General features: G+C 35.8%; 43 protein-coding genes and 1 pseudogene (2 of these 44 cut by a window edge). 28 read left to right on the plus strand and 16 right to left on the minus strand.

Features of this window, described 5'->3' with window-relative positions:
- Positions 1 to 310: the 5' portion of a hypothetical protein gene (locus tag C245_RS0104795; protein WP_017495447.1), read on the minus strand. 92 nt of this gene lie to the left of the window's left edge; 310 of the gene's 402 nt are visible here — the first part of the coding sequence; the start codon lies at positions 308 to 310; its stop codon lies off the left edge, out of view.
- A 56-nt stretch (positions 311 to 366) separates the two neighbouring features.
- Here C245_RS0104795 and C245_RS0104800 point away from each other — a divergent pair, with 56 nt between their 5' ends.
- Genes C245_RS0104800 through C245_RS0104810 form a run of 3 tightly spaced genes read left to right on the plus strand, consistent with a single transcriptional unit; the run spans position 367 to position 3234 of the window.
- A complete protein-coding gene (locus C245_RS0104800; RefSeq protein WP_035746263.1) occupies positions 367 to 1170 on the plus strand; it encodes an alpha/beta hydrolase in 804 nt (267 codons plus the stop codon).
- 16 nt (positions 1171 to 1186) lie between these two features.
- Positions 1187 to 2197, plus strand: coding sequence for a dipeptide epimerase (locus tag C245_RS0104805; protein WP_017495449.1), 1011 nt, complete (start codon positions 1187 to 1189; stop codon positions 2195 to 2197).
- A 5-nt stretch (positions 2198 to 2202) separates the two neighbouring features.
- Positions 2203 to 3234: an aminotransferase class I/II-fold pyridoxal phosphate-dependent enzyme gene (locus C245_RS0104810; protein ID WP_017495450.1), complete on the plus strand. Its 1032-nt coding sequence runs from the start codon at positions 2203 to 2205 to the stop codon at positions 3232 to 3234.
- Between the two features lie 40 nt (positions 3235 to 3274).
- Here C245_RS0104810 and C245_RS0104815 read toward each other — a convergent pair whose 3' ends face one another.
- On the minus strand, positions 3275 to 4807 hold the full coding sequence (locus tag C245_RS0104815; protein ID WP_017495451.1) for a SusD/RagB family nutrient-binding outer membrane lipoprotein: 1533 nt from the start codon (positions 4805 to 4807) through the stop codon (positions 3275 to 3277).
- Positions 4808 to 4817: 10 nt separating this feature from the next.
- Complete coding sequence (locus tag C245_RS0104820; protein ID WP_017495452.1) at positions 4818 to 7949, minus strand: SusC/RagA family TonB-linked outer membrane protein; 3132 nt, start codon at positions 7947 to 7949, stop codon at positions 4818 to 4820.
- A gap of 513 nt (positions 7950 to 8462) precedes the next feature.
- On the opposite strand from C245_RS0104820, the gene C245_RS0104825 reads away from it, so the two are divergent.
- Positions 8463 to 8927, plus strand: coding sequence for a DUF1456 family protein (locus C245_RS0104825; RefSeq protein ID WP_017495453.1), 465 nt, complete (start codon positions 8463 to 8465; stop codon positions 8925 to 8927).
- 291 nt (positions 8928 to 9218) lie between these two features.
- Here C245_RS0104825 and C245_RS0104830 read toward each other — a convergent pair whose 3' ends face one another.
- Positions 9219 to 9926, minus strand: a complete 708-nt coding sequence (locus tag C245_RS0104830) for a LytTR family DNA-binding domain-containing protein (RefSeq protein WP_017495454.1) — start codon at positions 9924 to 9926, stop codon at positions 9219 to 9221.
- A gap of 1 nt (position 9927) precedes the next feature.
- Positions 9928 to 10968 carry a sensor histidine kinase gene (locus C245_RS0104835; RefSeq protein ID WP_017495455.1) on the minus strand — a complete coding sequence of 347 codons (1041 nt, stop codon included), beginning with the start codon at positions 10966 to 10968 and terminating at the stop codon, positions 9928 to 9930.
- Positions 10969 to 11189: 221 nt separating this feature from the next.
- On the opposite strand from C245_RS0104835, the gene C245_RS0104840 reads away from it, so the two are divergent.
- Positions 11190 to 11993, plus strand: a complete 804-nt coding sequence (locus C245_RS0104840) for a DUF5694 domain-containing protein (protein WP_017495456.1) — start codon at positions 11190 to 11192, stop codon at positions 11991 to 11993.
- 554 nt (positions 11994 to 12547) lie between these two features.
- On the opposite strand, the gene sucC is transcribed toward C245_RS0104840, so the two are convergent.
- A complete protein-coding gene (gene sucC, locus C245_RS0104845; RefSeq protein ID WP_017495457.1) occupies positions 12548 to 13741 on the minus strand; it encodes an ADP-forming succinate--CoA ligase subunit beta in 1194 nt (397 codons plus the stop codon).
- Positions 13742 to 14156: 415 nt separating this feature from the next.
- On the opposite strand from sucC, the gene gltB reads away from it, so the two are divergent.
- Together gltB and C245_RS0104855 are read left to right on the plus strand one after the other, a co-directional pair.
- Positions 14157 to 18674 (plus strand): glutamate synthase large subunit, encoded by a 4518-nt coding sequence (gene gltB, locus C245_RS0104850; protein WP_026109875.1) that lies wholly within the window; start codon positions 14157 to 14159, stop codon positions 18672 to 18674.
- 122 nt (positions 18675 to 18796) lie between these two features.
- Entirely contained in the window at positions 18797 to 20251 is a 1455-nt protein-coding gene (locus tag C245_RS0104855; RefSeq protein WP_017495459.1) for a glutamate synthase subunit beta, read from the plus strand.
- 100 nt (positions 20252 to 20351) lie between these two features.
- Here C245_RS0104855 and C245_RS0104860 read toward each other — a convergent pair whose 3' ends face one another.
- Positions 20352 to 22484 (minus strand): TonB-dependent receptor, encoded by a 2133-nt coding sequence (locus tag C245_RS0104860; RefSeq protein ID WP_017495460.1) that lies wholly within the window; start codon positions 22482 to 22484, stop codon positions 20352 to 20354.
- 122 nt (positions 22485 to 22606) lie between these two features.
- Between C245_RS0104860 and lysA the strand changes: the two genes are divergently transcribed.
- Positions 22607 to 23899 carry a diaminopimelate decarboxylase gene (gene lysA, locus C245_RS0104865; protein WP_255348295.1) on the plus strand — a complete coding sequence of 431 codons (1293 nt, stop codon included), beginning with the start codon at positions 22607 to 22609 and terminating at the stop codon, positions 23897 to 23899.
- A 383-nt stretch (positions 23900 to 24282) separates the two neighbouring features.
- Here lysA and aac(6') read toward each other — a convergent pair whose 3' ends face one another.
- Positions 24283 to 24720 (minus strand): aminoglycoside 6'-N-acetyltransferase, encoded by a 438-nt coding sequence (gene aac(6') / locus C245_RS0104870; protein WP_017495462.1) that lies wholly within the window; start codon positions 24718 to 24720, stop codon positions 24283 to 24285.
- Positions 24721 to 24957: 237 nt separating this feature from the next.
- Between aac(6') and C245_RS0104875 the strand changes: the two genes are divergently transcribed.
- From C245_RS0104875 to C245_RS0104925, 11 genes are all read left to right on the plus strand, one after another.
- Entirely contained in the window at positions 24958 to 25407 is a 450-nt protein-coding gene (locus C245_RS0104875; RefSeq protein WP_017495463.1) for a hypothetical protein, read from the plus strand.
- A gap of 22 nt (positions 25408 to 25429) precedes the next feature.
- Complete coding sequence (locus C245_RS0104880) at positions 25430 to 25918, plus strand: hypothetical protein (protein WP_017495464.1); 489 nt, start codon at positions 25430 to 25432, stop codon at positions 25916 to 25918.
- Positions 25919 to 25951: 33 nt separating this feature from the next.
- Positions 25952 to 26335 carry a VOC family protein gene (locus C245_RS0104885; protein WP_017495465.1) on the plus strand — a complete coding sequence of 128 codons (384 nt, stop codon included), beginning with the start codon at positions 25952 to 25954 and terminating at the stop codon, positions 26333 to 26335.
- 65 nt (positions 26336 to 26400) lie between these two features.
- Positions 26401 to 26760 carry a hypothetical protein gene (locus C245_RS0104890; RefSeq protein WP_017495466.1) on the plus strand — a complete coding sequence of 120 codons (360 nt, stop codon included), beginning with the start codon at positions 26401 to 26403 and terminating at the stop codon, positions 26758 to 26760.
- A gap of 93 nt (positions 26761 to 26853) precedes the next feature.
- Entirely contained in the window at positions 26854 to 27408 is a 555-nt protein-coding gene (locus tag C245_RS0104895; protein ID WP_026109876.1) for a hypothetical protein, read from the plus strand.
- Positions 27409 to 27519: 111 nt separating this feature from the next.
- Positions 27520 to 28707: a hypothetical protein gene (locus tag C245_RS0104900; RefSeq protein ID WP_017495468.1), complete on the plus strand. Its 1188-nt coding sequence runs from the start codon at positions 27520 to 27522 to the stop codon at positions 28705 to 28707.
- A 68-nt stretch (positions 28708 to 28775) separates the two neighbouring features.
- A complete protein-coding gene (locus C245_RS0104905; protein ID WP_017495469.1) occupies positions 28776 to 29372 on the plus strand; it encodes a rhodanese-like domain-containing protein in 597 nt (198 codons plus the stop codon).
- 134 nt (positions 29373 to 29506) lie between these two features.
- Positions 29507 to 30379, plus strand: a complete 873-nt coding sequence (locus C245_RS0104910) for an alpha/beta hydrolase (RefSeq protein ID WP_017495470.1) — start codon at positions 29507 to 29509, stop codon at positions 30377 to 30379.
- Between the two features lie 42 nt (positions 30380 to 30421).
- Positions 30422 to 31108, plus strand: a complete 687-nt coding sequence (locus C245_RS0104915) for a GNAT family N-acetyltransferase (RefSeq protein ID WP_017495471.1) — start codon at positions 30422 to 30424, stop codon at positions 31106 to 31108.
- Positions 31109 to 31169: 61 nt separating this feature from the next.
- Positions 31170 to 31538, plus strand: a complete 369-nt coding sequence (locus C245_RS0104920; RefSeq protein WP_017495472.1) for a nuclear transport factor 2 family protein — start codon at positions 31170 to 31172, stop codon at positions 31536 to 31538.
- Between the two features lie 153 nt (positions 31539 to 31691).
- The gene (locus C245_RS0104925; RefSeq protein WP_017495473.1) at positions 31692 to 33281 is read left to right on the plus strand and encodes an ABC-F family ATP-binding cassette domain-containing protein; all 1590 of its coding nucleotides are present in this window, start codon (positions 31692 to 31694) and stop codon (positions 33279 to 33281) included.
- A gap of 33 nt (positions 33282 to 33314) precedes the next feature.
- On the opposite strand, the gene C245_RS0104930 is transcribed toward C245_RS0104925, so the two are convergent.
- Positions 33315 to 34850, minus strand: coding sequence for a YifB family Mg chelatase-like AAA ATPase (locus C245_RS0104930; RefSeq protein WP_017495474.1), 1536 nt, complete (start codon positions 34848 to 34850; stop codon positions 33315 to 33317).
- A 714-nt stretch (positions 34851 to 35564) separates the two neighbouring features.
- Between C245_RS0104930 and C245_RS23595 the strand changes: the two genes are divergently transcribed.
- The 4 genes from C245_RS23595 (at position 35565) to C245_RS0104955 (ending at position 42690) form a co-directional block, all read left to right on the plus strand.
- On the plus strand, positions 35565 to 36530 hold the full coding sequence (locus tag C245_RS23595) for a S41 family peptidase (protein ID WP_255348296.1): 966 nt from the start codon (positions 35565 to 35567) through the stop codon (positions 36528 to 36530).
- Positions 36531 to 36698: 168 nt separating this feature from the next.
- Positions 36699 to 39695, plus strand: a complete 2997-nt coding sequence (locus C245_RS0104945; protein WP_017495477.1) for an amidohydrolase family protein — start codon at positions 36699 to 36701, stop codon at positions 39693 to 39695.
- Positions 39696 to 39735: 40 nt separating this feature from the next.
- Positions 39736 to 41043: an amidohydrolase family protein gene (locus C245_RS0104950; protein WP_017495478.1), complete on the plus strand. Its 1308-nt coding sequence runs from the start codon at positions 39736 to 39738 to the stop codon at positions 41041 to 41043.
- Positions 41044 to 41373: 330 nt separating this feature from the next.
- Positions 41374 to 42690 (plus strand): ammonium transporter, encoded by a 1317-nt coding sequence (locus C245_RS0104955; protein WP_017495479.1) that lies wholly within the window; start codon positions 41374 to 41376, stop codon positions 42688 to 42690.
- A gap of 199 nt (positions 42691 to 42889) precedes the next feature.
- On the opposite strand, the gene C245_RS0104960 is transcribed toward C245_RS0104955, so the two are convergent.
- The 3 genes from C245_RS0104960 to C245_RS0104970 all read right to left on the minus strand — a co-directional run bounded on the left by C245_RS0104960 (position 42890) and on the right by C245_RS0104970 (position 47746).
- On the minus strand, positions 42890 to 44788 hold the full coding sequence (locus C245_RS0104960; RefSeq protein WP_369770009.1) for a protein-disulfide reductase DsbD family protein: 1899 nt from the start codon (positions 44786 to 44788) through the stop codon (positions 42890 to 42892).
- Between the two features lie 202 nt (positions 44789 to 44990).
- Positions 44991 to 46301 (minus strand): tRNA lysidine(34) synthetase TilS, encoded by a 1311-nt coding sequence (tilS, locus tag C245_RS0104965; RefSeq protein ID WP_017495481.1) that lies wholly within the window; start codon positions 46299 to 46301, stop codon positions 44991 to 44993.
- 158 nt (positions 46302 to 46459) lie between these two features.
- Positions 46460 to 47746 (minus strand): anthranilate synthase component I family protein, encoded by a 1287-nt coding sequence (locus C245_RS0104970; RefSeq protein ID WP_017495482.1) that lies wholly within the window; start codon positions 47744 to 47746, stop codon positions 46460 to 46462.
- A 277-nt stretch (positions 47747 to 48023) separates the two neighbouring features.
- Here C245_RS0104970 and C245_RS0104975 point away from each other — a divergent pair, with 277 nt between their 5' ends.
- The 3 genes from C245_RS0104975 to C245_RS0104990 all read left to right on the plus strand — a co-directional run bounded on the left by C245_RS0104975 (position 48024) and on the right by C245_RS0104990 (position 50740).
- On the plus strand, positions 48024 to 48920 hold the full coding sequence (locus tag C245_RS0104975; protein ID WP_017495483.1) for a DUF4349 domain-containing protein: 897 nt from the start codon (positions 48024 to 48026) through the stop codon (positions 48918 to 48920).
- Between the two features lie 207 nt (positions 48921 to 49127).
- Complete coding sequence (locus tag C245_RS0104980) at positions 49128 to 49502, plus strand: DoxX family membrane protein (protein WP_017495484.1); 375 nt, start codon at positions 49128 to 49130, stop codon at positions 49500 to 49502.
- Between the two features lie 584 nt (positions 49503 to 50086).
- The gene (locus tag C245_RS0104990) at positions 50087 to 50740 is read left to right on the plus strand and encodes a hypothetical protein (protein ID WP_017495486.1); all 654 of its coding nucleotides are present in this window, start codon (positions 50087 to 50089) and stop codon (positions 50738 to 50740) included.
- A gap of 52 nt (positions 50741 to 50792) precedes the next feature.
- On the opposite strand, the gene lpdA is transcribed toward C245_RS0104990, so the two are convergent.
- Positions 50793 to 52196 carry a dihydrolipoyl dehydrogenase gene (gene lpdA, locus C245_RS0104995; RefSeq protein WP_017495487.1) on the minus strand — a complete coding sequence of 468 codons (1404 nt, stop codon included), beginning with the start codon at positions 52194 to 52196 and terminating at the stop codon, positions 50793 to 50795.
- 231 nt (positions 52197 to 52427) lie between these two features.
- On the opposite strand from lpdA, the gene C245_RS0105000 reads away from it, so the two are divergent.
- Positions 52428 to 53450 (plus strand): SseB family protein, encoded by a 1023-nt coding sequence (locus C245_RS0105000; RefSeq protein ID WP_017495488.1) that lies wholly within the window; start codon positions 52428 to 52430, stop codon positions 53448 to 53450.
- Positions 53451 to 53525: 75 nt separating this feature from the next.
- Here the strand turns inward: C245_RS0105000 and C245_RS24490 are convergent.
- Positions 53526 to 53621: pseudogene (locus tag C245_RS24490) on the minus strand (AsnC family transcriptional regulator); the annotation flags it as partial.
- A 219-nt stretch (positions 53622 to 53840) separates the two neighbouring features.
- Complete coding sequence (locus tag C245_RS0105005) at positions 53841 to 54299, minus strand: Lrp/AsnC family transcriptional regulator (RefSeq protein WP_017495489.1); 459 nt, start codon at positions 54297 to 54299, stop codon at positions 53841 to 53843.
- Positions 54300 to 54622: 323 nt separating this feature from the next.
- Between C245_RS0105005 and C245_RS0105015 the strand changes: the two genes are divergently transcribed.
- Positions 54623 to 55849, plus strand: a complete 1227-nt coding sequence (locus C245_RS0105015; protein WP_017495491.1) for an aminotransferase class I/II-fold pyridoxal phosphate-dependent enzyme — start codon at positions 54623 to 54625, stop codon at positions 55847 to 55849.
- A 320-nt stretch (positions 55850 to 56169) separates the two neighbouring features.
- Here the strand turns inward: C245_RS0105015 and C245_RS0105030 are convergent, their stop codons facing one another.
- Positions 56170 to 57671, minus strand: the 3' portion of a protein-coding gene (locus C245_RS0105030) for an amino acid permease (RefSeq protein WP_017495494.1). It continues 439 nt past the right edge of the window; the window shows 1502 of its 1941 coding nt (coding positions 440–1941); its start codon lies beyond the right edge, outside the window — the gene reads right to left on this strand; it ends in the stop codon at positions 56170 to 56172.

Consider the following 57671-nt stretch of genomic DNA (forward strand, 5'->3'; position numbering starts at 1 on the left):
TTGCAATGGGATTCAAACCCATTTCGATCGCAATTTGCTGTATGGCTTTGGCTTCTTTTTCATGCAAGATACCATCACAATACATAATCAGCGCCAGTCGGTAAAATTGCTGAATGCGCTGAAACTCCGATTTTATAACTGAACCGGCACTTTCCTGATGAAATAAATCGCGGAAAACATCGGGACTAATATTTAATTCCTGCGCTACCAGCCACAAAAACTCATACTCTCTTTTATGCAACTGTCCGTCAACGGTAGAGAAAGCAATCATTTCTAAAAGTAAACTTATCTTTTCGGCTTCGGTATTCATCAATTTATTATTTTTAGCTAAAATATTGTTTTTAACTCTAAAACGCAACAGTACTCATGATTAGGAGGTTTTTCTTTTTTATTTTCTTGTGGGTAACCGCCGTCGCAAGCGCACAAGAGAGTACTGCTTCAAAAAACGTATCTACCTTTACCATCGAAGTTCCTCAGCTAAAAACAACTAAAAAAATATGGATTTATCTTCCTGACGGATATGCCGCCTCGGCCAAAAAGAGATACAGCGTGATTTACATGCACGATGCCCAAAATTTGTTTGATGGCAAAACTTCGTACGCAGGCGAATGGAATGTAGATGAAAAACTGGACAGTCTGAAAGCCCCTCTAATCGTAGTAGGCATTGAACATGGAAATGACAAACGTTTAAACGAATTAACTCCGTATAAAAATGAAAAATACGGCGGTGGTGATGCCGATAATTATCTTGATTTTATTGTAAAAACGCTAAAACCTTATATCGACCAAAATTACAGAACCAAAACTAAGGCCAAAAACACCCTGATTATGGGAAGTTCATTGGGCGGATTGGTTTCGTACTATGCCGTGTTAAAATATCCCGAAGTCTTCGGAAAAGCAGGTGTATTCTCGCCATCCTTTTGGTTTTCAAACAACATTTATACTTTGACGGAACAAACTCCTAAAATCAAAACTAAAATTTACTTTTTATGTGGAGACAAAGAAAGTGACGATATGGTAAGAGATATGGCAAAAATGGAACGTCTTCTGGACACTAAACGTTGCTATTGTCTTCATCTCACCAAATCTAAAATTGTAAAAGGCGGCGAACATAATGAAAAACTTTGGCGTGATGGTTTCGCAAAAGCAATAATCTGGCTGGGCTATTAAATAAAAAAACAGACTTATGGAATTAATCTTAAGAGAATACAATTTAAAACTCAAACATACTTTTACCATTTCCAGAGAATCAATTGATTTTCAGCCTTCACTGATTGTGGAGCTTAAAAGCGATGGCTTTTCAGGTTTTGGAGAAGCCACTTCAAATCCGTATTACAAAACAACTGTTCCGGTAATGATTCAGGATTTAGAAAAAATCCGAAGCATTATCGAAAGTACAACCACTGAAACTCCTGAAGTTTTCTGGTCTAAAATCTATCCGTATTTAAAAGACGATATGTTTGCTTTATGCGCTTTAGACATGGCTTATAATGACTTGTACGCACGCAAAAAAAGCAAGAAACTGTATGAATTATGGAATTACTCTACAGAAAAAAATCCGCTTACGGATTACACCATTGGTATTGCCTCGATCGAAAAAATGGTTTCAAAAATGCAGGAACTTCCCTGGCCTGTTTACAAAATTAAACTAGGGACCAAAGAAGACATTGCTATTGTAAAAGAGCTTCGAAAACATACCGATGCCATTTTCAGAATCGATGCCAATTGCGGCTGGGATGTTGAGGAAACCATAAACAACGCTATTGAGCTCAAAAAACTAGGGGTAGAATTCCTCGAACAGCCCATGAAAGCCGACGACTGGGAAGCCCATAAGGAAGTTTTTAAACATTCGGTCTTACCTGTAATAGCCGACGAAAGCTGCATTATTGAAGAAGATGTCGCTAAATGTTTCAATCACTTTCATGGGGTAAATGTAAAACTTGTAAAATGCGGAGGTCTGACTCCGGGGAAACGCATGATTGAAGAAGCCAAAAAATTAGGACTCAAAACGATGGTGGGCTGCATGACCGAATCGACTGTCGGAATCTCGGCTATTGCTCATTTGCTCCCTCAGCTGGACTATGTCGATATGGACGGAGCCTTACTTCTAGCCCAGGATATTGCCACCGGAGTAACCATAAAAAATGGTGTAATTCATTATTCTGATCTTAACGGCACCGGAGTAACCTTAATCTAATTTTTATGAACGTAGACCAATTTCCGGACAGAACTTTTGAAATCAATCAGGAACAATACTTGTATTTCGGTGGAACTGCTTATTTGGGATTGCCCACCAATAATCCTTTTCAGGAATTGGTCATTCAAAACATACGAAAATGGGGAACTACTTACGGTAGCTCCCGCAATGCCAATATAAAACTAACGGCTTATGAAAATGGTGAAGCTTTTCTCGCCCGTCACATACAGGCCGAAAGTGCTGTTACGGTATCATCGGGAATGCTGGCCGGAAAATTAGTTACGGAACAATTGACGAAAACCACTGATTGTTTCTTTCATTTTTCAGATCTGCATACCGCAATTAAAACCCCCAACAGTTTACCAATATTTTTGAACAATCAAATACATCCACGTCTGACAGATTCTAAAGCAGAGAAAATCACTATTCTTACTGACGGAGTTCCTTCCTATCAAACCAAAGCTGTTGATTTATCTGTTTTAAAAGAAATTCCAAGTCATAAAGAAGTCACTTTAATTATCGATGAATCGCATTCGTTTGGAATTTTAGGAAAAAATGGCTGTGGAATTTATTCACACATCAACCTTCCCATTAAACGCAAAATTATGGTTTCGTCTTTAGGAAAAGCGTACGGCTTAAATGGTGGTGTTATTGCCAGTGATACTTCTTTCATCGACGAGATAAAAAATACGGATACTTTTATATCGGCTGCAGGAATGAATCCCGCTTTTGTTCAGACGCTGGCCGATGCATCCGATATTTATCGTGTTCAGCATCAAAAATTAATGGAGAATCTACATTATCTGGATACAAAACTTATCAAAAGTGAGCATATAAAATTTGATAAAACCTATCCTTTGATTTACATTGAAATGGAACGCATAACGGATATTCTTAGAGAAAATAAAATTATTATCGCCAATTTCAGATATCAAAAAAACTCAAAAGATATTAATCGAATTGTAATTACAGCCCATCACACTAAAGATGATTTAGATCAGGTAATTGAAGTTTTGAATCAAAGCAAAAGTGTATAAAAAAACAGCTCTGATCAAAAAATCAGAGCCGCTTTAGTTTTTATTTATCCCACCAAACCGGTGTGACCATTGGTTTAAAGTTTAATTCATAATTTGCTTTATTCGCGTTTCTTTCGTTAGTTGAATAAATAAATCTTCTTATCCATTTTCCTCCATTAGCAGGATCAGCGGCTTTTGGCAGGGCTAATCCCGGAAAAACGTTTGTAGAAAAATCATACCTTCTGTAATCATTAAATGTTTCGCAGTTCAAATAGAGTACTATATTTTTTTGCCTCATAATATCTTTCAATTGCAAACTAGCGGCACCTTTATTAATAGAAGCATCTCCCAAATAAGCATTTTTATCCGGACCGGAAACTCCCAATTTATCCATATTTGCCCCAATCGCATCCATATAGGCGCTATACCCTGTTGCATTTGTTCCTGTACTTGTCGCATTACCTCCATTTAAAATAAATTGTGCTTCAGCCTGCATTAGTTTAACTTCAGAAAAGGACAAAATAACAACTGGCGAATCTACTTTTGAATAATAAGAATACAGCCCTATTTTAGCATTCGGTGCCGGTGTTCCTTTTGATCCCTGGCCAGGTTCTCCACCAATATAATTTCCCGGAACATTAGGATTTGGATCTTTAGGATTCACAACCCCATCTGTTACAGGATAACTCCTAAGATCAATCAGTAATGGCATTCTCGGATCCATTGTTACCGTTTTAAAAGCAAACGTGCTTCCGTTCATAAAACCAATAAATTGCTTCGTTACCAAATAAGATGCATTTCCGGTATTAAGTCCTAATTGATTATTATACCACGGATTGGTCTGTACTTTATTGTAAATCAATTGAAAATCATCTGCATTAGATGTTATTCCTTTTGCCAAATAAGAAACTACTGTACTGGCAGTAGTTGTTGCATTAATTTTTGATAAGTGCAGTGCATATCTCGCTTTAAAGCTATAGGCGGCTTTTATCCATTTTTCTACATTTCCACCATAAACAAGGTCTTCTTTCCCAGGAGTAAAAGAGGATGTGTTAGGAGCCGATAGATTAGCAATTCCCTGATCTAACAGGTTGTTTATACCTTTGTAAACCTCTTCCTGGCGGTCATATTCCGGCTTAAAATTCTGTGATTCCAACGACGCCTGCGAAAAAGGTATATCTCCGTACAGATCCGTCAGTAATCCAAAATTTACTGCTTGTAAAATTTGAACAATGCCCTTGTAATGTGATGATTTTGTTTCATCGGCTTTATCGGCTACTTCTTTCAGATTTCCTAAAGCTTTTACATACACCGAAGACCAATAACTATCTAAGGATTCTTCGTAATGATTGTCTACCCCTACTGACGAATTAAGTGCAGAGGAAGTATATTGCGTTAATAAAGAAACTCTGGTCGCGGCCGAGTACTGAGCATCAAATGTGTAATAAATTGCAGGCCCCAATAAATCTTTTAGATTCTTATTCGCATCAGGTATTACATTTCCTGGTGTATTTACATCAAAATAATCATCGCTACAGCTATAAGTCGTCAGGGCAATGATTATGATCAAGAATATTTTGAGTATATTTTTCATCTTTTCTAAATTAAAATCCTAGATTAATACTAAATGAGTATGATTGTGTAAGCGGAGTCGTCAAACCAGTAAATCCGTAAACATTGGTACCGGCACTGTAGCTGGAACCTTCCGGATCAAAACCATCAAATGGCGTCCAGATCAGGAAATTACTACCCGATACCGTAAAAGACAAATTAGAAACACCAATGGTTTTTAATGCTTCTTTGGTCATATTATAAGTAACCGACACATTTCTAAGCTTAAACCAGGAGGCATCCTGTATAAGAGCATCTGCGGCTGTATTGTAAATCGTATTGTTATAATAATTGTTACGTAACGATTTATTTATAGGGATGTCGTTAGGTACATATCCTCCCGCTCCATCCGATTTTACACCGTCTAAAACAGCCGTTTCGCTTCTGTCAGCAGTGACTCCCAAAACACCATTTCTAATTCCGTTTCTTCTGGCTGTATCATACGCATCTCCGCCTTTTTTATATTCCAGCAAAAAACCGATATCAAAATTTTTAATTTTAAAGGTATTGTTGAGAGTAGCTACCCAGTCCGGAAAAGCCTCACCAATCTTACCTATTGCTATGGCACCCGTACTTGTTTTATTAAAAACAGGCAATCCGTTTGCACCAATCACTACTTTACCGTCTACTCTTTGCCAGGACTGGCCATAAAGTGTTCCCGCTGCATCACCCAAACGTACTTGTGAAGTTATATTGGTAGCCTGAGAGTCATATCCGAAAATAATATTTTCAAAAGGCAATGCTGTAACTTTAGTTTTGTATTGTGTAAAATTTAGAGTAGATGTCCAGCTGAACTTTGGATTTTTAAACCAATCTGCACCTAAAGTCAATTCGTTTCCGGTTGTTTTTAAAGATCCCCCATTGTCCCAAAATGCCGTAATTGAAGAGGATTGCGGCACGATTCTTTGAATAATCTGATCCTCACTAACTCTGTTAAAATAAGTGTATTCCAATCGTATTCTATCTCTAAAAAAACGTAAATCTGTACCTATTTCCCAAGTAGATATAATTTCGGCTTTCAAATTTGGATTGGCATCAACAGATGTAGCAGATACTCCTCCAACTCCGTTGAATGGAAAGTTTACATCTTTTATATTTTTTCTAAAGATCGCAAACGGAGGCGTTTTTCCGCTTTGTGCCCAGGAGGTTCTTAATTTTCCATAAGACAAAACAGACTTGTTCTGGTCAATCAGGTCTCCAAAAAGAAAAGACAAATTCGCAGAGTAATAATCAAACTTATTATTCTTTACCGGCAAAGTAGATACCTGATCGTATCGCCCCGTAACCCCCAGATAAATAATTTCTTTATAATCGGCTTTTGCTTCAAAAAAATTACCCACGTTTCTTACACGCTCTTCACCCGAATTATACGCAAACAAATTGGTCGCATTAGAAATATTATTAAAATCGGTGATAAAAATTCCTTCTCCTCTTACATTAGAATAGGTGTTTTTGGTATCCAAAATTTGATTTCCTAAAGTAAGGGTGGTATTAAAATTTCCGAATTTTTTATTGGCCGTGATCACAAAACTGGAATTAAGTCCCGTAAAGCCAATATTTTCATCCAGAATAAAACCATTTACTGCTGTTCCCACATCAAGATTAGCAGGAACATATCGGTTTCTCGTTTCAGAATAATTATCTACACTAGCTCTATACACAAAGTTTAACCATGAAGTTGCCTGGTAATTAAAATCGGCCGAAGCAATAATACGATTTACATCATCTTTTAAATTACTTACAGAGGTAAAATATCTTGGCTGATCGATAATACCATTTGTATAATCTTTTTCTTTACCGGCAGCGGTAAGATAATCATTTACATCAATAGAGGGTGACCAATAGGCCAGAGAACTCATCACCGATTTGTCTCCATTATTAGATCTTATACCTCCGGATTTTGTATAAGCAAAAGAAGACCCTATTCTAAATTTTTCAGAAATCTGATACCCTCCATTTGCTTTGAAAGTTTTTCTTTGGTAAGAAGTATTCGGTACAATACCATCATCTTTACTGGTAGAAGCAGATACAAAATAATTGATTTTCTCTGTTCCTCCGCTCACACTCACGCCTAAGTTTTGAGTCACACCTGTTTTAAAGAAATCTTTATAAAAATTTCTGTATTTAATTCCTGCACCATCTGAACTGGAATATTCCGGTCCAAAACTCCAGAATCCTCCCGGACTTGCAGGATTTACCCATTCAAAACCACTAGCGCTATCCGACACTGTACTTTTTACATAAGAAGCTCCGTTTAAACCTTCTCTGTATTTGGATTGCAGTTCCGGATAATGATTTACCTCACTAAAAGAAATACTGGAATTGATATTAATTTTTGGTTTTCCTTCTTTCCCTCTTTTGGTAGTGATAATAATAACGCCATTACCGGCCAAAATACCGTACAATGCTGTTGCACCAGCACCTTTAAGAACGGTGTAGCTTTCGATATCCTCAGGATTGATATCTATTGCTCTGTTAGAAAATGAAAACTGTTCTCCGCTACTCACAGAATTAGAGCCTTTTGAGGGAGCTACATTTCCTATAGCCGTAGAATTGTTTACTGGGTTCCCATCAATAATAATCAAAGGCTGATTATTGTTAGACGGATCTAAAGAAGAAACACCACGAATAACAATATCTACACCTGCACCAACTCCTCCCGAAGTTTTACTAATGGTTACTCCCGCTACTCCTCCCTGTAAACTTTCAAGAGCATTTAATTGGCCCGGTCTTTCGATATCTGAGGCCTTCAAAGTCTGGCTGGCATAACCCAAAGATTTTGTTTTATTTTTTATACCAAAAGCAGTTACCGTCACTGCATCCAACTCTTTAGAATCCGGATTCATTTTTACATTCAAAATACTTCCCGTTACAGTAGCTTCATTCATTTTGTACCCAACGAACGAAAATAGTAAGACTGATCCTTTATTTACGCTAATGGCAAAATCCCCGTCTAAACCAGAAGTAGTAGTATTGGATGTTCCTTTTTCCAGGATATTTACACCTGGCATTGAAACTCCCCTCTCATCTGTTACGCTTCCTTTTACCGTTATTTTTTGTGCAAACAGAATACCAGAAGTAAGTAAGAACAAAACGAAGGAAAAGGTAAAATTCTTTTGTTTCATAAATTTTAGTTAAAAGTGGTTAATAATTTGGTTTGTTAAACCTGTAATTTACAGACTTTATTTTACTAAAATTCGTTTTCATCTTAAAATTCAAAGATATTTCTTATAAATATATTTTGCTTTGTTTAGAAGATGAGAGTCTAATCGAAATACCGGAAGCAAACAAAATTCTTATTGCCAATTTCAAATACAAAAAACAAAGCTCCTCTAATTCGAATTGTAATTACAACCCAACACTTAAAATTCGATTTAGATCAATTAATAGATCTCTTAAACGATTGTGATTTTAAATAAAAGCGAAAGAACCTGCCACGAATACACTAATTTTCACTAGTTATACTGCGCTCCAATTTTAATTATTACAGTTCGGTGTAAAAAAAATTAAAGCACCCTGTATCATAATAATTACTTTTAAAATGTACCTTTGTAAAAAATTAAGTGTATAGTTTGTGATTCCGACGAAGATTGTAGGAACTTGAAACTAAAAACAAACTTGAAACTAAAAAACAAAAAATGACAAACAACGATATCCTAAAAAAACTTCGCGTGGCTTTGATGCTCCGTGACGACCAAATAGTAGAAATTTTAGAATTAGTAGATTTTAGAATTTCAAAATCAGAATTGGGCGCTTTTTTTAGAGCTGAAGATCACCCAAATTTTATGGAATGTGGTGATCAGGTTTTACGTAATTTCTTAAACGGACTAGTAATTCATTTAAGAGGAACGAAAGAAAATCCTAAAAACCCAAATGATGTTTTAGCCAAACACAAAGCTCAGATTCCAAAGAAAGACAGCACAAAAGACAGACCTGAATTTAAAGCCGCTCCTAAAGATTCTGAAAGAGCAAGAGGCGATCAAAGTCCATCAAAATCAAGTTCAGCTGATAAAAGACCTAAGAAGAAAGAGTTCCCAAAAGGCAATGGAAAACCAGTAGTGGTAGAAAAAGTAGTTTACAAAAACGGTAAGAATAAAAAGTAGTTTTTTTTACCGCAAGGAGCGCTTTTTACCGCAAAGAGCGCAAGGATTTTTTAATTATAAGAATCTATACAACCGCAAAGTTCGCAAAGCTTTATCTATATATAGCTTTGCGAACTTTGCGTTTATTAAGCACAATCTAAGAAAAAAACTTTGCGAACTTAGCGGTTATTAAGCCCAATCTAAAAAAACTTTGCGCCCTTTGCGGTTACTAAGCACAATCTAAGAAAAAAACTTTGCGCTCCTTGCGGTTACTAAACGCAATCTAAGAAAAAAACTTTGCGCCCTTTGCGGTTAAATTTTATTCTCCTCTATTTTCTCAAAAAAAGCATCTTTAAAAGTTGCCCCAATCGGGAGTTCTTTCCCCTTCGTAAAAACAGAAAAATTATCTGTTGACTCAATATGTTTTAAAGCTACGACATACGATTTATGAATTTGAACAAACCCTTTTTCGGGCAGTGATTCAACAACATTCTTCAAGGACGAATGCGTAATAATTTGTTGGTTGCAAGTATGAATACAAACATAATTCTGAAGACTTTCTACATATAAAATATCCTCTAAAAACAACTTTACAAATTTATTTTTTCCATCAGTTTTAATAAAAATAAATTCAGCCGAATTGTTATTCGATACCACTTCTGTTTTTGAATCCCCATTTAGTTTGGAAACCGCCTGATAAAACCTTTCAAAAGCGATTGGTTTTAGTAAATAATCTACAGCATTCAATTCAAATCCTTCTAAAGCAAAATCGGGATAAGCCGTTGTAAAAATCACTTTTATCTCTTTCGAAATGATTCTGGAAAGCTGTAAACCTGTTAATTGCGGCATCTGAATATCCAGAAAAATAACATCAACACTATGTGTATTTAGAAATTCCAATGCTTTCAACGCATCATTGAAAACAGCTGTTTTTTCTAAAAAAGATACTTTCCCGATATAATTTTCCAGAATACGGGTTGCCGGCGGTTCATCATCAACAATGATACACTTCAATTTCATATTACTTTTTTAATGGTATTTTTAAATAGGTTTTAAAGGTATTCTTTTCTGCTATTTTCTCGAGTGTAAACTCACCTTTATAAGCATGCTCCAAGCGTTTGCTAAGATTATCAAAACCAATTCCGGTTGAAGAATAATTTTCGCCTGCACCATTATAGTTAAAGGTTGACAGCTCTAAAAAATTTTCTTTTATTACGATAGCAATAACCGCTTTCTCCTCTTCTTTATTCAATTTTCCATGTTTGAAAACGTTCTCAATAAAATGCACCAACACCGACGGAAGAATCTTTTCGGTTGTGTAACTCCCTTCGATTACAAAATCCAGGTAAAGCTGATCTTCAAATCTTTTTTTCTGCAAATGAATGTAGTTTTCTACAAACTGAATTTCTTTAGAAATCAATACCTCATCTTTCTCCGTTTCTGTAATGACATAACGCAGTAAATCCGAAAGCACCAAAATATCCGAAGCCATTTCATCCTCTTTCAAAACCAACTGACTGTAAAAGGAATTTAAGGTGTTAAACAAAAAATGCGGACTCACCTGCGATTTCAACATTTGGAGCTCTGCCTTTTTATTTTCTAATACTAATTCCTGATTTTGTTTTTGCGTTTCCTGAAAATGAAAGAACAAATACGCCAAACTGCTCAAAATAACGGCAGGCAGGCCAAAGAAAAAATTATCCTTAATATAATAGCTGATCTCTCTGGTTTCTTTGGCATAATTATGAATTCCGGTAAGCTCATATAATATCACTTCCTGAACAAAATAACGTATTGCTGAAAAAATCAACAAGGAGATAGGAATACTCATCACAAACAAAAGAATTTTCTTTTTGTTTAAAAACCATTTACAAAAAGTGTGAAAATTTAAAAAGTAGACGATGAAGATTACCACTATAAAACTAATGTTAAACATAAAGGAAATCCTGTTGAATACAAGATCCAGATCCCGATTGTTGATCCCAATTTCCCAAAGATTAAAGGTGATATACAATCCCAGAAAAAGAAAGATATGATAAGACAATGGTATTTTTAGCTTCATAATAATATTGTTGTCCTTTCAAAAATACAACTATGACTTCATATGGATGCTATATTTATACAAAACCTCTATTTTGGATGACGAACCATCAAAAACGATACACCAAATTTTTAAACCTAAAATTCCACGAGTTTACCAATTGAAATTTGACGTTTATCAAAAACTAAAATTTCACCTGAAAAGCTATGCTACATTTATCCTGAATTTAAAAACCAATCATCATGAAAAAAATCACCTTACTATTACTTGCTGTTATCGCATTTAATACCGTTTCCGGACAGTCAAAGAAAAAACAAATACTTTTACTTGGAACCTTCCATTTTGAAAACCCGGGGCTTGACATTGCTAAAGTAAATACCTTTAATGTAATGTCAGACAGAAGCCAAAAGGAACTGGAGAACATTGCCAATAAAATAAAAAAGTTTGGTCCTAATAAAATTTTTGTAGAATGGAATTATCAAAGACAAGACAAACTGGACAAATTCTACAATAGAAATACAGACAGTTTACTTCATAAACAATCAGATGAAATTGTACAAGTCGCATTAAGATCAGCTAAAAAACTAGGTCATAAAAAGTTATATGGCATTGATTACAACAACACCGACTTTCCATATGACAGTCTCGTAAAAGGAATGACAGCCGCCGGTCAATTTGATCTAATCAAAAAGAATGAAGAAACTATGAAATATTATAAGAAGAGTCAAAATGAAAAAATTGCCAAATATTCACTGACTGAACTGCTGTTAGACATCAATACCAAAAAATCGAATGAAGACAATATTGGCTGGTATGTTGAAACGGCTACTAAAGGAGGCAAAACGGACGATTTTGTGGGGGCTTACTTAGTTTCGGAATGGTACAGAAGAAACCTTTATATGTATGCTTTAATTCAAAAACTAACCGAAAGTAAAGACGACAAAATAATGGTTTTATTAGGCGCCGGACATACGGCTATGATCAGAGAATTTGTTGAACACAATCCTGATTTTGAAATTGTAGAACTGGCAACGGTTTTGAAATAGTCAGGAATCATTTAACCGCAAAGGGCGCTAAGAATTTAACTTAGGATTGTCAATAGAAACGCAAACTTCGCAAAGTTTTTTTAGCCACGAATTCACGAATTATTTTTATAATCTTTGAGAATAAAAATTCGTGAATTGGTGGCTATTTTGAACAAATAGCTTTGTGAACTTTGGGTATATAATACATTTTAGCCCAAAGAACACACTTTCGAAAACATTGCCAACGGTTTCAACCGTTGGTCCGCAAGATTAGGATCTTTGTGATTAAAACCACGGGGAATAATTAAACGGTTTCTAAAACTAAAATTTCTATTTTTTTACAATAAAAATAAACGAACTGATCTGATTTTTTTAGTCACAGATTATCATGGTTAAAAGAATTATTAAAAATAATTCGTGAATTCGTGGCTATTTTAAACCGGTAGCTTTGCGAACTTTGCGTTTCTATTGATCATTCTAAGTTAAATTCTTTGCGTGCTTTGCGGTTATAAAAAAACAAAAAAAATCCACTCCTTTCGGAATGGATTTTCTATATCAATTGATTTCTTATTTAATTAAGAAAGAGCAGCTTTAACTTGGTCAGCAGCTTCCTGAAATTGAACAGCTGATAAAATTGGCATACCTGAGTTGTCAATTAATTCTTTTGCAATTTCAGCATTTGTTCCTTGCAAACGAACGATAATTGGCACATTGATAGCGTCACCCATGTTTTTGTACGCATCAACAACACCTTGAGCAACACGGTCACAACGAACGATTCCTCCGAAGATATTGATCAAAATAGCTTTTACGTTTGGATCTTTTAAGATGATACGGAAAGCTGTTTCAACACGTTTAGCGTCAGCAGTTCCACCAACGTCTAAGAAGTTAGCAGGCTCAAAACCAGCATATTTAATTAAATCCATAGTTGCCATTGCAAGACCAGCTCCGTTTACCATACAACCTACAGTACCGTCAAGATCTACATAGTTCAAACCTACTTCTTTAGCTTCAACCTCGATTGGATTCTCCTCACGGATATCTCTCATCTCAGCATATTTTGGTTGTCTGTATAAAGCATTATCGTCGATATTTACTTTAGCGTCAACAGCAAGAATTTTGTTATCTGAAGTTTTCAAAACCGGGTTGATTTCGAACATAGATGCATCAGAACCAACGTAAGCGTTGTATAAAGCATCGATGAATTTCACCATTTCTTTAAAAGCATTTCCAGTAACACCTAAGTTAAAAGCAATTCTTCTTGCCTGAAAACCTTGTAATCCAACAGTTGGATCAATTTCTTCTGTAAAGATTAAGTGTGGTGTATGCTCAGCAACTTCTTCGATATCCATTCCACCTTCAGTAGAATACATAATCATGTTACGTCCTGTACCTCTATTCAATAAAACAGAAACATAAAACTCAGAAGTTTCGCTTTCACCAGGATAGTAAACATCTTCAGCAACTAAAACTTTGTTTACTTTTTTACCCTCAGCAGAAGTTTGAGGAGTAATCAATTGCATTCCGATGATTTGTTCAGCAATTTCTTCAACTTGTTGCAAGTTTTTAGCCAACTTCACTCCACCACCTTTTCCACGTCCACCTGCGTGAATTTGTGCTTTTATCACATGCCATCCTGTACCAGTTTCGGCAGTTAATTGTTTTGCAGCAGCCACAGCTTCAACCGCATTGTTAGCCACAATTCCGCGTTGAATGCGTACTCCGTAACTTGCTAAAATTTCTTTTCCTTGATATTCGTGTATGTTCATAATATAGAATTTGTCTGGTTCTGAATTTATTTCAGAATAAAAGTGCGACAAAAGTAGCAAAAATCAACTTAATAGTAAAATCTTTTTCAATTAAAAAACGAGAGTGATATGCACGAAACGTTTATTCTTTTTGAAAGCAAAGAAATGGTTAAATAAATAATTTGTTAATATTAACTAGAAACCACTAAAACGTTTGATATTTAACAAAAAGACCACCGTATTTGTTAGCCTTACAGCGATTTTTCATACTATTTTTTAGTCCGTATTGTCATTTTAATAATTCGCAATGGCTAAAAAAACATTATTATCAATTAAGAAGTCTTTTTCTAATATTACAACAAAAATAAAAGCAAAACAGCTATTTCAATACATTATATTTAACGAAATCTCTATTTTTGTAAAAAAAATATCAAGAATGAAAGTTAAAGAACAAGGGCTTTATTTGCCTGAATTTGAACACGACAATTGTGGTGCAGGATTTATTTGTAATTTGAATGGTATTAAATCAAATGATATTATTCACAAAGCATTGGATATCTTAATAAAATTGGAACATCGTGGTGCAGTTAGTTCTGATGGAAGAACTGGAGACGGAGCTGGAATTTTATTCGACATCCCACATGATTTTTTTAAAAAAGTATGTGATTTTGAAATCCCTGAAACACGTGAGTATGCAGTAGGAATGGTTTTTTTACCAAAAAGCAAAAACCAGGTTTCTTTTTGTATGAACGCTTTCGAATCGACTATTAAGGATCAAAATTTAAAGATTCTGGGTTGGAGAGATGTACCAGTTGAAGTAGAAAATTTAGGGCAAATCGCCGCAGAAAAAGAACCAACAGTTAAACAGGTTTTTGTTAGCAAAAACGGTCAGGATTTAACTGAAAATGAATTTAATGCAAAACTTTTTGCAGCTAGAAAAATTGCCGAACATGCCATTAGAGGATCTAAAACCTCCGAAAGCCACATGTTTTATTTCTCTAGTTTATCGACAACTACCATAATATATAAAGGTCTCTTGATGCCGGAAGACATCAGCCGTTATTATGTTGACTTAAAAGATCCCGATTTAGTGACTCGTTTGGCATTAGTGCACCAGCGTTTCTCTACCAATACATTCCCATCCTGGGACTTAGCACAACCGTTTAGATACATGTGTCACAACGGTGAAATCAACACGCTTCGCGGAAACGTTAGCCGTATGCGCGCTCGTGAAGAATTGATGCAAAGCAAAATTTTTGGCGATGATATCAAAAAACTATTTCCAATTATCTTAGAAGGAAAATCAGATTCTGCTTCTATGGATATGGTAGTAGAACTTCTATTAATGACGGGACGTTCCTTACCGGAAGCCATGATGATGGTGGTTCCGGAAGCCTGGGAAAAACACCAGACCATGTCTCCGGAGAAAAAAGCCTTTTACGAGTTTAACGCTTGTATTATGGAGCCTTGGGATGGCCCTGCCTCTATTCCGTTTACAGATGGTAACGTCATTGGTGCATTATTAGATCGTAACGGATTGCGTCCATCACGTTATACCTTAACCAAAAGCGGTTTTGTAATCATGTCATCAGAAATTGGTGTTTTGGATATCGATCCTGAAGATGTGATTCAGCACGGTCGTTTAGAGCCCGGGAAAATGTTCCTGGTAGACATGAACGAAGGCCGTATTATTGAAGACGACGAGGTAAAGAAATCCATCGTTACCAAACGTCCTTACAAAGAATGGATCGATGCTAACTTATTGCCTTTATCTAAAATACCGTATACCAATAACCCAACACCGGTTGAGAAACTGGATTTCTTAACCAGACAAAAATTATTTGGCTATACGATTGAAGATTTAAAAACCATCATTAACCCAATGGGAGGTCAGGGAGCTGAAGCCATCAGTTCTATGGGTAACGATACGCCTTTGGCTGTTTTATCAGACCAGCCGCAATTGTTGTACAACTACTTCAAGCAATTGTTTGCACAGGTGACTAACCCGCCTTTAGACGGTATTCGTGAGGAGATCATTACTGATATCAGTTTAGCCATTGGCGGTGATTTCAATATTTTTGAAATTGAATCTAAGCAGTGTAAAAAACTAAAAATCCAAAATCCGGTTATTTCCAATGAGGATTTGGATAAAATCAGAAACATTGACCACGTTGATTTCAAATCGGCTACTATTTCTACCTTATATAAAATAGAAAAAGGAGTTAACGGACTGGAGCGCGCACTTGAAAAATGTGTTGAGGCAACTTTTAAAGCCGTTTCTGAAGGATGCAATGTCATTATTTTATCAGACCGAGGAGTAAGTGAAGAACTGGCTCCAATACCAATGTTACTGGCTTGTTCGTACATTCATCACTCTTTAAACATTCTTCAGGTTCGTTCAAAATTCGGAATCATAATCGAATCTGCAGAGCCTCGTGAACCGCATCATTTTGCTTTATTGTTCGGATACGGAGCAAGTGCGATCAATCCTTACATGGTAAATGAAATTATTCATGATCAGGTGAATCAGGGCTTTATTAAAGGAGTAAAAGCAGATTATGCGATTGTAAATTACAACAAAGCCATTGCAAAAGGAATCGTTAAAATCATGAACAAAATTGGGATCTCTACTTTACATTCGTACAGAGCTGCTCAGATTTTCGAGATTTTAGGACTGAACAAAACTTTTACTTCAAAATACTTCCCTTACACCCCATCAAGAATTGAAGGAATTGGTTTAATGGAAGTCGAAAAAGAAGTCAAGAAACGTTTCCAAAAAGCATTTCCAAATTCAAAAATTGCCAACTTACTTTCTCTTGAAATTGGAGGTATTTACAGATGGAGACGCGGTGGAGAGAAACACATGTTCAACCCGACCACTATTTCTAAATTACAACAGGCCGTTCGTTTAAACAGTCCTGAAAGCTATAAAGAATACTCTAATATGGTCAACGAGCAAAGCTCAAACTTAATGACGATCAGAGGTTTATTTGAATTCAATAATTTAGATCCAATTTCTATTGATGAAGTAGAATCATGGACTGAAATTGTGAAGAAATTCAAAACCGGAGCCATGTCTTACGGATCCATCAGTAGAGAAGCGCACGAGAATTTAGCGATTGCTATGAACAGAATTGGCGGAAAAAGTAATTCTGGAGAAGGAGGAGAAGATCCAAAACGTTTCCAGAAAGAAATTAACGGAGATTCGAGAAACAGTGCGATCAAACAAGTAGCTTCGGGACGTTTTGGTGTTTCGATCAACTATTTGACCAACGCTAAAGAAATCCAGATTAAAATGGCTCAGGGGGCTAAACCGGGTGAAGGCGGACAGCTTCCGGGAGAAAAAGTAGTGCCCTGGATTGCCGAAACCAGAAACTCAACCCCTTATGTAGGTTTGATTTCACCACCGCCACACCACGACATCTACTCTATTGAAGATTTATCTCAGTTGATTTACGATTTGAAAAATGCCAATCGTGAAGCTCGTGTCAATGTAAAATTAGTTTCTGAAGTTGGCGTTGGAACCATCGCAGCCGGTGTCGCAAAAGCAAAAGCCGACGTGATCTTAATTTCAGGTTACGACGGAGGAACTGGTGCTGCCCCTTTAACGTCTTTACAACATACAGGTATTCCGTGGGAACTTGGATTAGCCGAAGCGCAACAAACTTTGATCTTGAACGATTTAAGAAGCCGTGTGGTTTTAGAATGTGACGGACAGCTAAAAACAGGTCGTGACGTAGCGATAGCCGCTTTATTAGGAGCAGAAGAATTTGGTTTTGCAACGGCTCCGCTGGTAGCCTCAGGATGCATCATGATGAGAGCTTGTCACTTAAATACCTGTCCGGTTGGTATTGCCACTCAGGATCCTGAATTGAGAAAAAATTTCAAAGGGACTCCGGAGCACGTCATCAACTTCATGTATTTTATTGCTGAAGAGCTAAGAGAAATCATGGCGCAATTAGGTTTCAGAACTTTAAAAGAAATGGTGGGTCAGTCGCAAAAATTAAATGTGAACAAAGCAATCCAACATTACAAAGCCAATGGCTTAGACTTATCATCGATTCTGTACAAACCGGAAAAAGCCAAAACGGTTCCAAATCACAACACAACACAACAAGATCACCAGCTTGAAAATGTATTGGATTTTGATATCATTAAAGAAGCAATTCCTTCTATTTACAGAAAAGAAAAAACCAGAGTTACCTTTAAAATTAAAAATACAGACCGCTCTGTAGGTGCTATTTTGAGTAATGAAATCTCAAAAATTTATGGCGCACAAGGATTACCTGATGATACTATTTTAGTTGATTTTGAAGGTTCTGCCGGACAAAGTTTTGGTGCTTTTGCAACAAATGGATTGTCGTTTAAAATTCACGGAAACTGTAATGATTACTTAGGAAAAGGTCTTTCGGGAGGAAAATTAATTGTAAAAGTACCTCCTACTGCCACTTTCAAACCTGAAGAAAATATCATTATCGGGAACGTTGCCCTTTACGGAGCTATTACCGGAGAGGCTTATATTAATGGAATTGCCGGAGAGCGTTTCTGTGTTAGAAATTCCGGAGCAACAGCAGTTGTGGAAGGAATTGGAGATCACGGATGCGAATACATGACGGGAGGTACAGTAGTTGTTTTAGGAAAAACAGGACGAAACTTCGCGGCAGGTATGAGCGGTGGTGTTGCTTATGTGTACGATCCGAATCAACAATTCGATGCAAGGGTATGCAACATGGAAATGGTTGCTTTTGATCCTATCGAAGACGAGGACGTGAGAAAACTAAGAAAACTGATCAAAAACCACTCTTTGTACACCAACAGTCCATTAGCCAAAAGAATTTTAGCAGACTGGGAAAATGAACAGCAAAATTTCGTAAAAGTGATGCCAACTGATTACAAAAAAGCATTACAACGAATTGCAGAAGAGAAAAAAATAGAAGAATTAATAGCGGGGTAAAATCAATTTCAAAAATCAAAAATCAATTTCAATGGCACTGTCTTCCTGAGCGAAGTCGAAGGAAGCGAAGTCAAAGGATTGGAATTTGGAATTTAAGAAATTGGAATTTAATTTAAAATGTCATGGGTAAAATAGGCGGATTTAAAGAATATAACAGAGCCGACGAAAGTAATATAGCAGTTGCAGAACGTGTTACGAACTACAACGAATTTACGATTCCGTTAGCAAAAGATAAAATAAAAGAACAAGGTTCGAGATGTATGGATTGTGGTATTCCTTTTTGCCACAGTTCCTGTCCGTTGGGGAATTTAATTCCTGATTTCAACGATATGGTACATCAGGAAGAATGGCAAAGTGCTTTAGAGATTTTACAGTCTACTAATAACTTTCCGGAATTCACAGGCCGCTTATGCCCTGCTCCATGTGAGAAATCATGCGTATTAGGGATCATCAAAGAACCTGTTGCCATCGAAAACATCGAAAAAAACATCATCGAAAGAGGGTTTGCCGAAGGCTGGATCAAACCACAGGCCCCAAAAACCAGAACCGGAAAAACAGTTGCGGTTATTGGTTCAGGTCCCGCAGGTTTAGCAGCAGCACAGCAATTAAACAGAGCTGGTCATACTGTTACCGTTTTTGAAAGAGACAACGCCATAGGAGGTTTATTACGTTACGGAATTCCAAATTTCAAATTAGAAAAAGGAATCATCGACAGACGTGTAGCAATCCTTGAAGCGGAAGGAATCACTTTTAAAACCAATGTAAATGTTGGCGTAAACTATAGCGTAGCCGAATTAAATTCTTTTGATTCTATCGTATTGTGCGGTGGTGCAACCGAAAGAAGAAGTTTACCAACTAAAGGAATCGAAAGCAAAGGCGTTGTTCAGGCAATGGATTTCTTAACTCAGCAGACCAAAGTTTTGTTTGGAGAATCAATTCAAGATCAGGTTATGGCTACCGGTAAAGATGTAATCGTAATTGGCGGTGGAGACACCGGTTCTGATTGTATTGGAACTTCTAACAGGCATGGTGCAAAATCGGTAACCAACTTTGAGATTTTACCTAAACCTCCGGTTGGAAGAAGCGAAACAACTCCTTGGCCTTTTTGGCCGCTACAGTTAAAAACCTCATCTTCTCACGAAGAAGGCTGCGACAGAAACTGGTTGATCAATACCAAAGAATTCTTATCGAACGACAAAGGAGAACTGGTAGGATTAAAAACCGTTGAAGTACAATGGAAAATGACTCCGGGTCAGCGTCCTGAATTAATCGAAAAAGAAGGTTCAGAGAGAATATGGCCATGCGATCTAGCTTTATTGGCTTTAGGATTTACAGGCCCTGAGAAAACTTTAAGCGAGCAATTAGGTCTGGAAATCGATATGAGAAACAACTATAAAGCCAAAAATTATCAGACGAATGTTCCGCACATTTTCACTGCCGGTGATATGCGAAGAGGACAGTCCTTAATTGTATGGGCTATTTCAGAAGGCCGTGAAGCGGCGAGAGAAGTCGATTTGTTCTTGATGGGTTCTACCAATTTGCCAACCAAAGGAAACGGAGATTTGCCTAGTTTATAAGTCACAGACTCCTTAACCTTTATAAAAATAAAAGCCCCTTTTTGAAATCAAAAAGGGGCTTTGTTATGAAATATTAAAATTACACTTCAAATTACTAAATTTAAAAATTATACTGAATTTGTAAAGTTGCACGTCTTCCGGGAGCATTCACAAAATCTTTATCTCTCGCTTGCCACCAGGCAATATTGGGAGCGTAATCTTTATTAAATAAATTCTCCACTCCCAGCGCCAATCGGAATGATTTATTGATGAGATAAGAACTGCTTAAATTAAAGACCGTATATTTTTTTACCGGACCTTCGTTAAAACTATACAAGTTTGTGGTTGGATTTGGATCAAATCGGTCTCTTTTGAAGTTATGTAAAGAACTTAATTCAATATCTAAATTTTTCAGCGGACGAATCTGAACATAAGTCGTAAGCTTTGGAGCCATTATTCGGGATCCGTTAATATATTTTTCGTACGATCCGTTATTGTCATTATCGACCTTCCCTTCTATCCAGGCAAAAGCACCTCCAAAACTTAGAAATTCTATTGGATTAAAACCTACAACGGCCTCATATCCCCAGATGTTTTCGGGAGCACGCTGCATCGCAAAAGAACCATCAGCTGACTGAATTGATGTAGCCCCTAATTGTGATGTGCTCCAGAAACTGGTTACCTCATAGTTGAACCATTTTTTAATCGTTCCGGCCACTCCCATTTCGTAATTGTTTACAATAATAGGATCAGTTGGTAATTTTGAGATCACACTTTCAGTAGACGTTCTTAAAATGCGCCCTACCTCATTGATCGAAAAAGATTGAGAATAACTCGTAAAAACATTTACTTCCGGCATAATATTATATCGCAATCCGATGTTTCCAACGAGAGCATTATAATCTAACTCGCCTCCCTGAACAAAAATACTTTTGGTGTACGTATTGTTTTTAGCATTCAATACCGGTAACGTGTTGAAATCATCTGCTTTCACCTTAATATTTTCATATCGAGCACCTGCTTTTAAGGTAAATTTACCCCAGGCATCAAATTTAATCAACGCAAAAGGTGCAGTATTCAGCATTTTCATTTGAGGAGTCCAAAAACGACCGTCTTCTAATTTTTGAACCGTTTTGTCTTGAAGTAAATCCAAACCATAAATTACCTCTGCTTTGTAGGTATCATTTGCAAAAAGACGGGAATCAAAATTAACGCGAAGCCCTTTCTTTTGCGAAGCCACATTCGATTGACCTCCGTTTAAAAACTGATCTCTGTCATACGAATAAACCGTTCTGAAATCCTGTGCATAAACATTAACATCCAAAGAAGTATTATTCCAAATCTCCGAATTCGAATACGCTACTCTAAAATTATGATTTCTCGGAGTTCCTTCAGGCGTTCCCAAACGTCCACCGGCGTCCACTCCAATCGTTGGGATTTCTCCCCATTTACCAATCTTAACATCCTGATCTAAAAATGACTTCGAAGCATAACCCATGTACGAGAACTCTAACCTTTGGGTATCAGTTAGTGCGTATCCTATTTTAAACAAGCCGTTGTACGTATTTAAATTCGACAAACTATAAAACGGCGAAAGGTTCACTCCGTTAGCATCTTTAGCAACACCTGATCTTTCCTGTGTAAATCCAACAACGTAATCGAGTTTTTTTAGTTTCCCTGCCAGTGAAAGTGAAGCTCTGTAACCAAATGATTCTGCAAAAGTTTTGGGTTGTGTGATCAAACCTAACTGTACCGAACCGCTAATTTTTTCTTCAGAATGGTTTTTCTTTGTAATATAATTGATGATCCCTCCATCGGCACCATTCCCATAAATTGAAGTTGCACCTTTGATAACTTCCACTCTTTCGATAGACGAAGGATCAATTACCTGAAGGTCTCTACCTCCATTTCGCAAAGGCGTAGATTGCGGTATTCCATCAATCATAACCAAAAACGGCCTTCCTCTTAAAGTCTGACCGAAATTTGAAGTTTGGTTACTCGCGGTCGCTAAGCCCGGAACTGTATATTGCAAAATATTACCGATATTCGAATTTACCAAGGTCTGACTTTGGATTTTTTTAGCTCCAACAATCGTAATAGAAGAAACAACCTCTTTTATACTCTCTTTTTTTCGGCTTGCAGTTACAATAATGTCATCTAAATTATTAGTCTGCAAACTGTCTTTTGATTTTTCCTGAGCAAATCCCACCGATGTTGTAAGGATAATCAAGCAAAATGTAATAATCTTTTTCATAAATAATCTCTAATAATGTAATTTTGGGGCAAATATAATTTTTATTCACTCTAAATAAGAATTAGAAACCATTAAAAGTTAAAAAAACTCTAAATGTTTATTTTATAACAATTTGTTACAATTTGTTATTTTTCAATTTAAAATTTGTCAATCGGCAAAAGAGTAATAAGTTTGCTGAAAATAGTTTACAGATGCAAGCAAAAGATTTACTGCAGTTAGCAGACCAATTTGGAAGTCCATTATATGTATATGATGCCGAAAAAATCCAATCTCAGTACAACAGGTTAACTAAAGCTTTCTCTAAGGTAGAAAACTTAAGAGTTAATTATGCCATGAAGGCATTGTCTAACGTTGCCATTCTTCAGCTATTAAAGAACATGGGATCTGGCTTAGATACTGTATCGATTCAGGAGGTTCAATTAGGACTTCATGCCGGCTATGATCCTGACAAAATTTTCTTTACACCAAACGGAGTTTCTTTAGAAGAAATCGAAGAAGTAGCCGCAATGGGTGTACAGATCAACATTGACAATTTATCTATTTTAGAGCAATTCGGAACCAAACATCCTAATATACCCGTATGTATTCGTATCAATCCACACGTAATGGCGGGTGGAAATGCTAATATTTCCGTTGGACATATCGATAGTAAATTCGGAATCTCTGTTCACCAGATACCACATATTTTACGAATTGTTGAAAACACAAAAATGCATATTGTGGGGATTCACATGCACACAGGATCGGATATTTTAGATATCGAAGTATTCTTGTATGCAGCTGAAATCTTATTTGATACGGCTAAACATTTCAAAGAATTACAATTCTTAGATTTCGGAAGCGGATTCAAAGTGCCTTACAAAAAAGACGATATCGAAACCGATATTGAAGAATTAGGTAAAAAATTATCTAAAAGATTCAATTCTTTCTGTACAGAATACGGTAGAGATTTAACTTTGATTTTCGAACCCGGAAAATTCCTCGTGAGCGAAGCTGGTTTCTTCTTAGCCAAAGTAAACGTAGTAAAACAAACCACTTCGACAGTTTTCGCAGGGGTTGACAGTGGTTTCAATCACTTAATCCGTCCGATGTTTTACGGTTCACAGCACCATATTGAAAACATCTCCAATCCAAAAGGAAAAGAGCGTTTTTACTCGGTAGTAGGTTACATCTGCGAAACGGATACTTTTGCCAACAACCGCAGAATTTCAGAAATTACAGAAGGCGATATCTTAGCGTTCAGAAATGCAGGAGCTTATTGTTTCTCTATGTCTTCGAACTACAATTCAAGATACAAACCAGCTGAAGTTTTATGGATGAACGGTCAAGGAATCCTGATTCGTGCTCACGAAACTTTCGAAGATTTACTAAAAAATCAAATTCCGTTGCCACAAGAAATTGCAGCAACAGTTTAAAATAAAAAAAAGAGAATATCACCGAAGTCCCGTTTCTTAATTGAGGCGGGATTTTTTTTTACAGTTTTTAGATTTATGCCCCGTCTGGCTGAGCAAAGTCGAAGCCTCAGCCCAATCGTGTCATTTCGACAGAGAAGACTCGAGCGATAGCAACTGACGAAGTAAATCATACTACTTGATCGACAAAAATAGTTGTCAATATAGCACACGGATGACGCGGATTCGCTTTGCGAAAACACGGATTATGACGGATTTTTTTTTCTTATAATCTTCTAAATTTAATCTTGCCTTTTCTGAACTAAGGAGAAATGACAAACTTCACTAAAATCTCTTTGGCGCAACAAACCCGACAGGTTTTAAAAACCTGTCGCGTTTAAACGATCCTATAAATTTTTAATGAAGCACACTATTCGTTCAACTTCGGTAAAACCAGTTTTTTGATGGAAATCAATGCTTGCTGAATTCCCCAAATCGGTGTCGGAAGCAATTTGCTTAAATCCTTTTTGTTTCGCCCAGTCTTCAGCAACTTTTGTCAATCTTCTGGCAATACCTTGTTTTTGATACGCTGGCTTTACGTAAATAGCTTCAATGTAGGCAACGGGTAAGTCTTCTGCACCTTCAACATAGTCATTTCGCGTACTTAAATGTACAAACGCAATGTAGTCTTCTTGATCCTTAACCACATAACAAATTTCATTTTCTGAATCTATAATCGCTTTATAACTTTCAACTTCTTCGTCAAACGAACAGTCGTTCCAAAGCTCTAAAACTAATTCGACAAGTTGTTTTAAATTTTGTGATGAAATTACTTCAATGTTCATTTTAAAATTCTGCTCTTTATTAATTTAACAATTCAGTCAAAGTTATGCAAATTCTATATAAGATGTTTCATTAGAGCGTACTTAACCTACAAATGCGTTATCCAAATAAGTACCATCCAAACCCCACAGGTTTTAAGAACCTGTCGGGTTTACAATTTTACTGCTTCGCAAAAAATGAATTTCAAATAACTCAAATAAAAAAACTATTTTAGTTTGATAAATCAAACCCCAAAATCCATGAAAATTACGATTCCCCTGTCGGTATTATTTTTATTACTTACTACTACTTTATTCGGTCAGACAATTGCTGATCTAAAACTAAAACCAAAAGAAATTCCCAAAGGCTACACTTTAAACGATGGTAATATTTGTATTACTCCACAAGCCTGTACTTTCTATAATGATATTGAAACCTACGCTAGTATTGTTGGAACCTTAAAAAGTAAATCGATTCAAAATTTTAAAAGTAAAACCGATCGTGGATCTGTAATGTATTTTGAATTTGAACACACTTTTAAAGGAGATCGATTTCTGCAAGGATTACTTTGGGGAAAAGATGGTCAGCCAACTGATGAGCATCCGGAAGAATATCTTGCAAAAGGAAAATTTTTGATCATTTGGAATTTTCATCCTAACAGTGCACTTAAAGAAAAATCAGAGACTAAGATCGAGGCGATTTTACAATAAAAAATAACCAACAAATACAAAAATGAACAGACCAGGTGCCGTTGGAGCATTGCTTGACATCTACGAACAGGCAATTTTAGATCTTAAAAACGTTATTACAAGTATTCCTGATAATGTTTTGCCCCACATTATAGACGAAAAAACAACAAGCAAAGATTGTAAATCCATACAAGCTATTCTTTCGCACGTTGTCAGCTCCGGTTATAGTTATGCTATCAGTATTCATAACTGGAAAGGAGAACCTATGGAGCGGCCTGACAAAGTTTTTCATGTCACCATTGTCGAATATCTGAATGATTTAACCAATGTCTTCCTCTTTACCGAAAGTGTTTTCAGTAAAATTAAAGACGATGAATTAGAACAATATGACGATTCCTTAAAAATAAAAACAGGCTGGGGACAATTGTACGACATCGAACAACTTACAGAACATGCCATTGTACATGTTCTCCGACACAAACGACAAATTGAAAAAATAAAATCCAGTCAATTGAACTGGAATTTTCTCTAACTTCGCTTACAATAAAAAATAACCCTAAACAAAATGAAAACCAAATCGAATCCTGTTGTTTATTTTGAAATTCCGGTAACCAACATCGAAAGAGCCATACAATTTTATTCGGCGGTTTTTGGTTTTGAATTTGAACGTGATCGCATTCATGATAATGAAATGGCATTCTTTCCGCTTATCGAAGGCAACAATGGTATTTCGGGAGCCTTAGCCCAAGGTGAAATATACAAGCCTACGATAGATGGAACTCTTGTTTATTTAAACACTGAAGATATTGAAGAAACTATAAATCTGGCCGTAAAAAATGGTGCCGAGATTTTATTTCCGATAACCTCAAATGGCGAATTTGGCTGGGTAGCTGAATTTAAAGACTGTGAAGGAAACAGAATTGCGTTGCACATGAGCCAAAAGGAATAATTTAAAATTGAGAACAAATCTAAATCTATAAAACCTCTTTTCCGTTTTATTTAAAAAACATCAAAATGAAAATTCAAACACGAACCCTTTTTTATGCAATCCTTTTCTTTTTATATCTTACCGCAACTTCTCCTTTACTGCAGTTGGGGGAGAAATTAGGAACAGATCCCTACATTACTTTGGGTTGTGGATTTGCTATTTTGAACATTATTTATTCTTTTTTAGGTTTAAAGTGGAAACCGGTACTAAATGTGATCTGCTCTGTTTCAATTGCCGCTTTGTCTTTATTTTTGGCCGTACAATTCGCTAACTTACACCTACTTACCAAATACGATCCCTATTTAGTTAAAACCGCCATATTCACCAATGCTATTCTATCAATCCTCTTTTGGGAAATTGTGTATCAGGTGAAAATTAGGAAATAATGAAATTCTAAATACACCCCGTTTACAATACCGTTCCCAATCATTTATATTTTGATAATCTCAAATCTTACCAAAAAAGTCTCACTCGAAAACATGAAATTCAAAATTTTACTTCTTGCTGCCTTTATTTTTATCTCTTGCAAAAAAGAATCCAAAACCGAGGTCACAACAATTTCAACTCCAGCGAAAAACAGTGTTGAAACCACTGACAAAAAAGAAGCACAAAATAGCTCCGATACCATTGTGATTTCGACCAAACACAAAACAAATAAAATCGTATGCGACCTCGACGGCGACGGAAAAAATGAAACGGTTGAAATTGTAAGAAGTACAAAAAGTGATAAAAGTGGTTTGCGAATTGTTTTCGGAGATGGAAACCGAACAGATTATTTCGGAATGGGAAATACTATCCTCTATCAGGGTTTTGAAGAAATCGACTGGGCCGGAATATTTGAAAAAGCCCCAAAAGGGGAAATTGTCTGGAACAATGTTAACGATCAGGGAGAAATCTTGGGCGATGACGAAATAAAAGAAGAAGACAAAATCAAACTGCCAAATGACGGAATCTTTATTCATGCCGAAGAAAGCTGCGGAGGCGGCATTATCTATCTTAAAGATGGAAAATACGAGTGGATTCAGCAGGAATAAATCTGAAATAAAACAGTTTACAAAAACTTCACCTTCTTAAATTAAAATCACAACTTCTAGTTTATCTAAAAACAGATATCTTTGCTCCTTTAAAATCAATTGGTCTTTAGAATGAAAAAAATTACAATCCTATTTTCAATATTATTTTTAGCACTGTCGTCTTGTGGTGTAAAAACTACTCAATCCATGCTAAGCGACGGAAATTATGATGGAGCCATAGACCGCGCTGTTGAAGCTTTAAGAACCAAAAAAGATTCTAAAGGAAAACAAGATTACGTGTATTTGCTGGAAGAGGCGTTTGCAAAAGCCAAAGACAGAGATTTACGTAGCCTGGAATTAATGATCAAAGAAGCAAATCCGGTAAATGCCGAACGCACTTACAATACCTACATGCAGTTGAACAATCGTCAGGAAAAAATCCGACCGTTATTACCTCTGCAACTCTTGAAACAAGGAAGAACTGCCACATTCCAGTTTGATAATTATACCAATCAAATCATAAGCAGTAAAATTGCATTGACGAGATATTTATATGAAAATGCTTCTGCCCTTTTAAAATCAAATAACAAACTGGATTTTAGAAAAGCCTACGATGATTTTTCTTATTTGGAAAGCATTAGCCCAAACTACAAAAACACCAAAAAATTGATGGATGATGCACAGTTTAAAGGAACGGATTTTGTGGATGTTTATGCCAAAAACGAAACCAATATGGTCATTCCGAAACCGCTTCAGGATGACTTACTCGATTTTAAAACCTACGGACTAAACGATAAATGGACGGTTTATCACAGTCTTAGACAAAAAGGCATCGTTTACGATTATAGTCTGATTGTAAACTTCGTGCAGATCAATATTTCCCCAGAGCAAATCAAAGAGAAGGAATTCATTAAAGAAAGACAGATAAAAGACGGTGTCAAAACACTTCTGGACAGCAGAGGAAGACCGGTTAAAGACAGTCTGGGCAGAGAAATAAAAGTAGACAATTACAGAATGCTTCGTGCAAACGTATACGAATTCAGACAATTTAAATCCTGCCAGATCACAGCAAAAGTGGACTATGTTGATTTAAAAATCAATCAGTTACTGCAATCTTTTCCGGTAACCAGTGAGTTTATTTTTGAGAATATTTACTCTACTTACAAAGGAGACAGAAGTGCGTGCGAGGACAATTATATCAGTTATTTCAACAAACGAGCTGTACCTTTTCCAAACAATGAACAAATGGTTTTTGACACAGGAGAAGACTTAAAAGAGAGATTAAAAGATATTATTGTCAGAAACAAATTCAGGAGATAAATCTAACGCTTTATTAAAAGCGGTAGAGTCCGGCTGATAAACATATTGAACTATAAACCTCATTTCAAATGAAAAAGATAACGCTTCTATTTTTAGTATCATTTTGTTTCACAGGCTGTGTTACTCAATCACAAACAGCCAAAACTTCTACCGCAATGACAGAGCAGCAACAATATCCTAAAGCATTAGTAGACTACGATGATTTTAAAAACCTCGTTACCGAAGTCGAAAAAGCAAGAGCAAATCGTCTGGTGAGTCTCGATCTTTTTCTTAAAATGAGTCATGAAGAGAATACCGTTATTTTGGACACACGCTCTGATTTTCGTTACAACCGAAAACACTTAAAAGGGGCAATTCATCTTGATTTTACCGATTTTACACAGGAAAACCTGCATCAATTAATTCCGGATCCTAATACCAGAATACTGATTTACTGCAATAACAATTTTAATGGTGACCCGATAGATTTCGCTTCAAAAATGGCGCTTCCTAAAAGTGCTCCCGAGTCTCAGATTTTAACCAACAGAAAACCTGTTATGCTGGCTCTGAACATTCCTACACATATTAACCTTTATGGGTACGGCTATAAAAACATCTATGAACTTGACGAATTGGTTCACGTAAATGACCGCAGAATAAAGTTTGAAGGAACGGAAGTAAAGTAGAACTTATTTCTTCTATGTAACCCTACTTCAAATGAAGCAGGATTTTTTCCAATTTTAATTTGTATTTTAGTTCTATATAATTTACCTGTTTCACATCATAATATTTTACCCCATTGCTACTAAATACCACCATAATGAACAAATTATTTACCCTTGCCTTTTTACTCTTTTCTACCACTTTTATCTTTTGCCAAACCAATAAAACCAAACCAAAAGAAATCGCAAAGCCATTTGTATTAGGAGTTATTGATGAAATTCAATCGAAAGAATTAGGAGAAAAAAGAATCCTTAATATCTATCTACCGGAAGGTTACAAAAGCGAAGAGGCAACAAAATATCCCGTAATTTATTTATTAGACGGTTCAGCTGATGAAGATTTTATTCATATCGCCGGTCTGGTGCAGTTTAATAGTTTCGAATGGATCAATCAGGTTCCTAAATCAATTGTTGTGGGAATTGCCACTGTCGACAGAAGAAGAGATTTTACATTCCCGACCACTATCGAAAAAGATCAAAAAAGGTTTCCAACTTCCGGGCATTCTGATAAATTCATTGCTTTTATCGAAAAAGAATTGCAACCTTTTATCGAAAAAAAATACAAAGCCAACAACTCTAAAACCCTTATGGGACAATCATTGGGAGGATTACTGGGAACTGAAATTCTACTAACAAAACCAACCCTTTTTAATAAATATGTTATTGTAAGCCCAAGCATTTGGTGGAATAATGGTTCCATACTAAATCTCGACAGCGCCATTTTTCAGGAAAATTTCAGTGCGCAGACAGACATTTACATTGCAGTTGGTAAAGAAGGACTTACGCCAACAGAAATTCCAAGAGTTATGGAAGTCGATGCTAATTTACTAACTGAAAAAATTAAAGCTTCAAAAAGCAAAAACATAAGAGTATATTTTGATTATTTCCCGCTTGAAAATCACGGTACGATTTTACATCCGGCAGCTTCGAATTCATTTCGTTTTTTCTATCCTATAAAAGAGAAAGAATAAAAACCGAATATAGTACGATCCTAAAAAATTATTTTTAAAATAATGACAAATAAAGAAGACCATAAACTAGATAATCCGGTTTGGTATGCATTATCCGAAAACCATTCCGCATTTGCCCTTGATTATGATGGTACTAAATTTTACAATCCGGATTATTGTCCGTTTGGAAGTTTTATACTCTCGGAAAGCACTTTAAAGGCCATAAAACAATATGAGTTGTTAACGGATTCTTTTTTTGTAGTGGGTGAAAAACCTGAAATAGACGATTCTTTAACAATCATCAAAGAATTGATTTGTCTGCAAATGGTTATTCAGGACAAAATCCAACTTCCGACTGGTACTGAAATTCTCAAACTTACCGAAAATCATAATGACGAATTATTACAACTGGTTAATTTGGTACAGCCGGGATATTTTAAAACCCAAACTCCTTTATTAGGTAATTATTATGGAATATTTAAAGAAGCCCAATTGATAGCTGTCGCAGGCGAACGTATGAAAATGAATGACTTTACAGAAGTGAGTGCTATTATCACGCATCCCGATCACACCGGAAAAGGTTATGCCAAACAATTGATTTCGCATGTTGTCAATAGCATCTTAGACGAAAGTAAAACTCCTTTTTTACATGTTGTCGAAAATAATATAGGTGCCATTAGCTTATATGAAAAACTAGGTTTTGTAACGAGACGAAAAATCAGCTTTTGGAATGTTTCTAAAAAGCAGTAATTTTATCTTGCACCTAAAATAGTCGTTCCAAAAGCACTTTTAACATCATAACCTTTAAGACATGACAGCAAATAAACAAACTGTAACCGAATATATGGAAGCTTTTAGAGTAAGCGATCATAAACGAATTTTAGATTGCCTTACTGATGATGTGATCTGGGAAATGCCCGGAATTTATCAGCATGTAGGGAAAGAAGCTTTTGACAAAGAAATTGAAAACGACAATTTTACAGGCAGTCCCACGATTCAAATCATAAAACTAATTGAAGAAAATGACATTGTTATTGCCGAAGGTGCCGTACAGGGAAATATGAAAAATGGTAATAAACTGGATGCTGTTTTCTGTGATGTTTTTGAAATGGAAAAAGGTAAAATTAAAAAGCTTACTTCCTATTTAATGTCTAAAAATGCCAGTTTAAAATTTGAATAAGGTGAAACTCAAATCTTAAAAACTATTTTTTGTATCTTTGCAGCAATAAATAAACCGTACCATCTCTATGTGAATAAAAATTTCTTTCGGACAATTTTAAGGTAAGCTATTAAAATGGCTTGCACATTTGTTTATTCCCTAAAGAAAGAAATTATGGTTATTTTACAGCATATCTCCTACTTACATTCAAACAAGAATTTGTTGTTTGATAAAATTACTTTTACAGTTAACCCTCACCAAAAAATTGCTTTAATTGGCAACAACGGTGTTGGAAAATCAACCTTATTAAAAATTATTGCAGGCGAATCAGAACCTGTCGACGGTTTATTAAAAACAGATTCCAAACCTTATTATCTGCCTCAAATTTTCGGGCAGTTTAATCAGCTTACGATTGCTCAGGCGCTTCAGGTTGAAGACAAACTGAATGCTTTGCACGAAATTCTTAACGGAGTCGTTTCTGAAGAAAACCTTACTATTTTAAACGACGATTGGACAATTGAAGAGCGTTGCAATGAAGCCTTACAATACTGGCAGTTGCAGGATTTAGACCGGAACCAAAAACTCGGAACGCTGAGCGGTGGACAAAAAACAAAAGTTTTCCTGGCCGGAATTTCAATTCATGAACCAAAACTGGTTTTACTTGATGAACCAAGTAATCATTTGGACATTTCGGGAAGAGAATTATTATATGAATTTATAAAAAACAGCGCTTCAACTTTGATTGTAGTAAGTCACGATCGAAAATTATTGAATTTATTGCAGGCTGTTTATGAATTATCAGGACAGGGAATAACAGTTTACGGTGGTAATTATGATTTTTATACTGAACAAAAACAGATCGAAAATAAGGCTTTGAGTCAGGATATTCAAAGTAAAGAAAAAGCGTTACGCAAAGCAAAAGAAAAAGAACGTGAAACTCTGGAACGTCAAAACAAACTGGACTCCCGTGGTGAAAAAAAGCAGAAGAAAGCCGGAGTTTCAAGAATTATGATGAACACTTTGCGAAACAATGCCGAAAACAGTACGGCCAAAACAAAAGGTGTTCATGCCGAAAAAATTGGAACTATTGCTAAGGACCTGCAGAAATTGCGGTCAGCATTACCTGATATTGATCAAATGAAATTTGGTTTTGATAAAACAAACCTTCATAAAGGAAGAATACTTTTCAAAGCATCAGCAATTAATCATAGTTATAACGATCAGTTGTTGTGGAAAAATAAGCTTCATTTTCAAATTCTAAGCGGGCAACGTATCGCCCTCAAAGGCGCAAACGGCTCCGGAAAAACGACATTGATAAAAATAATCACGGGCCAATTGCAACCCAAAACAGGGAATATTTACAAAGCCAATTCTAAATCAATTTACATTGATCAGGATTATTCACTTATTGAAAATCAAATTTCAGTTTACGAACAAGCACAGAAATTTAATACTTCCGGTTTACAGGAACATGATCTGAAAATGAAACTTGATAAGTTTCTGTTTTCACAAAATGACTGGAACAAACCCTGTTTTGCTTTAAGCGGAGGTGAAAAAATGCGACTGATGCTTTACTGTTTGACCCTCAATAGTGAGGCTCCGGATATGATCATTCTGGATGAACCAACAAACAATCTTGATATTCAAAATATCGAAATTCTGACCGCAGCTGTAAACGAGTACAAGGGGACTTTAATTGTGGTTTCGCATGATATCCTTTTTTTAGATGAAATTCATATTGAGAATTTTATAGAATTAAGTTAAATTTTCGCTCCAAAATAGTAAAATCTAAAATCTCTAACCCAGCCAGCCGTCGCGATCCAAACTTCTATATTGAATGGCTTCGGCGATGTGTTGGGAAATTATAGACGGAGCATTATCTAAATCGGCGATGGTTCTTGAGACTTTCAGGATTCTGTCGTAGGCTCTCGCCGACAGATTCAATCGTTCCATAGCGGTTTTCAGCAATTCTTTTGACGGATCGTCAAGAATGCAAAACTCCCGAATAAGTTTGCTGCTCATTTGTGCATTGTAATGTACATTTCCAATGGTTTCAAAACGTCTGGTTTGAATTTCCCGAGCGGCGGTAACCCGTTTGCGAATTTCAACACTGCTCTCGGCTTTTCGATCATCGGCCAATTTTTCAAAAGGAACTGGTGTGACTTCGATATGAATGTCAATCCGGTCTAAAAGCGGACCCGAAATTTTGCTCATATAACGCTGCATCTCGTGAGGCGAAGATGTATTAGGCATACTCGGATCATTAAAAAAACCACTTGGACTTGGGTTCATACTCGCCACCAGCATAAACGATGACGGATAAGTAACTGTAAACTTCGCTCGCGAAATGGTCACTTCGCGATCTTCCAGCGGCTGGCGCATGACTTCAAGAACATCGCGCTTGAACTCCGGTAATTCGTCTAAAAACAAAACACCATTATGAGCCATCGAAATTTCTCCGGGCTGAGGATAACTTCCTCCTCCAACCAAGGCAACATTAGAAATGGTATGATGAGGGCTTCTGAAAGGTCTCTGATTCATTAACCCTACCTCTTTTAATTTTCCTGCAACACTGTGAATTTTTGTCGTTTCAAGAGCTTCACGCAAAGTCATTGGCGGTAAAATACTCGGAACACGCTTAGCCAGCATCGTTTTCCCCGCTCCGGGCGGACCAATTAAAATGATATTGTGACCTCCGGCAGCGGCAATTTCCATACAACGTTTTATACTTTCCTGTCCGCGCACATCTGAAAAATCAAATTCCGGGAAATCTAAGCTTTTATAAAATTCAGCTCTGGTATCAATAATTGTAGGCTCAAGCGTTCCTTTCCCATTAAAAAAATCAATAACATCCTGAAGATTCTGAACTCCATAAACGTCTAATCCGGTCACTATTGCGGCTTCTTTCACATTCTGAATGGGCAGGAAGAAACCTTTATAACCTTCTTCCTTTGCTTTGATTGCGATCGGTAATGCTCCCCGAATAGGCTGTAAACTACCGTCTAAAGAAAGCTCTCCCATGATAATATATTTTTCAATCTCCGGTGCTTTTACCTGATCTGAAGCAACCAAAATCCCCATCGCCAAAGTTAAATCGTATGCGGAACCTTCCTTTCGCAAATCAGCCGGTGCCATATTAATTGTTATTTTCTTACCAGGGAAATTTAGTCCATTATTCTTCAGAGCAGCGGCAATTCGATAACTACTTTCCTTTATGGCATTATCCGGCAATCCCACTAAATGATAACCAATCCCATTATCCATATGAACTTCGACCGTAATCGTTGTTGCTTCTACTCCAAAAACGGCACTTCCATAAACTTTTACTAACATAATCCTTGTTCCAAAAATGGCTTTAAATCTAACAAAAACACAAAAGTAGCTTTTTTATTACAAATTAACAGCCTTTTCCTCCTACTTCCTTTTAGATTCAATTCTATCTTCTCAAATTCATCATTAGAAAATCACAAATATTTTCAACTTCTACTAACAAAAAATAACAAAACAACACACCTGCAAATATTTTCATCAGATTTTATCATAAAATCTTAAATTAGCGTTATAAATAAAAATCCAAAACATTATGAAATATCTCACTAAACCATTTTTACAACAGATTTTTATTTTTAACAACAAACTCGTTTTTTTATTCGTGCTCACTTGTCTCATTCTCCCAAACGCCAATGGTCAGCAAAAGAAAATAACGGAAAAATTCAAAAAAGAAACTATCCTAAAAATAGATTCCCTCATTCAAAAGGAGTACATATTTCCTGATCAGGCAAAACTGATCGCAGCTCATTTAAAAAAGAGTTATAAAGAAAATAAATTCAAAAAATACGATCTTCTGGATTCTTTCGCCGTAGCGCGCTAACGAAAGAAATTCGTTTAGTCAACAACGACAAACATCTTAGAGTCAAGCCTAAATTTGTTCCCGATAACAACACCACGAGTACAGCTAAAGATTCCTACGAAATTTATCTTCATAATTTAACCGACAATCGCAAACTTGCCGATGGTTTCCGAGAGGTTAAAATACTTGACGGTAATATCGGTTACCTCAATTTTAAATATTTCATACACGAGACTAACCCCACTATTGATTCTTATATGCAATTGCTTTCTAAAACGGACGCCATTGTTATTGATTTAAGAACTAACGGAGGTGGAAGTCCTAAAACCGTGCAATACCTGTGCAGTTACTTTTTTAAAGAACCTCTATTGCTAAATACCTTATACTTTAGAAAAGACAACTTTACGGAAGAATTCAGAGTTACAGAAGTTAACGGTAAAAAAAGAATCGATGTTCCCTTATTTATTATCACAGGTAACAGAAGTTTTTCGGGTGCAGAAGAATTCAGTTATAACATGCAAACACAAAAAAGAGCAACCTTAGTTGGTGAAGTGACTGGTGGTGGAGCAAATCCCGGTGAAATTCTTGAAATTAACTCTCTTTTAGAAATATTTATTCCTACCGGAACTGCAATAAATCCAATCACTAAAACAAACTGGGAAGGAATTGGTGTAGTCCCTGAGTACAAAACAACCAAGGAACTTGCCTACGACAAAACCATAGAATTGGCAAAAAAAGCAGCAGAGGACTACCGAAGTAAAATTGCAGCTGAATCAAAAAGACTTTATCTGGAATTGCAATCTACTGTTGACCAGCAAACAAAACCATTAAACGAAGCTGATTTAGCAAAAATGGATCAGCAAATTCAAACCGTTATAAAAAAACTAATTGAATCTAATTGGTTTACGGAAGAGGATATTACTAACCTGTCGTCTGATTATACTTCTACAAAACCATTTATTGCAGAATCCATTTTAAAAAGCAATGCAGAATTACATCCAAAATCTCCGATAGCCTTTTTAAAATATGGTGATCTGCTTGAGCAAAACGGAAAAAAAGATACCGCAACGGCCGTCTTAAAAAAAGCGGTAGAACTCGCCACAGAAATCAAAGCTCCCTATCTGGAAGGGATAAAAAACCGATATGAGAAGATCCTAAAATAAAAAGAGATTCTTAAAAGTAGCCTTCAAAAAACAGTGTAAAACATCAAAATCAGAAGAATTACTAAATCGTTTTTGGTACTTAACGCGGAATATAAAAAATTAATTTTCATTAAAACTTGCTCAAATATTAATATTTCCTATTTTTAATGAAAATTTTATTAATTATCCATGAAAAGAAAACTACTACTACTGTTTTTGAGTGTTTTTTTAACAAAAACGTACGCTCAAGATTACTTTCCCGTTAATGAAAGTGTCCACAACAAAAACAACAATTACACTGTTTTTACCAATGCCACGATTTATGTAACCCCAACACAAAAAATCGAAAAAGGAACTTTACTCATTCAAGATGGCAAAGTGGTTGGTGTTGGAAATAACATCACCATTCCTAAAAATAGCGTTGCTATTGATCTTGCAGGAAAAACTATCTATCCTTCGTTTATTGATATCTACACCAGCTTTGGGGTTGAAAAACCTAAAGCCCCTGCCGGACGTGGACGTGACCGCAGCCCTTTATACGACACTAAAAAAGTAGGCTACTACTGGAACGAAAGTGTTCGTCCGGAAGTAAATACTTATGAGACTTTTAAATACGATCAGCCGAAAGCTGAGGAATTACTAAAAGCCGGTTTTGGAGTAGTAGGAACCCATATTGCTGATGGAGTTGCTCAGGGAACCGGAATTTTAGTAGCGCTGAACAACACCGAAAATAGCAAACAAATTATTGCAAATAAAGTAACCAACCATTTTGCTTTTACAAGAAGTGCTTTGACCAATCAGGCTTATCCAAGTTCGTTAATGGGTATGACGGCTTTGTTACGCCAAATGTACCTGGACTTAGACTGGTACAAAAAAGGAAATTCAGAAACTAAAGATTTATCATTAGAGGCTTTAGCTGATAACGAAAAACTGGTTCAGATTTTTGCTACAGAAGACAAATTAAACAGTTTAAGAGCTGCGAAAATTGCCAAAGAATTTGGATTAAACTATGTTCTGAAAGGGAGCGGAAATGAGTTTGAAAGAATTGAAGAAATTAAAGGTACCAATGCCAAATACATCATCCCAATCAGTTTCCCTGAAGCGTATGATGTTTCTAACCCTTATTTATCCAATCAAATCGAATTGGCCGATATGCGTTTCTGGAACCAGGCACCTACCAACTTAAAAGTTCTTTCGGATAATGGAGTTGTTTTTGCTTTAACAACAGACAAATTAAAAAAGACCGAAGATTTTAAAACTAATCTACTAAAAGCCATTAAATATGGTTTTGATAAAACAAAAGCTCTGGAAGCTCTAACCACAGTTCCCGCAGCTATTTTAGGAAAAAGTAATGAAGTAGGAAGTTTGAAAACTGGTGCTTTTGCCAACTTCATCATTACTTCAGGTGAAATTTTTGACGAAAAAACGGTTTTATACGAAAACTGGGTTCAGGGAACGAAATACGTTGTGAACGATGTTAACGCAAAAGACATTCGTGGTAACTACGACTTAACGGTTGGAAAAGATACCTACAAATGGAAAATCGAAGGAACAGTTGATGCCCCAAAATCTGAAATTACAACTGCAGATGCAAAGAAAGTGAGCAGTACTTTTGCTGTTTCTAAAAACTGGATCTCTCTTTTAATTAAACCAACCGATTCAATCAAATCAAATTTTTCACGTTTGACCGGATTGATCGAGAAACCGGAAAACTTATCCGGAAAAGCGGTTTTAGGAAACGGAACTGAATTGTTTTGGACTGCTACTAGAACAAGTCCGTTTGTAGCGGTAAAAGATTCAACTAAAGTTGAAAAATTAAATCCTATTATCCCGACAACTTATCCAAATATTGCTTTCGGTGACTCAAAAAGACTAACTGCTCAAACTTTACTATTCAAAAATGCTACGGTTTGGACCAACGAAAAGGAAGGTATTCTAACTGAAACTGACGTTTTAATTAAAAACGGAAAAATTGCTGCTGTAGGTAAAAATCTTTCAGATGCTTCTGCTACAGTTATTGATGCTAAAGGGAAACATATCACGAGCGGAATTATTGACGAACATTCCCACATCGCCATTTCAAAAGGGGTGAACGAGATGGGACATAACTCGACTGCCGAAGTTACGATTCAGGATGTTGTAAACTCTGAAGACATCAATATCTACAGAGACTTAGCAGGAGGTGTAACCACTTCGCAATTATTACACGGATCTGCAAACCCAATCGGAGGACGTTCTGCCATCGTAAAATGGAAATGGGGTGCTGCACCAGAGGAAATGTTGTACAAAAACCAACCAAAGTTTATCAAATTTGCTTTGGGAGAAAACGTAAAACAAGCGAATTGGGGAATTGATAATCCTACCCGTTTTCCACAAACCAGAATGGGAGTTGAACAGGTTTTCACTGATTATTTTCAACGTGCAAAAGAATACGATGAAAGCTGGAAAAAATTCAACGCTGGTTCTAAAAAAGGAAAAGCGCCAAGAGTTGATTTAGAAATGCAAACGATAGCTGAAATTCTAAACAAAGAGCGTTTTATTACCTGTCACTCTTATGTAGAATCTGAGATTTTAATGCTGATGAATGTTACAGAGAAGTTCAATTTCAAAGTGAATACTTTTACGCACATTCTGGAAGGATATAAAGTTGCTGATAAAATGAAAGAACACGGTGTTGGAGCTTCTACATTCTCTGACTGGTGGGCTTATAAATTTGAAGTAAATGACGCGATTCCGTTTAACGGACCAATTATGCACAATCAGGGACTAGTGGTTGCCTACAACTCAGATGATGCCGAAATGTCAAGAAGATTGAATCAGGAGGCTGCAAAAGCGGTAAAATACGGAAACATCTCTGAAGAAGAGGCGTGGAAATTTGTAACCTTAAACCCTGCCAAATTATTACACATTGACGATAAGGTAGGAAGTGTAAAAGTAGGTAAAGATGCTGACGTTGTATTATGGAGCGAAAATCCGTTGTCTATTTATGCTAAAGTCGAAAAAACAATGATTGAAGGTGTAGTGTATTTTGACCTTGAAAAAGATGCTGAAAAACAACAAGCTATTTCTAAAGAAAGAAGTTTATTGATTGGGCAGATGTTGCAGGAAAAAAACAAAGGAATGAGCACACAGCCACCAACTAAGAAAGAGAAGAAAGAATATCACTGTGATACTTTAGAACAATAATAACGGCTTTATAAAATTCATAAAGATAAAAACAGATAACATGATTAATAAAAACATATATATAGGTCTGCTTGCCTTTTGTGCATCATTGCAAATAAAAGCACAGCAAATACCGGCACCTCAACAAACCAAATCGGTTTTGATTTTAAATGCTACTGCACATTTAGGTAACGGAAGTGTTATTCAAAACAGTGCCGTTGGATTTAAAGACGGAAAATTAACCCTGGTAGCAGATGCAACGACCGTAAGACTTGCTGCCGATGCGTATGACACAACCATTGACGCCAGCGGAAAACACATTTACCCGGGATTTATCGTGGCTAATGCAACATTAGGTTTAGTAGAAATTGATGCCGTGAAATCGTCAGACGATCAGGAAGAAATTGGAACTTTTAATCCAAACGTAAGAAGTATTATCGCCTACAATTCTGAATCGAAAGTGGTAGAAACTGTTCGTCCGAATGGGATTTTAATGGCTCAGATCACTCCTCGCGGGGGTAGAATTTCCGGAACTTCTTCTGTGGTGCAATTAGATGCCTGGAGCTGGAAAGATGCCATTATAAAGGAGAATGACGGAATTCATCTTGATTTCCCTTCTAATTTCAGAAGATCCGGATCATGGTTCGAACCGGGAGTTATTGAAGCCAACAAAGACTATCCAAAACAAGTGGAGGAAATCGCAGCGTTCTGGGGTAATGCAAAAGCTTACAATCAGGCTGCTTCAAAAGAAAGAAACATTGTTTTTGAAGCTACAAAAGGGCTTTTTGATGGAACGCAGACGCTATACATCCATGCTGATGAAGAAAAACAAATCGTTGATGCTATTCAGTTAGCGGCAAGCAATCAGATCAAGAAAATAGTTGTTGTAGGAGGTTTTGAAGCTTATAAAGCTGCTGATGTATTGCAAAAATATAATGTTGGTGTATTCTTAAGACGCGTGCATGACATGCCAACAAGTGATGACGAAGATGTAAATCTACCTTATAAAATGGCCAAAATACTTACCGATAAAGGTATCGTGGTAGGCCTTGAAAACAGTGGTGATCACGAGCGTATGAGTGTAAGAAACCTGCCGTTTTTAGCAGGAACCTGTGCAGCATATGGCTTAGACAGAGAAAAAGCGTTACAGCTTATCACTTCAAACACAGCAAAATTATTAGGTATTGATACCACTTGTGGTACTTTGGAAACAGGTAAAGATGCTACTTTATTTATCTCTGAAGGTGATGCACTTGATATGAGAACGAATAAGCTAACAACTGCTTTCATCCAGGGAAGAAAGATTAACTTAGAAACTTTTCAAACCAAACTGAATGATAAATTCAAAGCAAAGTTCAATCAGAAATAAGCAATAGTATTTTATAATAAAAGGCGTCATTTGAAAAATTCATCTGACGCCTTTTTTATTTACAATTCACAACAACAAAGTGAATTAATCGGATATTAATTTAAAAAAATATCAAAAATACCTCTGTAAAACACTATTTTTTAGTTAATAAACCAACAAAAACACAAACCATTTTTACCAAATCATAAATTTAAAGTTAATATTATTCAATTGACATAAAACACAGGGGGTCAAAATAAAAAATTAATAAAAATAAAGCACTCACCCCTATTTTTTACATGGTTATCACTTGATTTTATACATTTATAAAAAATTTAAAACTAAATAACTATGCGAAAAATTATTTTAAGTGTGATTCTTATCACGATTTTAGTACTCACCTTTTTATCCAACTTTATATTATCCGATAACCCAATTCCGGCAGAAGCTGTAAAGTTTGACACAGGAGACACAGCCTGGATGATCGTAGCCACTGCTTTTGTTTTGCTTATGACACCCGGATTAGGATTTTTCTACGGAGGAATGGTAGGTAAGAAAAACGTTATTAGTACCATGCTGCAAAGTTTTATGGCAATGGTAATTGTTACAATCTTATGGGTTATTGTCGCTTTCGGATTAGCATTTGGCCCTACGATTGGCGGAATCATTGGAAACCCAACTTCTAATTTATTCTTTCAGAATGTAGGTACCAGCACTGCCTGGAGCCTTGCCCCAACAATACCTTTTATGTTATTCGCATTGTTTCAGGCAAAATTCGCCATTATTACACCTGCATTAATCACTGGTGCATTTGCAGAACGTGTACGTTTTTGGGCTTATTTGTTATTTATGGTTTTATTTATCCTAATCATCTATTCTCCTTTAGCACATATGACATGGCATCCAGACGGAGTATTCTTTAAAATGGGAGTGTTAGATTTCGCAGGAGGAACAGTAGTGCACATGAGTGCCGGATGGGCCGCTTTAGCAGGAGCAATATTCTTAGGAAAAAGAAAAGTTCAAAAAGTAAATCCGGCCAGAATTACTTACGTTTTACTGGGAACAGGTTTGTTATGGTTTGGATGGTTTGGCTTCAATGCCGGCTCTGCATTAGGAGCTAACGGATTAGCTGTTCAGGCTTTAGGAACTACAACTGTTGCTGCCGCAGCTGCTGCTATGGCCTGGGTTTTCCTGGATAAAATCTTAGGACACAAATTATCAGCTCTGGGCGCTTGTATAGGAGCAGTTGTAGGACTGGTTGCCATTACTCCTGCCGCAGGTTTTGTGAGCATCTCTCATGCTATTTTCATTGGTGCATTCTCTGCCATTGTTAGTAATCTGGTAGTAAGCAAATTCCCTAAAGGAAAAATCGATGATGCGCTAGACGTTTTCGCCTGTCATGGTGTTGGTGGTATGGTAGGAATGCTGTTAACCGGTGTTTTTGCCTCGAAAGCAATCAACCCCGCTGTTGGAGACAATCAAGGTTTAATTTTTGGAACTCCAACATTATTTATCAATCAATTAACTGCTTTGGTAATCGTTTCTATCTTTGCTTTTGTAGGTTCTTATGCTTTATTCTTTGTCGTAAACAAAATTACCCCACTAAGAGTTACTGAAGAAAAAGAAGAATTAGGATTAGATATTTCTCAACACGGGGAATTCTTATAAAAACAAATTTCCGCCTTTGCCCATAAAAAATCCCTCTAAGTCTGACCTTAGAGGGATTTTTGTTTTGAATTAATTTCAACCCTTTGTTTATTGTAGATTGTAGACTTTAGACTTTAGATTGTAGATTTTAAATTGTACCCTTTACTCTATATTCTTTACTCTATATTCTTTACTCTATTCTCTATGTTCTAGAAAAAAACTACTTAAAATTAGAAATTCCTTCTTTCAGCCATTGCAAATATTCTTCTGCGCCTACATAACTAATAGTAGGTTTTGAAGGGTTTAAATTCTTCCCTTCCAAATCTGTAATCACATATAGTGGCTGTGTATTGGTTTTATATTTTGAAATCATAAAATCAGTCCATTTATCTCCCACCGTTTCGATTTTATCTCCTTTTGCCGTAACATACTGCTCTTCTTTTGGCAAGTCACGTTTATCATCCACATAAAGAGAAATCAAAACCACCTCATTCTTCAGGATCGGTAAAATCATTGGTTCTGACCATACGTTGTTTTCCATTTTTCTGCAATTCACACAGGCATAACCTGTAAAGTCAAGCATGATTGGTTTATTGATTGATTTTGCATATGTTAAACCATCTTCATAATCATGAAAAACCATGATGCCATGAGGTCCTAACTCCGCTCCTTCCGGTAAACCCGAAACGGTTTCAGTACTACCGCTATTTGAATTTGCAGATCCCCCTACTCCAAACGGACTTTCGCTATATTGCGGTGGTGGCGGGAATGCACTGATTAATTTTAATGGCGCTCCCCAAAGTCCCGGAATTAAATAAACCGTGAACACTAAAGTAAGTAATCCTAAATACAATCTTCCAACCGAAATATGATTTAGAGGACTATCGTGAGGCAATGTAATTTTTCCGAATAAATATAAGGTCAGAGCTGCAAAAATAGCGATCCAGATAGCGATGAATACTTCTCTTTCCAGAAAATGCAACTGAAGTACCAAATCAGCATTTGATAAAAATTTAAACGCTAAAGCCAATTCTAAAAATCCTAAAACTACTTTTACCGTATTTAACCATCCACCGGATTTTGGCAACGAATTCAACCAGCCCGGGAACATAGCAAAGAACATAAATGGTAACGCCAATGCTAATGAGAATCCTAACATTCCAACAATTGGAGCAATTCCACCATTTGAAGCAGCTTCGACTAATAAGGTTCCAACAATCGGTCCGGTACATGAAAACGACACAATAGCCAAAGCTAGAGCCATAAACAATATACCAATTAAACCTCCTCTGTCGGCTTGCTGATCTGCTTTATTTGCCCATGAATTTGGCAGCATAATTTCGAAAGCTCCCAAAAATGAAGTAGCAAAAATGATCAGGATCACAAAGAAAATCAGGTTAAACCAAACATCCGTAGACAGTGCATTCAACGCATCCGCCCCAAAAATTTTGGTTACAATCAATCCTAATATTACGTAAATAGCAATAATAGAAAACCCATAAATGATTGCATTTCTTATTCCTTTTGCCCTGCTTTTACTTTGTTTGGTAAAAAAACTTACCGTCATTGGGATCATCGGGAAAACACAAGGAGTCAACAAAGCTGCAAATCCTGAAATAAAAGCGATAAAAAAGATCGACCATAAACTTCTTGAAGGCGTCGACGCTGGAATTTCTTCACTTGTTTCTGCCAAAGCCTTATCTGTTTTTATAACTTGCTCTACTGCTGAAGCGACTACTTTTTTTACTGTATCAACTGCTATCCCCTCCACTTTTGTTTCATCTAATTTAGATTCAGATACTGCCGCAACAGCATCCATTTTAAAATTTGATGGAATCGCAATAGAAAACTTTTTACTGGAATTGATACAAACTTCTTTACAAACTTGAAAGTCAAAATCAACCTCAACCGTTTTTAAGTTCGGATTGATAATGGTGATTTCCTGTTCGATATGTGCTTTGCCTTCAAAGAAAGTTTCATTTACACCAAAAACATCATTAAAAGCTGTTTTGGTTTTTCCTTCTTTAGCCTTTCCAACCAAATTGTAATTTCCTTTCTGATTTTTAAAGGTAATCTCTAAAGCAAGCGGTCCTCCTTCCGGCGTAAACTGCGAATACATGTGCCACTCTTTTTCAATTGTTCCGTCAAAAATCAAAACAGCATTATTTCCGGCTTTCTTTTCAATTTTTGAAGTCCATTTTACCGGTTCGAGAATTTGAGCGTTCCCTTTTGCAAATGCAAAAAGAAAAACAGTAAAAAAACAATGGATTTATTCCAGACATTTTTCGACGTTATCGTTTGATGGTAGTAGTTAGGGTTCATTATAATAATTCTATTTTAATTATTTCGTTTGTTGTATTCTCGATTTTAAAGCGTTCATCCTGTCTGATTCCGATAACCCACACAATCTGATTATCTGAGCATAAAATCCAAATTTTTTCCTTTTCAATAAGCGATAATTTTTCATCCTTAAAAAGTTTGCTTAGCTTTTTAGATTTCCCATTCATTCCAAAAGGATGAAAAACATCTCCCTCCTTCCATTTACGTAAGATAAGTGGAAAACGGATTTTTTCAGCGTCCACAAATATAGCTTTATTTGAATCTATTGTAATGTCGTCTACCTGACAAAGCCTTAATTTTAAGGGAAAATTAACGTCTTTCTCCTCTGCTCCAATTTCGAATACTTCATTTTCTTCTAATTCAGAAATGGGGCTCAAAATCAAAGTATCTCTGTTTTTCAACAATCGAAAACCAGCCGAAAAAACCTGTTTACCGGATTGTCCCTCTGCCAAATCATAAATATCATTCCAGGCCACGAAACCAAATTCATTTAACCACTGATACAAATACGATTTGTAATTGGGTAATTTCTTAAGCTGATTCAAGTCAAAGTGAATATCTTCTCCCTCTTCTTTCGCTACTTGCTGGTAAATCATGATCGAAGCATCCTCAACCATTTCTTGTGATTCCTGCAAATACTCTTGCGTTTTTTGAAAGGCATTTAAAAAATTTGGATTAATTTCTTTCAAGATCGGAACAAGATCATGGCGAATTTTATTTCGAAGGTATTTATTTGACGCATTACTGCTGTCTTCCCGCCATAGTACATTGTTTTGCTTTGCATATTCTAAAATTTCGGCTCTGGAAAAAGGTAAAAGCGGACGAACAATTTTATCATTTTGCTCCGGAATCCCAATCAATCCGTCTAATCCTGTCCCTCGGGTTAGATTGATTATGAAAGTTTCGAGATTGTCGTCGGCATGATGTGCCGTTAAAATATAGTCGAAATTTTTGGTTTCCAGAAGTTCGTAAAACCAGTTGTAACGCAGTTCCCGAGCTGCAACCTGAGTGGATAATTTATAATCTTTGGCAAAAGCCTTTGTATCAAATTGAGTACTAAAAATCGAAATACCATTCTCGTCACAGTACTTTTGAATAAAATCCTGATCTCCAAAACTTTCTAATCCACGCAATTGAAAATTACAGTGCAAAACGGCGATCTCAAACGGTAATTGCTGAAACAGATGCAGCAAAACCATGCTATCCAATCCTCCGCTTACTGCCAGAAACAGCTTTTTATCCTCCAGAAATGGAAATCTTACAGCGAGATGATTTTGAAATTTTAAAAGCATTTATAAATGTAAAAATTTAATTCAATATAATAGAGAAAGTTTTTTTAATCTTAAAATTGTACGAATTTACACTGTATTTGCAAACTACAAATAAAATTGTACGAATTTTATTTATTTTAACATTCCCACATGCAAATCATCAATCGAAAATATATTGGTTATTGCAAAACTTCGTGCATTGCTTTTGCCTTTAACAGACATTCTTCGTACTCTTTTTCGGGGATTGATTGGGAAGTAATCGCACTTCCAACTGAAAACGATATATATTTATTTTCCTGATTGTACAAGATACTTCTTATCACCACGTTAAAATCGAAATCACCTTCAGGTGTAAAATAACCTACAGCACCACTGTACAGACCTCGTTTGGTTTCTTCCACATTTTCAATAATCTTCATGACCGAAATTTTTGGTGCTCCCGTCATGCTTCCCATTGGAAAAGTGGTTCTTAAAACATCTATTGGTGAATACTGCGGATCTATTTTTGAAGTGATGGTTGAAATCATTTGATGCACCTGCAAAAATGAGTAAATTTTACAAAGTTCCGTTACTTCTACAGAACCTTTCTGTGCCGTATGCGACAAATCATTTCGTACCAAATCGGTAATCATAATATTCTCAGCACGTTCTTTAGGATCTGATGCTAAAAATTGCTTTGATTTTTCGTCTTCAACCGGATCTGAAAATCGTTTTGAAGTTCCTTTTATCGGTTGAGAAATTAAAGTTTCACCAACCTTTTTCAGGTACCGCTCCGGGGAAGCTGATAGCAAATATTGTTTATGATTTTTAAAAAATACCGCAAACGGAGCTTGTGATATTGCGTCTAATTTCCGGAATTTCTCCAAAGGATTAATTTCGGTATTCTCAGCAAAAAATTCCATACAAAAATTAGCTTCATACATATCACCTACATGAATGTGCTCCAGCATTTTGTTGACTTTTTCAACATAAGCTTCTTTTGAAATACGTTGTTTGACTTCAATCGCGCTAACCGTTTCAAAGGCATCATATTCACTATTAACGATTTCTTCATAGTCCTCTTCCAACTCATCATCGCAAAGCAATAAATATTGTATCTCAAGTTTATTCTCTTTTACTATGAATATCTTTTTAGGCTGAAAGAAAAACAAATCCGGAAAATCTAAACCGTCAAAATTTAATGATGCGAGGTTTTCCGTATCATTTTTTAAATCATAGGAAAGATATCCAAAAAGCCAGTCTTTAGTCGTTTGCTGATATTGTTTCAGATCTTCAAAAGCATTATGAAAATCTGTTTTTAAAGAGGTAAAAGCATCCACTGCCAAAACAAAATCAAAGCTTGAATATTCCTGTGGATACGAATTACTATCCAAAAAAACTACCTCTCGAAATTGTTGTGACCAGCTTAAAAGCTGCTGTTTAAAATGCTCTGGATCTGAAATGTCTTTGTAAATGGTAACTCTCAAAAATAGGTAAATTTTAGGCCTCAAAATTACAACAAAAAAAATCCTTCAATAAAATATTAAACAAAAAATATTGGCACACTTTTTAGTATATCGAATTAACAAGAATACTCAAACCTTTTTTGCCTATTGATAAAATACACTTCTAAAAAACACAGCCAGTAAAGACTAACACAGATTGAATTCGTTATACCAAAAAATCGATAAGAATCTTTCTAGTCTCCTCCTGAAAAACGGATTCTCTAAATTATTACTCAACCAATTAAATCTAAAAAACTTTATGAAAACAATTGCCAACCTTGGATTGACTTCCTTAGTACTTATCATCTTATTCTTTTCCTGCAAAAAATTCGATCCCGCTACATCAGAATCCCTTACAGATCCACAAACAGCAACAGACAGCACTGCAGTTTCTTCATCGGCAGCAGTGGAAAAAAAAGACAGTAAGCAAAAATTCATTCGCACTGCCGATATTAAATTCAAGGTAAAAAATGTCGTTAAATCTACTTATGCAATTGAAAACACCACTCAGAAATTTGGAGGTTTTGTAACCTACACCAGCTTACAAAGCACCATTCGTGATCAGGTTAAAACCAAAATCAGTCCCGACAGCACACTTGAAACCACTAAATATACGGTACAAAACGACATTACAATCCGTGTTCCCAATACACAGCTCGATACTGTTATTAAAATCATAGCCAAACAAATTGATTTTCTGGACTTCAGACTTATCAAAGCCGATGATGTTTCATTGAAGTTGTTATCTAATCAGCTTTCACAAAAAAGAAACGCTGTTACACAAAAAAGGGTCGAAAAAGCAATTGATGCTAAAGGCAAAAAAATTAATGATGTTATGGAAGCCGAAAATGCGCTGGCGAACCAGAAAGAAGCCAATGATAACAGCATTATTGAGAATTTATCCTTAGAGGATCAAATCAAATTCAGTACTATAACTTTACAGCTCTATCAAAACGAAACGATAAAACAGGAGATAATAGCCGGTGAAAAAGACAGCGATGCTTACAAACCTAATCTGGGAATTCAAATCATCGATTCGCTAAAAAATGGCTGGTACATTCTTGAAACGATCTTTGTTTTTCTAATTAATTTGTGGCCATTTCTTTTGATTGGTTTTGGAGGATTTTTCCTTTACAAAAAATACTTTAAGAAATAAGAAAAGTGTTAAAAAACAACAATTTCATAAGGAAAAAATCGTTATATTTGATATAGCATTCTATTTATCTCAAAATAGAACGACAATGACTGTCAAATTCTCAATATAAAAGTCATGAAAATTACTTTTTATCATTGGTGAGTTCAGATTATAACGTTTTCCAAAAATAAATTAGACTTTTTTAACCCATTAAAAATCTTAAATATTATGAAAATTGCTACCATTATTGTCCGTGTTTTAATTGGCCTTTTGTTATTATTCGCTTCTCTTAGTTTTTTCTTCAAACTGGCTCCGGAACCAGAAACTACCGGTGATTTTAAAGCTTTTAATATGGGACTTGTTGCCTCAACATATTTATTGCCATTAGCAAAATCAATCGAACTACTTTGCGGAATTGCGTTTGTAACAGGACGATATGTAACACTAGCCAATATACTGATCTTACCCATTACGGTGAACATTTTGTTTATCAACTACTTTCTGGCACCACAAGGATTGCCGCTTGCTGTATTACTATTCCTGGGCAACTTGTTCTTAATTTACAGATATTGGGATAATTACAAAAGCGTTTTCACCAGATAATCAATTTTTCACTTTAGATTTAAAAAGCAAACCCGACAGATTTAAAAACCTGTCGGGTTTGCTTTTTTTAATACTTACACTATTTTGCTTTACAATCAGAATAAAAAGGACCAAAAAATGAGAGCTTAAGCATACCAATATTATCTTTTCTGACAAAGCTGGCTTTTCCCGATACTTTCCTCTCACTCGTCTTTTATGACATTATAGCCCCTGTTATTTACCTTTATCTCTATATTACTACTTAAAAAAATAGTAACAACCGTCATTTAGAATCTGCTCTGACAACTTTAATTTATTTACTAAAAAATTTAGCAGTTCAAAACTACCTTTTTTTTGAATTCTTCAGTGCTCTCAAAACAAAGTATCTCTACCATTTTTCGACTTCTGCAAAAATAAAACTACAAGCCTAATTATCAAACAATTAAACCATGAACACCTGCAAATACAACCTCAGAATCATACCTCTAATTTACGAAATTTTTTCTGAACTTTTTCATTTTTAGACTCAAATATTACAAGAATAAAATTCAATTCTCCGAATACTTTTACTAAACAATTATATTTGATGAAAATTTCCATTTTACATGAAAAAATATTTACTCGCCTTCTTATTATTGTTTATTCATTTTTCCAGATCGCAATCTATAAAATCTATAGATTCGCTAACGACTGAAATCTGTAAATCATTGGTTCAAAATCAGGCTTTAGACAATGAAATCAGAATTAATACAATCAATAATTCTCATATCACTCCTTACCTGACAAAATTTAAGGATAGTATTGTTCAAAGAAGAGTGTTTGAGCAGTTATTTTTCAGGTTACATAAAAACTGTAACGAATTTGTAGCTCTTTTTCCAAACGAATCCGAGAAAAGCAGTTGGTCCATGCAGAATGAAAAGCCTCTTGATGAAATATCCAGAGAGGAATGCAATCATTTTGATGAATCTTCAAAATATTATTACATAGAAAATAGCGGCGCTAAAGTAGAAGTGACTTTAAGCGATCATTTATGGACAGAAAATTTTAATGATGGTACATTCTCAAAATTGCATTACAAAAAGAAAGGCAGCTGCGAATTTGAACTGGAATTTATTGAAAGTAATAATCTGTCACGAAAAAATCTAAGCATTAAAGGCGACAAATATTTATACCATTTGTATAAAGAAGAGAATGGAACTTATAATGTCTATTTAAAAAATAAAGAAACGTATTATATTTTCACCATACTAAAGCAATAAAAAACCCGTCAGAAATAATTCTGACGGGCTTTTAAGATATATTTTACGTAAATTATACGTGTAATGCTCTGTTATCAGTAGCTGCCAAAGCCGCTTCTTTTATTGCTTCAGCAAAAGTTGGATGCGCATGGCTCATTCTTGAGATATCTTCAGCAGAAGCTTTAAATTCCATAGCTGTAACAGCTTCAGCGATTAAATCTGCTGTACGGGCTCCAATCATGTGAACACCTAAAACCTCGTCTGTTTTTTCATCAGCAAGGATTTTTACGAATCCATCTAAGTCAGCACTTGCTCTTGCACGTCCTAAAGCTTTGAATGGGAAGCTTCCTGATTTGTATTTAACTCCTGCAGCTTTCAATTGCTCTTCAGTTTGTCCAACTGCTGCAACTTCCGGCCAAGTGTATACAACACCCGGAATTAAGTTGTAATCAATATGCGGTTTTTGACCCGCTAAGATTTCAGCAACCATAGTTCCTTCTTCTTCTGCTTTGTGTGCCAACATTGCTCCACGAACAACGTCACCGATAGCGTAGATATTTGGAACGTTAGTTTGTAAATGATCGTTTACTTCTACTTGTCCTCTGTCAGAAATTTTAACTCCTGCTTTGTCAGCGTTCAATCCGTCAGTATACGGACGACGTCCAACAGAAACTAATGAATAATCTCCTTCTAAAGTAATTGTTTCTCCTTTTGCATTTTCAGCCTGAACCACAACAGCATCACCGTTTCTTTCTACTGATTTTACTTTATGAGAAACGTAGAATTTCATTCCTTGTTTTTTCAATACTTTAGTCAATTCTTTAGACAAAGAACTATCCATTCCCGGAATGATTCTGTCCATGAATTCTACTACAGAAACCTGAGCACCTAAACGAAGGTAAACTTGTCCAAGCTCAATTCCGATTACTCCACCACCAATAATTACTAAGTGTTTTGGAACTTCTTTTAAAGCCAAAGCCTCAGTAGAAGTGATGATTCTTTCTTTATCAATTTTAATGAAAGGTAAAGAAGATGGTTTTGAACCTGTAGCAATTATAGTATATTTTGCTTCAATAGTTTCAGATGTTCCGTCAGCTTTTGTCACAGCAATGTGTGTTGCATCTACGAAAGAACCTAAACCATTAAAAACAGTAACTTTATTTTTATCCATTAAGTAGTTAACTCCACCTGCAGTTTGATCAACAACAGCTTGCTTGCGCGCGATCATTTTCTCTAAATTGATTTTCACATCACCTGAAACTTCGATTCCGTGATCTGCAAAATGTGCAATTTCCGCATAATGATGAGAAGACGATAATAATGCTTTTGAAGGAATACAACCTACGTTAAGGCAAGTTCCACCTAAAGAGTTATACTTTTCTACAATTGCAGTTTTAAATCCCAATTGTGCGCAACGAATTGCTGATACATATCCGCCAGGACCTGAACCTATAATGACTACGTCAAATGAACTCATAGTTTGTCTATTTTATTTTTAGCGTTACAAAATTAAGGAATAAAGTTTTGTTTGAAGTTTAATTTTCAATGTTTTTTGGGTGAAATTTTGATTGCGGATTTTACCATTAAAAGCGCTAAGAGTCTCGCAATAAATTATACCTTTAGCAGAAAATAACTGGTTCCGGACTTCGTAACCTTACAAAATAGTAAAACATTAGAAACAATTTTAAGAGCAGACAAAAGACCAACAATGGGATTATTTGACATATTTAAAAAAAAGAAAACGGAATCAACATTTCCGGAAAATGAAATCGAAAAATACTTAATGCAAGCAGCATCAAATTTTTCTGCTCAAAAGGAGTTTTATGTAAAATTGTTAGAAAATCAATTGTATGTATTGACTAACGATAATTCTATTTCAGGAATTGGAAATCAAACTCTGGAGAATGACGTAACAATTCAATGTGTTATTTTTGAAAACGGACAAATTCCAATCTTCACATCTATAAATAGAATATTTGACAAAGGAATAATCCCTAAAATTGTTCCATATCTTAGCTTAAAAGGGCAAGTTTTGTTTGAAACATTGAATGGAGCAACATTTATACTAAATCCTTACTCAGATTTCACAAAAGAATTAATTCCAGAAGAAATTGAAAATCTTTTAAATGGCAAAATCAATAACAAAATTGATGAGCTAGAATTTGAAAATAAAAAAAATCAAGAATTTAATGAAATCTTTGAGCGAGCTGGAAAAAAGCAAGAAGGACTGATTTTATTAGACGGATACCAGAAAAAAGAATTGAAGGAGTCTGACAAATTAAAACTTGAAGAATCTATAAAAGATTTCAAAAAATGCCTTGAAATAGTTCCAGAACATTGGCAAAGTATGATTTTAATGTCTAAAGCACTTCAAAGACTTGAGCGGCACAAAGAAGCTCTTGAACAATTGGAATTTGCCTTTAAACTTGAATTAGAAAACCATATAATTCCTATGGAAGCTTCATTAGAAGCTATGCATCTAAAAAACATTGAGAAAGCGATATTTTATTCTGAAGAATCTCTAAAAAGAAGCCTTGATGACTTTGCATTATTAGGCAATCATGCAATGAATTTACTTGTTGCTAAAAAAGACCAGGAAGCAAAAGCAACAATTGACAAAGCCATTAAATTACAGCCAAATGACTCAATAAATAAAAATATTGAATCAATCATAATAGATGTAATATCTGGAAAACGAACAAGGCCAACTTTTGAAGATGCCATTAAATAAAAAACTAAGTTTTTTTGATTATCACTCTAGGACTTTGTGAGATCAAACACCTTAGAATCTTAGTCTCTCAGCACCTTAAAAAGAAATCACCGTTGAGTTCTTCACTTCGCTAATCATAAACATACTTTGTGTGCTGCCAATATGTTGAAGTGAAGTCAATTTTGTGACCAGGATTACACAAATTCTCTCGAAGTTTTTTTGTCTCTCGCAGATTTTGCAGATCATGCTGATTTTGTAATTCTTATAAAATCGCGAAAAATGCAAAGATTCATCACGTTTTAGACGCACAGCTATACATTTCTAAGAAAAACATTTGTCCCTTTAAACCTTTACCCAAAAAAACTCAGAAATCAATAACTTAGCACCTTAGTCTCTCAGAATCTTAGTCCCTTAAAAAGAAATCACCGTTGAATTCTTCACTTCACTAATCATAAACATGCTTTGTGTGCTGCCAATATGTTGAAGTGAAGTCAATTTTGTGACCAGGAATTCACGATACGCTTCCATGTCTTTTACCAAAACTTTTAAGATATAATCATAATCGCCACTTACGTGGTGACATTCCAGAACTTCGTTTAGCTTGGTAACTTCACTTTCGAATTTAGTTAGGAATTCCTTGGTATGCTGAATCAGTTTTAAATGACAGAAAACCACAAATCCTTTTTCAATTTTAGATTTATTCACCAGAGCGACGTAGTTTTTTATGATGCCTTCACGCTCCAGCTTTTTAATCCTCTCATAAACCGCCGTTACAGAGAGATTGAGCTTTAAGGATAATTCTTTGTTTGTTTTTTTACTGTCGGTTTGTAATAAAACCAGGAGTTTTTTATCTGTGGCATCTAAAGTCATGGCTTCAGTTTAGGGTTTATGGTTGATGGTTTGTTCTTATTGTTGTAAAATGAAAGAAAATCTATTAACTGATCTTACATTCATCAAATTTAGATTAAAAATCAGGAAAAATACATTTTTATAGTTTTAAAATCTAATTATTCATTTCGTGATTGATTAATTTTCCAATTAGCTCTTATTTTGAAAAAGATTTCCTTCAAAAAAGAACATAAAAGGTTCTTATTTAAAGTAAAAGTCAAAATAGTGGTCTCAAAAAAACCTAAACCATAAACCATAAACTATAAACCATAAACTATAAACCACAAACTATAAACTACCAAGCTATGAACCACTTTAACCCGGCAGACAAAATTCAGGATTTGCAATACTTTGGTGAATTTGGTGGTGTTAACCCATCGATTTCAGATTCTTCTACTTATACTTTTCTTTCAGCCAAAACCATGTTCGATACTTTTGAAGGGAACATGGAAGGTTGCTACTTATATTCCCGTCATTCTTCTCCAAGTAACTTGTATCTGGATCAGGCACTGGCAGCGATGGAAGGAACAGAAACTGCCAATGTTTCGGCTTCCGGAATGGGGGCTATCACTCCTACGCTTTTACAACTTTGTGGTGCGGGTGATCATATTGTTTCAAGCAGAACTATTTATGGCGGAACGTATGCCTTCCTAAAGAATTTCATTCCTCGCTTTGGAATCGAAACGAGCTTTGTCAACATTACCAAACTTGATATTGTAGAAGCAGCGATCACCTCTAAAACTAAGGTTCTATACTGTGAAACGGTTAGCAATCCATTGTTGGAAGTAGCTGATATCGCCGGCCTGGCTAAAATTGCCAAAAAATACAATCTAAAATTGGTCGTAGACAATACGTTTTCACCGTTATCGGTTTCTCCTGCAAAATTAGGAGCAGACATTGTGATTCACAGTTTAACCAAATACATAAACGGAAGCAGTGATACCGTGGGCGGCGTAACCTGTGCTTCGAAAGAGTTTATCAATTCACTAAAAAATGTAAATTCAGGCGCCAGTATGTTATTAGGTCCTACGATGGACAGCCTGCGTTCGGCTTCTGTGATGAAAAACCTTCGTACGCTTCATATTCGTATCAAGCAGCACAGTCATAATGCGCACGTTTTGGCTGACAAATTTGAGAAAGACGGTTTAAAAACGGTTTATCCGGGATTAAAAAGTCACCCAAGTCATGAATTGTACAAAACAATGATCAATCCGGAATATGGTTTTGGAGGAATGCTCACCATAGATGTGGGATCATTGGAAAAGGCCAACGAATTAATGGAACTGATGCAGGCAAGAAACTTAGGTTATCTGGCGGTGAGTTTAGGGTTTTATAAAACATTATTCAGCGCACCGGGGACCTCTACTTCAAGTGAAATTCCGTTAGAAGAACAAGCCGAAATGGGACTGACGGATGGTTTAATCCGTTTCTCTATCGGTCTGGACAATGACATTGAACGTACCTACAAAATGATGAAAGCTTGCATGACAGAGCTTGACATCTTGCAAAATAAAACAATTCTTTATAAATAAATTTGCACGTATTTTTTTTTAGTTTGTTTAAATCCGCTGAAGGTTTTTCTTTTGGCGGATTTTTTTTTGTGCCTGTTTAAAATGAAAAGATCATTTACCTTATACAAAATAATAAAACCGTTATGAAAACATTCTCAGAACGGCTTATCATCTATATTTTTTTTATTTCAATGGACGGATTAAAATCTATCCCTACAATACATTTCGTTCCGATGGCGGACGGATTAAAATCCATCCCTACAATATATTTCGTTCCGATGGCGGACGGATTAAAATCCATCTCTACAATATATTTCGTTCCGATGGAACTCTTATAACGTTTAACTTATAACATTCTCCGTGTTTAGCTTGCTGTTTTTTCGGCTGAAGCCAAAATAGATACAAAGACCAATAAGCAACCAAACTGTGAAATAAATCCAGTTCCAAACACTTAATTCGGCCATCATATACAAACAACAGATCAAGCCTAAAAGCGGAATTAAGGATAGATTCTGTTTGAAAGCCCAAACCGTTAAACCAACTAATACCAATAAGAAGATCCACATTGGAATTTTATGTTTGAATAAACTCAGTCCGCTTTCAAATTTTGCAGTCTCTTTTATAGGTAAACCTTTTACAACCTCAACATATTTTGCTTCGTCATCCTGATACTGACTCAATAAATGCTCTAAATCGGATGTTTCTGAAGTTTTATTCTGAACATCGATACTTTTTAAATAATGGAAAACTTTTTCAGAATCGCTTTTATCCAATGAAGTAATAATATCTGCCGGACTATTCACCTGGGTCTCATTGGTGATAAAACTCATCGTAGCCTTTTTATTGTAACCAAAGGCAAAAACTAATCCTATGATCAATAAAGCCGGCATTATATATTTTGAATTGATATAAGGCGTTTTAAACTTTCCTCTTGGAATCTCCGGCTTATTTTGCAATACTAAAACTCCGGCACAAACCAATACAAACGCAAATAAAGTTCCGATACTGCACAAATCTGTTACCATGGTAAGATTTAAGAATAACGCGGGTACTGCAACCACAAAACCAGTTACGATAGTTGCATAAGATGGGGTTTTAAATTTCGGATGAACTCTGGAGAAACGTTTTGGCAACAATCCGTCACGGCTCATACTCATCCAGATACGAGGCTGTCCCATTTGAAAAACCAACAAAACGCTGGCCATTGCCACTACCGCACTTACTGCAATAATTCCGGACATCCATTTTAAATCTAATTTTTCAAATACAAACGCTAGCGGATCACCTACATTTAATTCGTTATAACGCACCATTCCGGTTAAAACCAAGGCAATGGCGATATACAAAAGCGTACAAATAATAATCGCCCACATCATTCCGCGTGGTAAATCTCTTTGCGGATTTTTACATTCTTCGGCTGTAGTTGAAATGGCATCAAAACCAATGTAAGCGAAAAATACTGCAGAAACTCCTTTTAATACACCACTTACTCCATTTGGTGCAAACGGATCCCAATTGGCTGTATCTACGTAAAATATCCCAACCGCAATTACCAAAAGTACAATGCAAAGTTTTACCACAACCATGATATTACTGGCATTACGGGATTCTTTCATTCCGCGGTAAATCAATGCCGTAATCAAGATGATAATTAATAAAGCCGGAAGATCGGCAACAAAATGAAACGAGCCAAATAAAACCGGAGAAGTTGTCCAGGCCGTATAAGCAGACTGCAGAGCAGGTTCTAAATTTTCAAAGGCTTTTCCACTATGCATTAAAGCTGTTGCGTTATTAAATCCGTTTGAAGCGGTTAAATAATCCATCTGAACCCACTGCGGGAGAT

Source organism: Flavobacterium sp. WG21, from assembly GCF_000335775.1.
In the GTDB taxonomy this organism is placed as follows: domain Bacteria; phylum Bacteroidota; class Bacteroidia; order Flavobacteriales; family Flavobacteriaceae; genus Flavobacterium; species Flavobacterium tructae.

Excerpts from the sequence above, each read along its gene's own strand:
- C245_RS0104800 (WP_035746263.1), top strand. The coding sequence starts at position 367 with ATGATTAGGAGGTTTTTCTTTTTTATTTTCTTGTGGGTAACCGCCGTC.
- C245_RS0104805 (WP_017495449.1), top strand. The coding sequence starts at position 1,187 with ATGGAATTAATCTTAAGAGAATACAATTTAAAACTCAAACATACTTTT.
- C245_RS0104810 (WP_017495450.1), top strand. The coding sequence starts at position 2,203 with ATGAACGTAGACCAATTTCCGGACAGAACTTTTGAAATCAATCAGGAA.
- C245_RS0104815 (WP_017495451.1), bottom strand. The coding sequence starts at position 4,807 with ATGAAAAATATACTCAAAATATTCTTGATCATAATCATTGCCCTGACG.
- C245_RS0104820 (WP_017495452.1), bottom strand. The coding sequence starts at position 7,949 with ATGAAACAAAAGAATTTTACCTTTTCCTTCGTTTTGTTCTTACTTACT.
- C245_RS0104825 (WP_017495453.1), top strand. The coding sequence starts at position 8,463 with ATGACAAACAACGATATCCTAAAAAAACTTCGCGTGGCTTTGATGCTC.
- C245_RS0104830 (WP_017495454.1), bottom strand. The coding sequence starts at position 9,926 with ATGAAATTGAAGTGTATCATTGTTGATGATGAACCGCCGGCAACCCGT.
- C245_RS0104835 (WP_017495455.1), bottom strand. The coding sequence starts at position 10,968 with ATGAAGCTAAAAATACCATTGTCTTATCATATCTTTCTTTTTCTGGGA.
- C245_RS0104840 (WP_017495456.1), top strand. The coding sequence starts at position 11,190 with ATGAAAAAAATCACCTTACTATTACTTGCTGTTATCGCATTTAATACC.
- sucC (WP_017495457.1), bottom strand. The coding sequence starts at position 13,741 with ATGAACATACACGAATATCAAGGAAAAGAAATTTTAGCAAGTTACGGA.
- gltB (WP_026109875.1), top strand. The coding sequence starts at position 14,157 with ATGAAAGTTAAAGAACAAGGGCTTTATTTGCCTGAATTTGAACACGAC.
- C245_RS0104855 (WP_017495459.1), top strand. The coding sequence starts at position 18,797 with ATGGGTAAAATAGGCGGATTTAAAGAATATAACAGAGCCGACGAAAGT.
- C245_RS0104860 (WP_017495460.1), bottom strand. The coding sequence starts at position 22,484 with ATGAAAAAGATTATTACATTTTGCTTGATTATCCTTACAACATCGGTG.
- C245_RS0104875 (WP_017495463.1), top strand. The coding sequence starts at position 24,958 with ATGAAAATTACGATTCCCCTGTCGGTATTATTTTTATTACTTACTACT.
- C245_RS0104880 (WP_017495464.1), top strand. The coding sequence starts at position 25,430 with ATGAACAGACCAGGTGCCGTTGGAGCATTGCTTGACATCTACGAACAG.
- C245_RS0104885 (WP_017495465.1), top strand. The coding sequence starts at position 25,952 with ATGAAAACCAAATCGAATCCTGTTGTTTATTTTGAAATTCCGGTAACC.
- C245_RS0104890 (WP_017495466.1), top strand. The coding sequence starts at position 26,401 with ATGAAAATTCAAACACGAACCCTTTTTTATGCAATCCTTTTCTTTTTA.
- C245_RS0104895 (WP_026109876.1), top strand. The coding sequence starts at position 26,854 with ATGAAATTCAAAATTTTACTTCTTGCTGCCTTTATTTTTATCTCTTGC.
- C245_RS0104900 (WP_017495468.1), top strand. The coding sequence starts at position 27,520 with ATGAAAAAAATTACAATCCTATTTTCAATATTATTTTTAGCACTGTCG.
- C245_RS0104905 (WP_017495469.1), top strand. The coding sequence starts at position 28,776 with ATGAAAAAGATAACGCTTCTATTTTTAGTATCATTTTGTTTCACAGGC.
- C245_RS0104910 (WP_017495470.1), top strand. The coding sequence starts at position 29,507 with ATGAACAAATTATTTACCCTTGCCTTTTTACTCTTTTCTACCACTTTT.
- C245_RS0104915 (WP_017495471.1), top strand. The coding sequence starts at position 30,422 with ATGACAAATAAAGAAGACCATAAACTAGATAATCCGGTTTGGTATGCA.
- C245_RS0104920 (WP_017495472.1), top strand. The coding sequence starts at position 31,170 with ATGACAGCAAATAAACAAACTGTAACCGAATATATGGAAGCTTTTAGA.
- C245_RS0104925 (WP_017495473.1), top strand. The coding sequence starts at position 31,692 with ATGGTTATTTTACAGCATATCTCCTACTTACATTCAAACAAGAATTTG.
- C245_RS0104930 (WP_017495474.1), bottom strand. The coding sequence starts at position 34,850 with ATGTTAGTAAAAGTTTATGGAAGTGCCGTTTTTGGAGTAGAAGCAACA.
- C245_RS0104945 (WP_017495477.1), top strand. The coding sequence starts at position 36,699 with ATGAAAAGAAAACTACTACTACTGTTTTTGAGTGTTTTTTTAACAAAA.
- C245_RS0104950 (WP_017495478.1), top strand. The coding sequence starts at position 39,736 with ATGATTAATAAAAACATATATATAGGTCTGCTTGCCTTTTGTGCATCA.
- C245_RS0104955 (WP_017495479.1), top strand. The coding sequence starts at position 41,374 with ATGCGAAAAATTATTTTAAGTGTGATTCTTATCACGATTTTAGTACTC.
- C245_RS0104960 (WP_369770009.1), bottom strand. The coding sequence starts at position 44,788 with ATGTATTCGCAGTTTACGCCGGAAGGAGGACCGCTTGCTTTAGAGATT.
- tilS (WP_017495481.1), bottom strand. The coding sequence starts at position 46,301 with ATGCTTTTAAAATTTCAAAATCATCTCGCTGTAAGATTTCCATTTCTG.
- C245_RS0104975 (WP_017495483.1), top strand. The coding sequence starts at position 48,024 with ATGAAAACAATTGCCAACCTTGGATTGACTTCCTTAGTACTTATCATC.
- C245_RS0104980 (WP_017495484.1), top strand. The coding sequence starts at position 49,128 with ATGAAAATTGCTACCATTATTGTCCGTGTTTTAATTGGCCTTTTGTTA.
- C245_RS0104990 (WP_017495486.1), top strand. The coding sequence starts at position 50,087 with ATGAAAAAATATTTACTCGCCTTCTTATTATTGTTTATTCATTTTTCC.
- lpdA (WP_017495487.1), bottom strand. The coding sequence starts at position 52,196 with ATGAGTTCATTTGACGTAGTCATTATAGGTTCAGGTCCTGGCGGATAT.
- C245_RS0105000 (WP_017495488.1), top strand. The coding sequence starts at position 52,428 with ATGGGATTATTTGACATATTTAAAAAAAAGAAAACGGAATCAACATTT.
- C245_RS0105005 (WP_017495489.1), bottom strand. The coding sequence starts at position 54,299 with ATGACTTTAGATGCCACAGATAAAAAACTCCTGGTTTTATTACAAACC.
- C245_RS0105015 (WP_017495491.1), top strand. The coding sequence starts at position 54,623 with ATGAACCACTTTAACCCGGCAGACAAAATTCAGGATTTGCAATACTTT.